The organism is Polaribacter sp. 11A2H (assembly GCF_011379025.1).
GTDB lineage: Bacteria > Bacteroidota > Bacteroidia > Flavobacteriales > Flavobacteriaceae > Polaribacter.
This window is the reverse complement of sequence record NZ_WTLD01000009.1, coordinates 1-57671: the sequence shown is the minus strand read 5'-3', so window position 1 is coordinate 57671 and position 57671 is coordinate 1. Positions and strand designations below refer to the sequence as shown.

Genomic DNA, 57671 nt, shown 5'->3' with positions numbered 1-57671 from the left:
GTGATTTTGCTTATAAAATAAAAGCGACGGATTATGATGATACAGAAGAGGTACAATTAAAAGCCCTGTACCAAGCGATTCATCAATTGAATGATATTGACAAGGCGTTGATATTTTTATATCTTGAAGACAAACCTTACAAAGAAATTTCTGAAACATTAGGAATTTCATCTGTAAATGCAAGAGTAAAAATGAATAGAGCAAAAGAGAAATTAAAAAACATTTTAAAGCCATAACAGCATGGATTTATTAGATAAATATAAAAAAACGTGGGAAAATCAGCCAGAAGAAGGAAATAAATTTTCGTCTGTTGATATCTACAAAATGGCTAAATCTAAGTCATCATCTATTGTAAAATGGATCTTTATTATTGGTATTTTAGAATTTGTAATTTTAAATTCTATGTACTTTTTCTTAGATATGGAAGAAGCATATTTAGAATATGAAAAAATTGGATTAATGAATTTTGTTTATTATTCTCAAGTTTTAGCATATATAATTTTGTTCTATTTTTTAGTAATGTTCTACAAGAATTACAAAAGTATTTCTACCATTGATTCAACTAAAAAGTTGATGAAAAAAATTCTTAAAACTAGAAAAACAGTAAAAAACTACGTAATCTTTATCTTAGGTTATATGGCATTAATGATGATTATTGTTATGGTAGCAGAAATAAATTTTAAGTTTGAAGATTTAGAAACCAAGCAAATATTTTTAATAATTCTCTTAACGCTAGTCATTACTTTAGTAATATTAGGTGTATTGTGGCTCTTTTATCAATTGTTATATGGAATTTTACTAAAAAAATTAAACAGAAATTACAAAGAATTAGCTAAATTAGACGAACCTAATTAATTTTTACTATGAAAAAATATTTTCTATTCTTGTTTTTAAGCTGTTCGTTTACAATGATTTCTCAAGAAAATCGAGATTTTTGGGACAATGTACAGTTTGGTGGTGGTGTAAGCATGAGTTTTGGATCGCAAACCACCATTGGTATTTCTCCGAGTGCCATTTATAATTTTGACAATGGCTTTGCTTTAGGAACCGGTTTAACCTATATTTATAGTAAATACCAAGAACAAAAAACCAATGTTTATGGAGCGAGTATTATTTCTTTATACCAAATACCGAATATAGGCATTCAGCTTTCTGGAGAATTTGAACAATCTTTTGCAAATATTTCAGAAAATTCAATTAGCTCAACAAAAAGTTTTCCCGCCTTATATTTAGGTGCAGCTTATAATACTGGTCGTTTTGCTGTAGGTATAAGATATGATGTTTTATACGACAGCAGAAGCGTTTATGCCTCTGCTTTTTCACCAATAGTCCGATTTTACTTTTAGAAATTTTTTAATTCTTTTAAAAGAATTTCATGCATTTTGTCTGTATAATCTAAATGTGTAACAATCCTTATTCTTCCTTGTCCCATTGGTGTTAAAAGAATATTTTTTGCTTCCATTTTTTGAATAAAGTTCTCTGCTCCTATTTTTTCATCCACATAAAAAATTACAATATTGGTTTCTATCGGTTCTACTTTTGTAACATAAGAAATCGATTCTAAAACAACACCTATTTCTTTTGCCTTTTTATGATCTTCTGCCAATCTTTCTACATGATTGTCTAAAGCATAAATTCCTGCTGCGGCTAAAAAACCAACTTGTCTCATTGCACCACCCAATAATTTTCTAATGCGTAAAGCTTTTGCAATATGTGCTTTAGAACCTAATAAAATAGAACCAATCGGTGCTCCTAATCCTTTTGATAGACATATAGAAATTGTGTCAAATAACTCTCCATATTGTTTTGGTGTTTCATTTTTGGCAACCATTGCATTAAATAAACGAGCTCCGTCTAAATGAAAAGCTAACTTATTATCTTTAGATATTTTCTGTAATTTTTCTAATTCAGAAAAATCCCAACATGCTCCTCCACCTTTGTTTGTTGTATTTTCTATACAAACCAAACTTGCAAATGGTGTATGAATACCAAAACCTTCTGCAATAGCATCTTGCAATTGTGCAGCTGTAAACATACCTCTATTGCCGTCAATTAACTTACAGGTTACTCCAGAATTAAAGGCTGCTCCACCACCTTCGTAATTATAAACATGTGCATATTTATCACAGATTAATTTATCTCCTGGTTGGGTATGTAATTTTATTGCTGTTTGGTTTGCCATGGTTCCTGAAGGAAAAAATAAGGCATCTTCCATTCCAAACATTTCAGCAGCTTTTTCTTGTAAAGCATTGGTGGTTGGATCCATTTTAAAAACATCATCACCAACTTTTGCCTTCATCATTGCAGCTAACATTTCTTTTGACGGCTTGGTAACAGTATCGGAAATTAAGTCTATTATCATTCTTTATTCTAATTTTTGATAAATCTATAAAATAACTATCAACTTTTAAAACAAGAATTCTTAAAATTTCATTTATTTTTGTTGAACCTATGATTACACAAGAACAACTTAAAGATATTGCCGAAAGAATTGAAAAGTTAAAATCTTATTTAGAGATTGATAAAAAACTGATTGAAATAGCCAATGAAGAAGAGAAAACGGTAGATCCAGATTTTTGGAACAATCCTAAAGAAGCAGAAGTTTTTATGAAAGAACTTCGTTTAAAGAAAAAGTGGGTAGAAGATTATTATAAAACCATCACTTTAAATGAAGATGTAAATGTGTTATATGAATTTTACAAAGAAGGCGAAGTTGAAGAAGCAGAAGTTGTAGATCAATTTGAAAAAGCAAGTACATTTTTAGAAGATTTAGAGTTTAAAAATATGTTATCCGACGAAGGAGATGTATTGTCTGCTACCGTACAAATTAATGCAGGTGCAGGCGGAACAGAAAGTTGCGACTGGGTAGAAATGTTGTCTAGAATGTATACTATGTGGGCAGAAAAGCAAGGTTTTAAATTAAAGACACTTAATTATCAAGCTGGCGATGTGGTTGGTATTAAAACCATAACGATAGAAATAGAAGGAGATTATGCTTTTGGGTGGCTAAAAGGAGAAAACGGCGTGCACCGTTTGGTACGTATTTCACCTTTCGATTCTAACGGAAAACGTCACACAACCTTTGGGTCTGTCTATGTTTTCCCTGTTGCCGATGATTCTATAGAAATAGAAATTAATCCGGCAGATATAGAAATTGTAACCGCACGTTCTAGTGGTGCTGGCGGACAAAATGTAAACAAAGTAGAAACAAAAGTTCAGTTAACGCATAAGCCAACCGGAATTCAGATTTCTTGTTCCAACTCACGTTCTCAGCACGATAATAGAGCAACAGCATTAAAAATGCTAAAATCTCAGTTGTACGAAATTGAATTGCAAAAACAACAAGCAACAAGAGACGAGATTGAATCTGGAAAGCTAAAAACAGAATGGGGTAGCCAAATACGTAATTACGTAATGCACCCTTATAAATTGGTAAAAGATGTAAGAACGGGTCACGAAACAGGTAATGTAGACAATGTAATGAACGGAGATATAAATCCGTTTTTAAAATCTTATTTAATGTTAAACGGACAGAAAGATAGTTAGCAGTTAGCAGTTAGCAGTTAGCAGTTAGCAGTTAGCAAAAATAAAAAAGTTAGAAACAAGTATACTACAGACAAGTAAATTAAATACTAAACATTTTAACTTTGAAACTTTGAAACTTAAAAAAATGATAAAAATATACCACAATCCACGTTGTTCTAAATCTAGACAAGGCGTAGAAATTTTAGAAAACTCTAAAAAAGAATTTGAGATCGTAAAATATTTAGAAAACGTTCCAACAGAAAAAGAACTTACAGAAATCATTAAGTTGTTAGGCATCACTCCTATTCAATTAGTTAGAAAAACAGAAAAAATATGGAAAGAAAACTACAAAGGAAAAGAACTTTCAGATGCAGAAATAATTAATGCAATGGTAGAAAACCCTAAGTTAATAGAGCGTCCTATTGTAATAAACAATAACAAAGCCGTTATTGGTAGACCAACAGAAGCTATTCTAGACATTATTTAATATAATAGATCTCTACCTGCAAGGTTAAAAAAACCTTCATAAATAATGAGAAGCTCAAAAAAGCATTTAACGTTTCTTTAACTACTTCTATTTAAACTAAGCAAGAACTTTGCTGTCTTAATGGAATACCATTCAAAGATAGCTATGAAAAAAATTACACTCTTATTACTTTGCTTACTAACATCAACCTATTTATTGGCTCAAAAGCCAAATATTAAAACCATTTCCATAACAGGAAAAATTGTAGACGCCAATACCAATCAACCTTTAGAATATGCTACTGTAGTTTTAAAAAACACTAAAACGCAAGCCGTTTCTGGAGGAATTACAGATCAAACAGGTAGTTTTAATATTAAAAACCCAATAGGAACTTACCTAATAAGTGTTGAATTTATTTCTTTTAAGACCATTAAATTTCCGGTTCAAGAAATTTCGTCAAACAAAAATTTAGGCACTATTAAACTATATGAAGATGCTAGCAGTTTAGATGAAGTGGTTGTTATTGCAGAAAAATCTACGGTAGACATTCGTTTAGATAAAAAAATCTACAATGTAGGTAAAGACATGACGGTTAAAGGTGGTACAGCTTCAGATGTTTTAGACAATGTGCCTTCAGTAGACGTAGATCCCGAGGGTATTGTTAGTTTAAGAGGTAGTGAAAACGTACGTATCTTAATAGACGGAAAACCATCTGCTTTAGTTGGTTTAAGCGGTGCAGATGCATTAAAGCAATTGCCTTCAGATGCAATAGAAAGGGTAGAAGTTATTACGTCTCCTTCTGCAAGATATGATTCTGAAGGAACTGCAGGTATTTTAAATATTATTTTAAGAAAAGGAAAATCTTCTGGTTTTAATGGTTCTGTAAACGTAACCGCCGGTGATCCTAAAAATTACCAAGCAGGTGTAAATTTAAATTTACGTACAGAAAAAATAAATGTTTTTTCTAACATTGGTTACAATAATAGCAGAAACCCTGGGGTTTACAATTCTAATGTTACTTATTTAACAAACAAATCTATAGATAGTGTAAGAATAGAAAATAGAGATAATGAGAGACTTAGAAATGGTTTTAATGCTAATTTTGGTTTAGAGTATTTTTTAAATGAAGAGAGTTCTATTACAGGTACCATTTTTGTAAGAGATTCTAAAAACGATAATATTTCTACAAATAACATTAATTCTTTTGATTCTAGTGATAATGATTTATACAATTCTTTGCGTATACAAGATGAATCAGAAAAAGATCAAACACTACAATTCTCTTTAAATTACACAAATAATTTAGACGATAAAGGTCAGAAATTGACTGTAGATTTACAACACAGTGCTAGTTCCGAAAATGAATTTGCAATAATTACAGATACAAACCCAGAAACAAATACAACAGGAGAGCTTTCCGTAGACAATCTTGTACAAGCAGATTATGTGTTGCCTATTGGAGAAAACTCACAATTTGAAGCAGGTTACCGTGGAAGTTTTCAAGACTTAACATCAGATTATTTAGTCGTTGCTCCAAACTTAGACCCAGCATATAACCCTTCTAATAACTTAGAATTTACCCAAAATGTAAATGCATTTTACACACAATTTGGTAGCAAAATTAACAAGTTTTCTTATTTATTTGGTCTAAGAACAGAAATTACAAACATTGATATTCATTTAAATAATACCAATGAAAATTATAACAAAAATTACACAGATTTTTTTCCAACCGTAAATTTTGGCTATGAATTAAACGACGATCAAAGTTTTACCTTAGGCTATAGTAAAAGGTTAAGAAGACCAAATTCTTGGTACCTAAACCCATTTGAAAGTAGAGAAAGTGAAGTTATATTCTCTAAAGGAAATGTAAACTTAGACCCAACCTACACCAACTCTTTCGATTTAGGTTACTTAAATACTTGGGGTAAATTAACTTTAAACTCCTCTATTTATTACCAACATTCTACAAACAATATTACACGAGTTAACAGTCAGGATGTTAGATTTGTAAACGGTAAAGAAACCAATGTAATTATTAGACAACCTATTAATTTAGCGTCAGAAGACAGATCTGGTTTTGAATTTACAGCAAATTACAATGCTAGTAGAAAAGTACGTTTTTCTGGTAGCTTTAACTACTATCAATTCGAAACAGAAGGAGAATACACTTACAACGTTACAGACCCAAGTAATGGCAACCTAACACCAATTACTCAAAATTTTGATACAAAAAACGACTCTTGGTTCACACGTTTCGATGCTAAAATTACACTTCCTTGGGATATTCAATCGCAAACAAGAATTTTCTATTATGGTCCAAAAAACGATGCACAAAGCGAACGAAAAGGTATTTTATCTACAAATTTAGCCTTTAGTAAAGATATTTTAAAAGACAAAGGAACTTTGGTACTTAATGTTAGTGATCTTTTTAACTCTAGAAAATATCAAGTTTTAGGCTATGCGCCAAGTAGAGAAAACCCAACTAATATTACAGACCAAACGTTTCAGAGAAGAATGCGTCAGGTATCTTTAACTTTTACGTACAGGTTTAACCAGAGTAAAAACCAAAAAGACAGAAAATCTGGTGGAAATGGAAATGATAATGGTGGCGGAGAAGAATTTTAATTTTTTTTAGACACGGGCGTTCGAGCGGGCTTTCCTCACTCGCTTTTTTTCTAAAAAAAGAAAAAAGAGCTCAAACAATTGCTTCAATCCCTAACGCGGGCATATTTGCTAATTAGTTGTTTTATAGAACAAGTTTTTGCAAATTTGCCCGCGTTAGGGATTGTAGTGAAAAACCGAGGACTTGTAACAGAAAGCCCGACCCTTGTGGTAACGCCAAAAAAATAAAAATAATGGATTAAATTCGTTTCTTATTCTTTACTCTTTAAATAAAAACAGAACCATAACTAGGGCTATGATTACATTTTACATTTCATACTAAGAAAAAACAATTCAAATTTATTATCAATCCTTTTAAAATTTATTTGGTATAACGCAAAAAAACTCGTTCAAATAAATGAACGAGTTTTATTTATGATATGTTTTTAAAAGACTACTTACCTTCAGCAGCTTTTTTAGCTTCTTTTTTTAATTTCATGTTTTCCCAGATAGTTCCACCAATCCAGTAAGGAACTACAAATGTTAATAAGAATATTAACAACCAAAAACCAGCTGTAAAAATAAACATGAATAAAACCAATCCTGAAAATTCTGAAAAATCTAACATTTGTATCTTTTGTGAAATTATTACTGCAAAAATAATACTTATTTTCAAAAAACACGCATCAAAAAAATATTTTTTTTAGTTATCTAAAAATGACAATTATCAACTTTATGTAAACATAGTTTTTTGTAAATTTGTTATATCTAAAATTTACATTATAATTATGAAATATAGAATCGAAAAAGACACTATGGGGAACGTAGAAGTTCCTGCAAACAAGTATTGGGGTGCACAAACAGAACGCTCTAGAAACAACTTTAAAATTGGTGCAGCAGCTTCTATGCCATTAGAAATTGTTTATGGTTTTGCATATCTTAAAAAAGCAGCTGCATACACAAATGCAGAATTAGGTGTTTTAACAGAAGAAAAAAGAGATTTAATTGCACAAGTATGTGATGAAATTTTAGAAGGAAAGTTAGATGATCAGTTTCCTTTAGTTATTTGGCAAACAGGTTCTGGTACACAATCTAACATGAATGTGAATGAAGTAATTGCTAACAGAGCGCAAGAAATTGCAGGAAAAGTAATTGGTGAAGGCGAAAAAGTAATTCAGCCAAATGATGATGTAAACAAATCGCAATCATCTAACGATACATTTCCTACAGGTATGCATATTGCTGCTTACAAAAAAATTATAGAAACGACAATTCCTGGAATTACACAATTAAGAGATACTTTAAAAGCAAAAACAGACGCTTTTAAAGATGTTGTAAAAATTGGTAGAACACATTTAATGGATGCTACTCCACTTACTTTAGGTCAAGAATTTTCTGGTTACGTTGCACAATTAAACTTCGGTTTAAAGGCGTTAAATAATACATTAGAACATTTATCTCAATTAGCTTTAGGTGGTACAGCTGTTGGTACAGGATTAAATACACCTGCAGGTTATGATGTTTTGGTTGCAAAATATATTGCACAATTTACAGGAATGCCTTTTATTACTGCAGAAAACAAATATGAAGCTTTAGCAGCCCATGATGCTTTAGTAGAAACACATGGAGCTTTAAAGCAAATTGCAGTTTCTTTAAATAAAATTGCAAACGATATTAGAATGATGGCTTCTGGACCAAGATCTGGTATTGGAGAAATTATTATTCCTGCTAACGAGCCAGGTTCTTCTATTATGCCTGGTAAAGTAAACCCTACGCAATGTGAAGCTATGACAATGGTTGCTGCGCAAGTTATAGGTAATGATGTTGCCGTTACTTTTGGTGGTGCACAAGGACATTATGAATTAAATGTTTTTAAACCCGTAATGGCTGCAAATGTTTTACAGTCTGCACAATTAATTGGTGATGTTTGTAAATCTTTTGATGAGCATTGTGCTGCAGGAATAGAACCTAACCATGCAAGAATTACAGAATTAGTAAATAACTCTTTAATGTTAGTTACTGCTTTAAATACTAAAATTGGATATTATAAATCTGCTGAAATTGCAAATACCGCACATGCAAACGGAACTACTTTAAAAGAAGAAGCAGTTCGTTTAGGCTATGTAACTCCAGAACAATATGACGAATGGGTAAAACCTGAAGAAATGACTGGTGGTTTAAAATAAAAATATTAATTTTACATTCTATAAAAGCTGCATACCTAATGCAGCTTTTTTTGGCTAAAAGAAATAAAAATCATAATAAAAGAAAATGAAGATGAATACACACGAAGAATTTATGAGCGAAGCTGTAAAAGCAGCTTTAAAAGGAATGAACAATAACGAAGGAGGTCCTTTTGGATGTATTGTTGTAAAAGATGGAGAAATAATTGGTAGCGGAAACAACAAAGTAACTTCTACTAATGATCCAACGGCACATGCAGAAGTTACTGCAATTAGAGATGCCTGTAAAAACATTGGTTCTTTTCAGTTAGATGGTTGTATTATATATACTTCTTGTGAGCCTTGCCCTATGTGTTTAGGTGCTATTTATTGGGCTAGACCAGACAAAGTTTTTTACGGAAGTAACCAACAAGATGCGGCTAATATTGGTTTTGATGATGAGTTTATCTACAAAGAAATTCCTTTACCATACGAAAAAAGAAGTATTCCTTTTGAACAAATAGGAAGAGAAATTGCACTAGAGCCTTTTAATAAGTGGGCAGAAAAACAAGATAAAACAGCATATTAATTTTGTATAAACCTCACTTCTAGTGAGGTTTATTTTTTTAAATACTTTTCTTTAATAACATTTAAATGATGCATTTGATGTCCGGAGAATAAGTACCCTAATGCCCTTACAGACATTTTATTTTCTGACGCTACTCCTATTCGTAATAAAGCTTCCGTAGAAAAACTGTTAAAAAGAACAATTGTTCCTTTTCTTATAAGGTACATTTCATCTAATAAATCATTAAAATCTCTAGCATTAGCATCCACATTAACTACAAAACATCTTGATCAAAACCAGGTAAAGCTGTTTGATCATTTCTTGCAAAATATAAAGCTCTATAACTAAACACACGTTCTGTATCAATAACATGTTGTACAACCTCTATTATGGTCCATTTACTTTCTGCGTACCAAAAATTTTGTATTTCTTTAGGGAGGTTTCTTAATAACGTTTCAAATTCATTTTGAGGTGACTTTAAATATTTTAGAATAGATTTATTTTCTTTAAAAACAATTTGAATATATTGTTCAAAATAAGGCGCATATTCATTTTTTGGAATGATAACAATTATAGTTTAATTTGTTTCTTATTAGCCACAGACTGCAACATTATTTAACTGCATTTAGAAACCTCGTTATTGTTGTTATTACCATTTATATTAAAATAAAAAAGCATCGAATTAACGATGCTTTTTCTATTTTATTTCTTTTTAAATAAACTGGATATTCTAGAGAAGAAACCTTTATTGTCTTCATTCTCATGATAACCATTGCCATATTTTCCGTAGCCATAGCCGTACCCGTAGCCATAACCATAGCCGTAACCATAACCGTATTTGTTTTTAATAGAAAAGTCATTTAAAACATAACTAATATTGGTTACTTCTTTATTTTTATATTTATCATCTATCATTCTCATCATTCCTTTTTCAGAATAATCCTGACGGATAACATAAATAATAGCATCTCCATATTTAAATAACTCTAATGCATCTGAAACCAAACCTACAGGCGGTGTATCAATAATAACATAATCGTATCTTTTCTGAAGCTCTTTAATCATCTTATCTGCCGTTTCATTTAATAATAATTCAGAAGGATTTGGAGGTATTGGTCCAGATAAAATAAGATCTAAGTTTGGTATTTTAGTATTAATTATAATTTCATCTAACGTTTTTTGATTAATTAAGTGGTTTACAACACCAATATCATTTGTTAAATCAAAATCATCATAAATTTTAGGTTTTCTTAAATCTAAACCAATTAATACAGTTTTCTTTCCACTTAAAGCAAATACCGTAGCCATATTTATAGAAATCATTGTTTTCCCTTCTCCACTCACAGAAGAAGTTAAAACCAATGTTTTAGATTTATCCGCATCCGTATTCTTAAATAAAAATTGAATATTAGACCTAAGCGCCCTAAAAGACTCTGATACTGAGGATTTAGGTTTATCAAAAACGGCTAAATTATTATTTCCATGATTTTTACCTACAACACCTAAAACTGGAATTGCATAATTATTTTGAATATCTTCTGCTGTGTGAATTTTATTATCTAATACCTCTTTAGTTATGATGTAAAATAATGGAAAAACAACTCCTAACATTAAACCGACTAAGTAATTAAAACTAGGTATTGGGTATACCGGACCATTACCTAAATCTTTAGCAGTGTCTATTATTTTAACATCAGAAACATTTGCAGCAATTGCTGAACCTGCTTCGTAACTTTTTTGCTTCAAATAATTATAATTTGCTTCTGAAATTTGATAGTTTTTTTCAAATTTTAATAAACCTTGTTCTGTTTTAGGTAGCTTTTTAAGTTTACCCTTATATGTAGATAATTCCGCTGATAATTTGTTGATTTTATTTTGATTTACTACTTTTAAAGTAGATATATTTTCTAACAAATTAGTTTTAGAAATGTTAATATCATTACTCAACTTTATAACCTGTGGATGATTATCTGTTACAGAACCTCGTAATTTTTCCCTTAAACTAGATAATTGTATCAGAGTTGTTATTTCTCCAGAAATCTTTCCATCTTGAACAGCTATTAAAGCAGGTACTGGTATATTCTCTCCATACGTATCATGAGAAAGTAGATAACTTCTTAAGTTATTTAGATAGTCATTAAATTCTAAAATATTTTTTTTGTCTTGCTCTATTGTAATCGTTTCATTAAAGACAAGACTACCTTCTTCTGATAAATTATAGATATTGTTTTTCTCTTTAAAAACACCTAATTCTTTTTCTATTCGTTGTAAACTATCTTCTAATTGTGTAAATAAAAGCTCTATATAATCTTTAGTCTTTTTAGCATAAAGAATTTTTTGTTCTTGTTTATCTTCATCTAAAATAACAACAGTTGCATTTAAATAATCTACAATTCTGTTTTTATTTGGCCCCCCTTTAGATAGACTAAGCATAGAAGCTCCATTTGCAATACCAGCAACACTTATAGACCTGTTACTTCCTACAGTACTATCAAAACTTACAAATTGAATATAAAATTTCTCTCCGACAGTAAATTTTTTAGTCTTTTGTAATGAAAAATTTAAAAATTCAGTATTTATCTGTTCTCCTATTTTATACTCTTTAGAAAAAAGCGGAGAAGAAAAGTTATGTATACTTGTTGTATTTGAATCATAGGTAATTAAAGCATTAGAATTACTCTCTTTAAGATCAAAAGATAAATTGTAAGTATCCTCACCAGTAATTTCTACTTGTATAAGTTGTCCATATAATTGAGGTTTACTAGTATCTAGGTCTACAACAAACGGCGTATAACCATAAACATCTTCTAAACGATATCTACCTTCTTTTAAATAATTTATAAAGAAATTTAATTTTCTAACTACTTTTTCGTTATGTGTTCTAGAAGTTAAAACAACTTTAATCGTTTCTACAGCATCACTAGCTCCTCCCCAGTTAAAAGCTATGTTTGTTCCTGTAGAAAACAACGGGTTATTTTCTTCTTTTACAGAAATTACAGTATTAAGATTATAAACTTTAGTTTTATAATCATTCATAAATTTAGCAACGATCAAGGCAATTACAATAGTTACAAAAAAAAGTTTCCAATAAGATAAAACTTTAAAAACATACCCCTTAACATCAATATTAGCTTGAATAGTACTGTTATTTAGTTTATTTAAATTATCCATAAATCCCTATAAATTTCTTGCTAAAATAAAAGTAGTACTTATTAATGTAACTAAAGAAACAATTGTTGTGAGGGCTCCCAGACCAGTAGTCCCAGTTCCCCAAGTTTTTTGTTTCAATGGAATAACATTTATAATATCATTTGGTTTTATATAAAAAACGTCAGAATCAAAAGCATTTATTTGTGTTAAATCAATTGTAAACTTTTCTGTTCCTGTAATTGAGTTTCTTATAATTTCAACTTTTTTTCTATTACCAACAGCAGTAATATCTCCAGAACTAGAAATGGCATCTATAATAGAAAGCTTATTTTGAAATATAACATTAGGCCCTGGACTTCCTATTTCTCCAATAACAGTATATTTAATACCTGCTAATTTTACTGAAACAAAAAGTTCTTCTTGAGTTTTAATGAACTTTTTTAATTCATTTTCTATTTTTTTTCGAACCTCAAGTTCTGTATACCCTAAAACATTAATTTCACCTAAAGTTGGCATTCTAATGTTTCCGTAGCTATCTATGCTGTATCCCGAAAAATAAGACGCTCCTTCACTAACACCACCTGCACCTCCAATAGATTGTTTCTTAAAAACAGATACTAAAGTCTCATCATTAGACATTATATCTATATTTAATATATCATCTACTTGTAATTTGTAGGGTATATTATTAATTCTTTTAATCTCTTTTTTTGCAATTGGCTCTCCTTGTAGATAAATTATATCCTTAGCTGGTATACACGAAAAAAGAAAAGGAATAAATAAGAGCAGTAAAAAATGGTTTCTCATTGTAATTTTAATCATAAATATGCACAAATATACTTTTTAAAAGTGGTTTACTATAATTTTATTTTACTTTCGTTTTTTTATATAAAAATGATCTATTTGTTAAAAGAATATTTAAGATTTCTCGTAAAATCATCCAATCAACATGGGGTTCATTCTCCTTTTGTGTATGATTTAGTAACCACGTGTTTTTACAAAAAAACAGACCCCAAATTATTTAAATTATTTTCTAAAACAAAACAACAATTATTAGACAACAAAAGTTTGATAAAAGTCACAGATTTTGGTGCAGGATCTAAAATTTTTAAAAATAATGAGCGTCAAGTATCTAAAATAGCTAAAATTGCAGGATTATCAAACAAAAAAGCAAAGTTACTAATTCGTATAATTCAATATTTTGAACCTAAAAACGTTTTAGAAATTGGTACTTCTATAGGGCTTGGAACCTCTGCTGTAAAAATTGGTAATAAAGAAACTGCTATTTTAAGTTTAGAAGGCTGCCCAGAAACTAGTAAAGTAGCTAACAAGTTATTTTCTAAAAATAATTATAAAGATATTCAAATAATTACGGGTGATTTTAAAAATACTTTGCCCGAAGCTATAAAAAACCAGCAATTCGATTGTATTTATTTTGATGGAAATCACACCAAAAAAGATACCTTACACTATTTTAATACATGTTTAGACACTGTAACAAATAATTCTGTCTGGATTTTTGATGACATTTATTGGAGTGATGAGATGAAAGAAGCTTGGACAGAAATTAAAAATCATAATAAAGTAAAAGTTACCGTTGATGTTTTTTATTGGGGAATTGTTTTCTTCAGAAAAGAACAAGAAAAAGAACATTTTAAAATAAGAGTCTGATTTTTTTAAAGTGTTAAATCGTGTTAATTTTAAACAGCACTCTTTTTAAACTTTGTAACTTTGATTTAATAATAATTTGCAACGAAAATTATGAAAATATATACAAAAACAGGCGATGCCGGTACAACTGCTCTTTTTGGAGGTACAAGAGTTAAAAAGTACAATCTACGTATAGAAAGTTATGGTAATGTAGACGAACTAAATTCTTATATTGGATTAATAAAAGATCAAGAAGTAAGTACCTCTATTAAAGAGTCTTTATTAAATATTCAAAATGAATTATTTACTCTAGGCGCTATGTTAGCAACACCTCCTGAAAAAGAAACTTTAAAAAACGGAAAAGAAAGACTTAATATTCCAAAAATTGACGAGGCTTCTATTCTGTTTTTAGAAGAAGAAATTGACAAAATGGATTTAGAGCTTCCTCAAATGACTCATTTTATTCTTCCTGGCGGACATCAATCTGTGTCATTCTGTCATATTGCAAGATGTATCTGTAGAAGGGCAGAACGTTTAGTTGTAGAACTAAATGATCAAGAAAATATTAATATTGACATACTAAAATACTTAAACCGACTTTCTGACTACCTTTTTACGTTGGCACGAAAGTTGTCTAAAGACTTATCAGTAGAAGAAATCAAATGGATTCCTACAAAAAATTAACACGTTCTTTTTTTATCGATTTAAAGAAGTTTTCTTGTTTTTTTTATCACTTAAAGCATTAATTTTAAGTTATTAACAAAATCATAAAATAACTTCTCTATATATTTCTTAAAAAAGACTTGTATAATTCAGTAAAAAAATTATTTTTGCACAAAATTAAACATTAAGAAATGTATTGGACATTAGAATTAGCATCTTATTTAGCAGATGCGCCTTGGCCAGCAACCAAAGACGAATTAATAGATTACGCTATTAGAACCGGATCTCCTTTAGAAGTAGTAGAAAACCTACAAGATATAGAAGATGAAGGTGATGCGTATGATTCAATTGTTGAAATATGGCCAGATTATCCTACCGAAGATGATTATCTTTGGAATGAGGATGAATACTAAACATAATAATTAAATATAAAAAGTCTCTAATGAGGCTTTTTTTTTGTTTTCTTTTAATCTAGAAAACTGTTTTTCAGGCTTTTAAAAAACCTGATACGGAACTATAATGCAGTTATTAGTTTAACTGAAAATAACATAATAAATGAATATTTTAAATTCAGTAATCAAACTTTTTGTTGGTGATAAACAAGAAAAAGATTTAAAAATTTTACAACCAGTTGTTGAAAATGTAAAAAAATTCGAAATAGAATTTTCTAAACTTTCTAATGATGGTTTAAGGGCCAAAACTATAGAGTTTAAGCAAAGAATAAAAACTGCTACAAAAGAGTTTGATACTAAAATTACTGAATTAGAAGAAGAAGCTAAGACGGCAAATATAGATCGTCAAGAAGATATTTATACAGAAATAGATACTTTAAAAGATGAAGCATATAAAGTTTCTGAAGAAACTTTACTTAAAATTATGCCAGAAGCTTTTGCTATAGTAAAAGAAACGGCTAAACGTTTTGTAGAAAATGAAAAAGTAGAAGTTACAGCATCTCCTTTTGATAGAGAATTATCTGCAGAAAGAGACAACGTTACTCTAGAAGGTGATAAAGCTTTCTGGGCAAATTCTTGGGATGCATCTGGTAAAGCTGTTACTTGGGACATGGTTCATTATGATGTTCAATTAATTGGTGGCTCTGTTTTACACCAAGGTAAAGTTGCAGAAATGATGACTGGTGAGGGAAAAACATTAGTTTCTACCCTACCCGTTTATTTAAATGCATTAACGGGTAACGGAGTTCACTTAGTAACCGTAAATGATTATTTAGCAAAACGTGATAAAGCGTGGATGGGACCAATTTTTGAGTTTCATGGTTTTACAACAGATTGTATCGATTATCATCAACCAAATTCTGATGCACGTAGAAAAGCTTATAACGCAGATATTACTTACGGAACAAATAACGAATTTGGTTTCGATTATTTACGTGATAATATGGCTAGCTCTAAAGATGATTTAGTACAAAGAGCACCTAACTATGCTATTATTGATGAGGTAGATTCTGTTTTAATTGATGATGCTAGAACACCGTTAATTATTTCTGGACCAGTACCACAAGGAGACAGACATGAATTTAACGAATTAAAACCTTTAGTTTCTGAATTAGTTACTAAGCAAAAAAATCACTTAGTAAGTGTTTTTGCAGAAGCGAAAAAACTAATTGCAGAAGGTAATGATAAAGATGGCGGATTCTTATTATTAAGAGTTTACCGTGGGTTACCAAAAAACAAAGCATTAATTAAGTTTTTATCTCAAGAAGGAAATAAACAAATCTTGCAGAAAACAGAAAACTACTACATGCAAGATAACAACAAATTAATGCCACAAGTAGATGAAGACTTATGGTTTGTTGTTGAAGAAAAAAATAATCAAATTGATTTAACCGACAAAGGGATCGCAGATTTATCAGAAAAAACTGCAAATGACAATTTCTTTGTATTACCAGATATTGGTGTTAAAATTGGTGAAATAGACAATTCTGAAATTAGTAAAGAAGAAAAAACTGCTCAAAAAGAAGAACTATATAAAGACTTTAGTATCAAAAGTGAGCGTATTCATACCATGAACCAACTTTTAAAAGCATACACTGTTTTTGAAAAAGATGTTGAGTACGTTGTTATGGAAAACAAAGTAATGATTGTTGATGAGCAAACAGGTCGTATCATGGACGGTCGTCGTTATTCAGACGGATTACACCAAGCAATTGAGGCAAAAGAAAATGTAAAAATTGAAGATGCTACTCAAACTTTTGCTACTGTAACTTTACAGAACTACTTTAGAATGTACAGAAAACTGTCTGGTATGACAGGTACAGCAATAACAGAAGCTGGTGAGTTATGGGAAATATACAAATTAGATGTTGTAGAAATTCCTACAAACAGACCTATTCAAAGAGATGATAAGGAAGATTTAATCTACAAAACTGCTCGTGAAAAATACAATGCAGTTATAGAAGATATTGTAAAACTAGTTGAACAAAATAGACCTGTTTTAGTAGGTACAACTTCTGTAGAAATCTCCGAATTATTAGGTAGAATGTTACAAATGCGTAAGATTCCTCATAATATTTTAAATGCAAAACTACACAAAAGAGAAGCAGATGTTGTTGCACAAGCTGGTAAACCTGGTATTGTTACAATTGCAACAAACATGGCAGGTCGTGGTACCGATATTAAATTATCTAATGAAGTTAAAAAATCTGGTGGTTTAGCTATTATTGGTACAGAAAGACATGATTCTAGACGTGTAGACAGACAATTACGTGGACGTGCAGGAAGACAAGGTGACGTTGGGTCTACACAATTTTATGTAGCTTTAGATGACAATTTAATGCGTCTTTTTGGTTCTGATAGAATTGCAAAAATGATGGATAGAATGGGCTTAAAAGAAGGTGAAGTAATTCAGCATTCTATGATTACCAAGTCTATTGAAAGAGCACAAAAGAAAGTAGAAGAAAATAACTTTGGTATTCGTAAACGTTTGTTAGAGTATGATGATATTATGAACGCTCAACGTGAGTTTGTTTACAAAAGAAGACGTCATGCATTAGATGGTAAACATTTGCAAGTAGATATTGCAAACATGATTTATGATACGTGTGAATCTATTACTCGTACTAATAAAGCTGCTAAGAATTTCCATAATTTTGAATTTGAATTGATTAAATTTTCATCAATGACTTCTCCATTTACGGAAGCAGAATTTGATAAACTTTCAGAAAAAGAAATTACAGACAAATTATATGATCTTGTTACTGAACATTATAAAAACAAAATTGAAAGAAATGCCGTTTTAGCTTTTCCTGTAATTAAAGATGTTTTTGAAAATGAAGGTGATCGTTATGAAAGGATTGTAGTTCCTTTTACAGATGGTACCAAATCTTTACAAGTTGTAACCAACTTAAAAGAAGCTTATGAAAGTGAAGGAAAAAGTTTAATTACAGATTTCGAAAAAAACATTACGCTAGCAATTATAGATGAAAATTGGAAAGATCATTTACGTAAAATGGATGATTTAAAACAATCTGTTCAAAATGCATCTTATGAACAAAAAGATCCTTTATTAGTCTATAAATTTGAGGCTTTTGAATTATTTAAAACGACTGTTGATGAAATAAACAGAGAGGTATTATCTTTCTTATTTAAAGGTGAGCTTCCAAGTCAAGATGCGAATCAAATTTCTGAAGCACGTCAACAAAAAAGAGAAAGTTTAAATACCAGTAAAGCTGATGTTCAAAACTCAACAGAACAAGCAATTCAGAATTCTCAACAAAAACAATCTGAACCTGTTGAAACAATAGTACGTGAGCAACCAAAAGTTGGAAGAAACGAACGTGTTACCATTAAAAACGTAATGAGTGGTGAAGAGAAAGAAGTAAAATTTAAACAAGCTATTCCTTTAATTGAAAAAGGAGAATGGGTTGTAGTAAATAAGTAATATAGTTCTTCTAAAAAAGAATTCTTACATAATTAATAAGTCCGAAATTTTCTAATTAGAGAATTTCGGACTTCCTTTTTAAGCTAATTTTACTTACACAATTGTATGTTAATAAGAAGCTATATATGGTGTATGAAAAACTGTTAATTATAGAAATACACATATCACAAAAAGTGTAAATAACAAAGCTAACATAACTAATACCAAATAAACATTAAAATGACCGATTAAATTCGTTTATTTCCCTTAATATTTTAATCTAAAATAGAACCATAACTAAGGCTATGATTAGATTTTCTATTGCATATTCAGAAAAAATAATTCAAATTTATTATCAATTATTTTAAAATTCATTTGGTATAATACAGAATTAGACGAAGTTAAAATACTAAACATATACTTCTACTAATCTAAATAAAAAAAAACTCAAGATTTTAAATAAATCTTGAGTTTTTTTTGTCTTTCTAGACACCTTAAATATGATTAAAGAAAATTATCTTTTAGTAAAGTATTGCTTATATCTTACACCTTTTAATGCTTCAAAAACTCCCGACAAATTGCTAAGATCTTGGGTTAGTGTAAAATTATCTGTAGAAATTTCTGTAGTTCCGTTAGCAAAATATAAAGCTTCTCCAATTACAATGTTATTCATAACTACCTTACCTAAATCTTCTTTTTCTGTATTGTATTCATACATAACCAACCTACTTTCAGATGCTATATAAGACCAGTTTCCTTTTAAAACATAACTATATGAGCTAGATTTAGCATCAAAACTTGGTACTCCCTCATTTAAAGACTTCAATAAACTAAAATAATCTTTTTTACCAGAAACTTTCCATTCATAAGTTCCATCAACTTTAAACTCTACAACACTACTTTCTATAATATCACAGGTCTCATAGTCTTTCAATTCATCTGTATGAATCTTTATTCTCTGTGGAGTACATTCATTATCTCCAACAACATCATAAAAACCAGAAGATCCTGCAGTAAGGTTTTCTGTTTTAGAGTATTCCCAAACACCTAACAAGCTATCATTTCCTCCCCAATTTTTTATAGTAACACAAATATCAACAGAATCACTAACTCCTCCATTAGCGTCATACAGTGTAATAACATAACAAAAAGTACCAACAGACATCGTTGCTTTAAAATCAATATCTAATTTTAGGTTTTTATTTTCGTTTAAATTTGCATCAGATAAATCTATTTTATAAAAACTATTTGCTAGAGTACCATCATTATCTTTAATTTGAAAATAAGCACCAGCTACTTTATTAGGTTCAACATTTAATTCGATATCAAAACCTTCATTTAAAAAAGCAAATTCTTGTGGATCTACAACAGTAAAAGGGATATTTTGACTAGCAGCAGGTATTGTACCTTCTATTTTTTCTGCAGAATTAATTGTTAAATTATTTGAAACTTCATTTGCTAAAATAGGAGTACTTACTTCAGGAACTGTTTCAATTTCGACAGATTCGTTAGCTTCACACGACGTCAATAAAAAAGTTATTGATGTTAAAAAAAGGAAATAATAGATTTTTTTGGTCATAATTTTTATCTTTAAATATTTATAAATTATAAACAACCACTAAACAGTATTCTAGTGTATTGTTCTTTTAATAATCATTACTTGAATACTTGTTTTTTTATATCAAATAATATCTTTCAATTATAAAACGTATGACTTAAAAAAAACCCTACTTTATTTTATAAATAAAGATTTATATACAGAAATATCTTTCTATTAAAATATAAATGAATTACATAAAAAAACAGTTTAGAATTCTCTAAACTGTTTTTTTATCACAAAATTCTAATAATTTAGAATTTTGTATCCATTTGTAAATATTGTAAAAATTCTTTCTTAGTTTCTTTATTTTTAAACTTACCTCCAAATTCTGCTGTAACAGTAGAACTTTCTATATCTTTAATACCTCTAGAATTAACACATAAGTGTTTTGCATCTATAACACAAGCAACATCTTCTACTCCCAATGCTTCTTGCATTGCTTGTACAATTTGCATTGTTAAACGCTCTTGTACTTGTGGTCTTTTAGAAAAATATTCTACAATTCTATTCATTTTAGAAAGTCCAATAACTTTTCCATCAGAAATATAAGCTACATGTGCTCTACCAATAATTGGTAATAAATGATGCTCGCAAGTAGAGTATACAACAATGTTTTTTTCTACCAACATTTCACCATACTTGTAATTATTGTCAAACGTAGAAGCTTTTGGCATGTTTGCTGGGTTTAAGCCCATAAACATTTCGTTTACAAAAGCCTTTGCAACTCTTTTAGGAGTTCCTTGTAAACTATCATCTGTTAAATCCATACCTAAAGTTTGTAAAATATCTTTTACACTTTCTTGGATTTTTGCTATTTTCTCTTCATTAGAAATATCAAATGCATCTGGTCTAATTGGATTTTCCGCAGAAGTTGCCACATGATTTTCTCCTAATTCGTCAATTCTTTCGTCATTCATTTTGCTGTCTAATTCAAACATTTCATTCTTTATTAAAGTGCAAATTTACGTGTTTGCAACGTATTATTTAAATTTATTAATAAATTAAAACTATCTAACTATAATTTATTATGCCTTAAGTAAATTTACTAATTCTGATAAAGAACAATTGTGCTGCTCTCCAGAAGTCATGTTTTTTAAGTTAAAAATATCTTTTTCAATATCAGAAACCACAAATTCAATTTCTCTAGCAGAGACATACTTCCATTGTCGTTTTTGAGCCTTATTACTTTCTGCTAAATCAGGATAAAATTCACTTTTTATATTATTTTCTCTTAAACTTTTTACGGCTTTCATTTTAGCAACATCTGTAGTTGCATCAAAATTTAAGAAAATAACCTTAGGTTTTGGCAGGTCTACAGCTTTAAACAAACCTAATTCTTCCAAAACTAAATAAATTCTGTCTAACCCAAAAGAAACTCCAACTCCAGAAACATCTTTTAATCCAAAGATTCCTGTTAAATCGTCATATCTTCCACCACCACCAATGGAGCCCATTTTTACACCTGCTGGTGCAGCAACTTCAAAAATTGCACCGGTATAATAATTTAATCCTCTAGCTAAAGTTACATCAACCTCTAAAGCAGCTGTTTCTAAACCTAATGCTGAAACAGAATTAATTACAAAACGTAACTCTTCTACTCCATTTGTTCCTTCTTCAGAAGTAGATAACATACCTTCTAAAGAAGCTAACTTATCTAAATTAGACCCTGTAAAATCGAACAAAGGTTGTACTTTTTCAATAGCCTCTTCTGTAATTCCTTTAGATAGCATTTCTTTAACTACACCATCTTTACCAATTTTATCTAACTTATCTAAAGCAACTGTAAAATCTATTAATTTATCTTGCGCTCCAATAACCTCTGCAATTCCAGAAAGTATTTTTCTATTATTTATTTTGATAGTTGTTCCTGCCAAACCTAATTTAGTAAAAACAGTATCATATAACTGCACAAACTCTACTTCTTGCCATAAAGACTTGCTACCAACAACATCTGCATCACACTGAAAAAACTCTCTAAAACGTCCTTTTTGTGGTCTATCTGCTCTCCAAACAGGTTGTACTTGATATCTTTTAAAAGGAAATGTAATTTCATTTTGATGCTGAACAACGTAGCGAGCAAAAGGTACTGTTAAATCATAACGTAATGCTTTTTCTGAAATTTGACTAGTAACTTTTAAGCTGTTTTTTTCTGATAAAAGCGTACCATCTGCTTTCTTTAAAAAGTCTCCAGAATTTAAAATCTTAAAAATCAATCGATCTCCTTCTTCACCATATTTACCCATTAAGGTTGATGAATTTTCAAAACTAGGTGTTTCTATAGGTTGAAATCCAAAAGTTTCGAAACTAGTTTTAATCGTATTCATAATATATGTACGATTGGCTACTTCTGTTGGCGAAAAATCTCTAGTTCCTTTTGGTATGCTTGGTTTCATATAAATCAGTTATCAATGTTCTTTTATCAGTTATCAATACATCAGCACGCTGATAATTGTAAAATGATAATTGCTTTTTGCGAGCGCAAATATCGTGAAAATCTTAGGAATGTTATAAAATAGAATCAATTTTATTTCTGAACCTTAAAGCATAAATAGCTGCATTTAATTCAAACCCTAACAATAAGATAATTGCGTTTAGCCACACAAACAACATTAATATTAAAAGGGTACCGATAGAACCGTATAATTGATTGTATTGTGCAAATTTAACAACATAAATTCCGAATAAATAAAACGAAAACAAAGACACAACTGTTGTTAAAATTGCTCCCGCAGAAAAGAACCTTGTTTCTTTACCTTGTTTTGTTCCATATCTAAAAAGTAAAGAAACAATGGTATAAATCATCACTAAAAAAATAAGGCTTCTACCGTAATAAAAAAGATCTAAATCGGTTGTATCCAACCAACCTGTTTCATCAATTTTAGACAGTGCAAATTGATATAAAATTAATGAAGTTATTATTATAATTAAAAACAAAGACATTAATAAAGAAACGCCCAAAGAAACAAAATAAGCTCTAAAAACATTTCTAACATCTGTAATGTGGTATGAATGTTCAAATCCTCCAAAAATAGCATTTACACCATTGGTCATTAATAAAATTGATAATAAAAAACCAAAAGAAAGCAAGCTACCGTACTGATTATTAATAATATCAATAAGTACTAAATTAACTGCTTCAAATGTTTGTGGTGGTAAAACTTCTTTAATAAAAGAGAACAATCCTTCTTGGAAACCTTCTATTGGTATGTACGGAATTAGTGTTAAAATAAATAACATAAATGGAAAAACTGCCATAAAAAAACTGAACGCAATTCCGCCTGCTCGTGTGGTTAAAGCACCTTTAACAATACCTAGAATATACATTTCTACAACGTCATACAAAGTCATCCCTTCTAAACCCGGAATTTTTATTTTCTTACCGAATAGTACCAAGAGATTTAAAATTGGTATTTTTTCTAATTTGTCTTCTATTTCTTTTGTCATTTTTTGTAGTTACATCGTTAAATTTAGTATCAAAGTAACAAAGTTTAATTATGTTTTGATTTTAGACTTCTTATAAAACTTGATAACATTCGTTCTATTTCTCTTCAAAGTTCATACAATTTATTAAATTCTTCTTTTTTTATATACTCTAAATTAAAAGCAGTTTCTAATTGTGTTTATAATTCAAAAACCGAAGATAATCTTTCACTCCTTCTCTACCATAGCCTTCAGAAATATTACTAGGTATTGAAACTGCAGATCTCCTTAATTGAGAAGTTAAACCAAATGTTTCTTCTTTTGGAAATAATTTAGATACTTTATAAATTTTAGTAACAAAATCCATAGACTTTTACCAAATTAACAAATCTCTAAATGTTTTCATGTTCTTTCTTTTAATTAGGGGCAAAGTTAAAAGTAGTTTCAAAGTTGCAAAGTTTAACTTGTTACTTTAAAACCCTGTAACTTTGCTACTTTTTACTCAACTACAATTTTATATTCGGATAAAAGTCCCAAAATATTTTCTTTACTAAACCTCGCTCCTTTTAAACTGTTTTCTTCTGGATTGATATTAAAATTAAAAGCTGTTCTAAAATCTGACTTTTCTAGATTGGTTCTATCAAAAATAGTACCTTTTAAATCACTATTATCAAAAACAGCATTTGTTAAAATAGTTTCCGTAAAATCTACTTCTTGTAAATTACAGTTTTTAAAAAGTGTTTTTTGTATTTTAAGTTGATAAAATGACGAAAAACTTAATTGACACTCTTTAAAAGTAAACTGTAATAAAAAAGGATCGCATTCATTAAATTTTACACCAATCATTTTACAATTGATAAAACTCACTTCTTTAAAAGCAGAATTATCTACAACTGCATTGCTAAAATTACAAGTTATAAATTCACATTCTACAAATTGAATATTTGATGCGTGTACATTTTCGAAATTACAATCGGTAAATGTACAATTGTCATATTCTCCTTTGTTGATTTTCGTTTTTGAGAAATCAATTTTAGTAAAATCTTCACTTTCAAAATAAGTTTCTGTCATCTAAACTTATTCTTGTTTTGTTAATTTATAATTCAACTCACTTTCAATTTTATGACCATCAATATCTAACATTTCAATATAATTGTCGCCAATTTCATATTTAAAAGGACTCGTTTCTAACGCTAAAATTACTTTTCCGTTTTCAACGGAATAATTTCCTGTTTTTGTAAAAACACTATCCTCTCCACTTCCCTTATAGACACTCTCTAAAACAAAAGTTCCATCGGAATTTAACGTCATTTTATTATCGATTCCCATACAACTTGCACATGGAAATTCGCCAATATAAACACCAGTAACATCTTGTGGTGTATTATTTTTACAAGCTGAAAATAGGATACAAACTACTACTATAACTTTTATAATATGTTTCATTTTATATTTTATTTTAAACCTCTTGCTTCTAACATTGGTGCTGCTTTAGGATCTCTCCCTGCAAATGTTTTATACATTTCTGCATAATCCATTGTATTTCCTTTAGATAAAACTTGTTCACGAAATTTCTGTCCGTTTTCTCTAGTTAACAATCCGTTTTCTTTAAACCAACCGTATGCATCATGACTTAACATTTCTGTCCATAAATAAGAATAATATCCCGCAGAATATCCACTACTAAAAATATGAGCAAAATAAGTAGATCTGTATCTTGGTGGAATTTCACTAACATTAAGATTCATACTTTTTAAAGCTTCAGCTTCAAACTTAGCAACATCTTCAATTTTATCATTTACAGAAATTGTATGCCATTTCATATCTAAACTAGAAGAACATAAGTTTTCTATCATAGAATACCCTTGGTTAAAAGTACCTGCATCTTTAATTTTTTGTAATAATTCAGCCGGAATCACCTCTCCTGTTTTGTAGTGAACTGCGTAGTTGTTTAAAATTTCTGGGTGTGTTGCCCAGTTCTCGTTAAACTGAGAAGGAAATTCTACAAAATCTCTTGCTGTACTAGTACCAGAAATTGAAGCATATTTTTGATTTCCGAAAAAACCGTGTAATGCATGGCCAAACTCATGAAACATGGTTTCTACCTCATCAAAACTAATTAATGCAGGTTCTCCTGCTGCTGGTTTTGGTGAGTTACACACATTATAGATTACTGGTTTTTGGTTACGTAATTTAGATTGTTTTACAAAACTACTCATCCAAGCACCACCACGTTTACTGTCTCTCGCAAAATAATCGCCAAAGAATAAACCTAACTTACTTCCGTCTTCTTCAAATAATTCATAGACTACAACATCTGGGTGATACGTTGGTATGTCTGTACGTTTTTTAAAGGTAATTCCGTATAATTTTGTTGCTGCATAAAAAACTCCTTTTTCTAAAACGTTGGTCATTTCAAAATAAGGTTTTACATCATCTTCATTTAAGTTATATTTAGATTTACGTACTTTTTCTGCATAATAATTCCAATCATAAGGCGCTAGTTTAAAGTCTTCTCCTTCTTTATTAATTTCTGCCTGAATTTCTTTTATTTCTGATGCTGCTTTGTCTAAAGAACCCGGAATTAAGTTTTTAAACATGTTAAAAACTTTATCTGGAGTTGCCGCCATTGTTCCTTGTAAACTCCAACTTGCATAATTTTCAAAACCTAAAATCTGAGCTTTTTCAGCTCTTAATAAAGTCATTTTTAAAACAAGATCACTTGTATCGTATTCACCTGTATCTGCTCTGTGAATCGATTTTTCAAATAATTGTTTTCTAGTTTCTCTGTTTTCTAAAGTTTGTAAAGCGGGTTGCTGAGTTGTATTTATCAACTGAATTTCATACTTTCCATCCTTTTCTAAAGAAGCTATCTTTTCATCAGAAAAACCTTTTAATTTTGTTTTATCCGTAATTATAATTCCGCCTTTTTTACTTGCATCTAATAATTTCTTACCAAAATCATTTGATAAACTTGCTATTTCAGAATTAATTTCTTTTAATTTCTCCTTTTTTTCTTCGGATAAATTTGCGCCTGCTTTAGAAAAATTCTTAAAATACTCACCAACTAAATGCTTAGATTCTGCATCTAAATTTGCATCAGCAAGACCATTATAAACCACCTTAACTTTAGCAAACAATTTTGTATTTAGTAAAATTTCATCAGAATGCTTAGAAAATTTTGGAGCTAATTCTTTTTGATTTTCTTTAAGGATATCATCTGTATTTGCGCCAGTAAGTCCAGAAAAAACCGAATTTACATTATCTAAAACAGTACTACTTTCTTCTAATGCTAAAATAGTATTTGTAAAAGTTGGTGTTTCGGTATTTTCTGTGATTTTTTTAATTGCTGCGTTTTGCAATCTCATACCTTCTAAAATAGCAGGTAAAAAATCTTCCGATTTTATTTTAGTAAAATCAGGAGTTCCATATTCTAGGGTACTTTTTACTAATAGAGGATTTTTAGAAATATCCATTGTGTTTTCTTTTTTTGCTTCTTTTGTATTACAAGAAATCATTAATATTAATGAAGCTGCTATTGTTATATATTTTTTCATTTTTTTTATTTTAGTTTCAAAGTTAAAAGTAGTTTCAAAGTTTAAAATAGTAACAAGGTTTAAATTAGTAACAGAATAGCAAAGTCTAACTTTGTAACTATGTTACTTTGCTATTTTGTAACTCTTTTTTAAAACGCTTTTAAACTTAAGTCTAAATTATAAACTGAATGTGTTAATGCACCAGAAGAAATAAAATCTACACCACATTCTGCATATTTTCTAATGGTATCTTCGTTAATTCCACCAGAAGATTCTGTTAAGCACGTATCACCAATTAGCGCAACTGCTTTTTTTGTATCTTCATAATTAAAGTTGTCTATTAAAATTCTGTAAACACCTTCATTAGATAAAATTTCTTTAATTTCTTCTAAATTTCTAGCTTCCACAATAATTTTAATATTGATGTTTTTCTCTGCTAAATATTTCTTCGTTTTGGTAATTGCAGCTGTAATTCCGCCAGCAAAATCTATATGATTGTCTTTAATCATCACCATATCATACAATGCAAAACGATGATTTTCTCCTCCACCAATTTTTACAGCCCATTTTTCAATAGCCCTAATTCCTGGTGTGGTTTTTCTTGTATCTAAAACTTTGGTTTTTGTTCCTTTTAATAAGTTTGCGAAAAAGGCTGTTTTTGTAGCAATTGCAGACATTCTTTGCATGGCATTTAAAACCAAACGTTCTGCCATTAAAATAGATTGAGATTTACCAGAAACATGAAAAACAATATCTCCATATTTTACATCTTCTCCATCATTTATAAAGGTTTCTATTTCTAAATCTGCATCAACATAACTAAAAACTTGTTTTGCAAATTCTACTCCTGCTATAATTCCGTCTTCTTTTACCAACAATTTAGCCTTTCCTTTTGCATCCGAAGGAATACAAGAAAGTGAGGTATGATCTCCATCTCCAATATCTTCTCTAATTGCATTTTTTATAATTAAATCTAACTCGTTTTGAAATTGTTTTTGTGATATCATTGCATAATATTTTTATCATTCCAAAAATATAGTATTTTTGAAGAAATCTTGTATGAAAATGAAAAGAAAACTGTTCTTTTTAACTTTGCTCTTTAGCTATTTTTTTAGTTTTTCTCAGTCTGTAAAATATATAGACGAGAATATGAGTCCCATAGATTCTATTACTTATTCTAAAAAATGCAATTTGGTTGTTTTAAAATGTTTAAATTTTAAAACCGACTCTTTAAACATTAACAAAGTGGTTTATAAATATAAATTTGGAACTACAGATACATTGGGCTATACTCAAGTTCGAAAATTTCTGAGTAGAAATAGCAATTTAAAAATTGATAAAAATGCTTTTTTAATGATTCGTTTTAGAGATACATTATATGATTCTAATACAAATTTAAAAAATTATAAAAGACATGTAAAAAATCATTCTAAAATAAAACATGCTGATTATGATTTTAAAAAAAATCAATCTAACACAAAAAAATCAATAGAGGCACTACAGAAGTGTAATAAAAAATTTAAAAAACTTGGTGGCGAAATATTTAATGTTTATAATTATGATTACGGATATAGAAAAGAATACCCGGAAGTTAATTGGATAAAAGATAGAGGTCTTTTTAAAAATGCTTTCTTTAAAATAATATATAGCAGTAGTTTTTTATTGATTAAACCTAATGGAGAATATTTTATTAGCGGCGGACATTTATCGGATAGTTTATTAAAAAAATTACTTAAAAATAATGATTGGTCAGATTTTAGATTAGACTGGTTAGCCTCTTATAACACTTTAAGTAAATCTGGTAAAGGTGTATTTAAACAAAGTGCTTATCATACAAAACATTGTTTCTAATGAAAATAAAACTACTAACAATTGGTAAAACTGACAATAAACACCTAATTCAGTTAATTGATGAATATCAAAACAGGTTAAAACATTATATAAAGTTTGAGTTAGAAATAATTCCTGATATTAAAAATGTAAAAAACCTTAGCGAAATTCAACAAAAAGAAAAAGAAGGAGAACTCATTTTATCTAAATTACAAAATACAGATAATTTGGTTTTATTAGATGATAAAGGCAAACACTTTACCTCTATTGAGTTTTCTAAATATTTACAAAAGAAAATGAATGCAGGAATTAAGCAATTAGTTTTAGTAATTGGCGGACCTTATGGTTTTTCGGATGCGGTTTATAAAAAGTCTGTCGGAAAAATATCATTATCAAAAATGACCTTTTCTCACCAAATGATTCGTCTTTTTATTGTTGAGCAATTGTACAGAGGTTTTACTATTTTAAAGAATGAGCCGTATCATCATGAGTAATTATAAAGTACATTTAAGTTTTTTTAGATATTAATTAAATACAAACTTTATTACATTTTATATCTGGTAATTTTTACACTTTATTACCATTACACTATTTTAACTTTACAACATTTTCAGACTTAAAAACGTTGTAACTTTGTTTCTTAATTTTTTAACCATGTAATTAAAATTATGAAATTAGTATTTGCTACAAATAACCTTAACAAACTGAGAGAAGTTCAGGAAATGTTACCAGATTCAATACAATTATTGAGTTTAAAAGATATTAATTGTTTTGATGAAATAGAAGAAACAGAAACCACTTTAGAGGGAAACGCTAAATTAAAGGCAGATTACATTACCAAAAAATTTGGTTATAATTGTTTTGCAGATGATACCGGTTTAGAAGTAGAGAGTTTAGATGGAAAACCAGGTGTATATTCTGCACGTTTTGCAGGAGAGCCTTCTAATTCTGAAAACAATATGCAAAAATTATTGGTAGATTTAAAAGCCGCTGACAACAGAAAAGCACAATTTAGAACCGCAGTTGCTTTAAACTTAAATGACGAGAATTTTCTTTTCGAAGGAATTTGTAAAGGAGACATTTTAGAAAAGAAACAAGGAGAAAAAGGTTTTGGATATGACCCTATTTTTAAACCAAAAGGTTTTGAAAAATCTTTTGCAGAAATGACTTCAGAAGAAAAAAACATCATTTCTCATAGAGGAATTGCAATTCAGAAATTAGTGAAATTTTTATCAAAATATAATTATTAAAACAAAACTCTAGAACATTATCTTCAAGTTAAAAAGATTTTAACTTGAAGATATAGGCAGTTTTATAGAGGTTTAAAAATACGTTTAGACTGCGCATAACCAGACCAACCATCAATGGAAAACAAATCATACACAAAACACTTCTTTTTATTATCTATTTCACTAGTGCTTTTGTTCTTTTTGAACATCAGTTTTGGGTCTGTTTCAATTCCGTTTAAAGATATTTTTAATAGCCTTTTTGGTGGTAATGTAACCAAGGAAAGTTGGGAGACCATTATTATAAATTTTAGAGTACCTAAAGCTATAACTGCTATTTTAGTAGGTTCTGGCTTGTCTATTTGTGGTTTACTAATGCAAACCTTATTTAGAAATCCCTTGGCGGGTCCTTTTGTATTGGGTATTTCTTCTGGAGCAAGTTTAGGTGTAGCTATTTTAATTTTAGGTTCTTCTGTTTTTGGAAGCTTTTTTCTGGCAAGTTCTATCTCTAATTGGTCTTTACCTATTGCAGCAAGTTTAGGTGCCTTTTTAGTTTTATCTGCTGTAATTATTGCAGCAAACAGAGTTAGAAATACCATGTCTATTTTAATAATAGGGTTAATGTTTGGCTCCTTAACATCTGCAGTTATTAGTGTTTTAGCGTATTTTAGTGAAGCAGCTCAAATACAACAATATTTATTTTGGAGTTTTGGTAGTTTAGGTAATTTAACTTGGAATGAAATTACCGTTTTTCTTATTATTTACTGTATCGGAATTTTAGGAACCATCACCGTTATAAAACCTTTAAATAGTTTTTTATTAGGTGAAAACTATGCCAAGAGTTTAGGAGTTAATGTAAAAAAAAGTAGAAATATTATTTTACTAATTACAAGTATTTTAACAGGTGTAATAACCGCTTTTTCAGGTCCAATTGCTTTTGTAGGATTGGCAGTTCCGCATATTGCAAGAATGTTATTTTCTAGTTCTAATCATAAAATTTTATTACCTGCAGTAGCTATTATTGGTGCCATTGTTTTATTAATTTGCGATGCTATTGCTCAAATGCCTACAAGTGAATTTACATTACCTATTAATGCAATTACATCGTTATTTGGTGCACCAATTGTTATTTGGCTGCTAATTAGAAAAAAAAGATTGTTTGTATAATTAAAAAAAGCCCATCCTAACCTTCCCAAAGGGAAGGAACTAGCGTGTTTAAGAATAAAAAAGTAAGTAGCATAATGAAAATTAGTTAAAAGCAAATAAGCTAAACTCTGCAACATTGAAATTTTGAAACAAGAAAATAAACATATCATCCTTAAAACTGAAGATCTATCCATAGGTTATCAGCAAAAAAAGCACTCAAAAATTATTGCTTCAAATATCAATTTAGAAATTGAAAAAGGAAAACTAATAACGGCTTTAGGTAAAAACGGAATTGGAAAATCGACGCTTTTAAGAACACTTTCTAAAGTTCAGCAACCTATTTCTGGTGCTGTATTTATCCATCAGAAAAACTTAAAAGACATTACAGAAACAACACTCTCTAAGCAGTTAAGTTTGGTATTAACAGAACGTTTGCCAGAAAGTCAATTAACGGTTTACGAATTAATTGCCCTTGGCAGACAACCGTATACAAATTGGATTGATAAACTCTCTAACAAAGACATCGAAAAAGTAGAAACTGCATTACATCAAACGGAAATAGAACATCTTAAAAACAACCGTTTTTATGAATTAAGTGATGGTCAATTACAAAGAGTTTTAATTGCAAGAGCCTTGGCTCAAGATACAGAAATAATTATTTTAGATGAGCCAACAGCCCATTTAGATATGCATCACACAATTAAAATATTTTCATTATTAAAAAAGTTAGTTACAGACACCAATAAAACAATTATTATTTCTTCACATGAAATTAATCTATCTATTCAATTAGCAGATGAAGTTATGCTTTTAACTGAAGATACCCTTCATTTTGGGACTCCTACAGAATTGATAGCAACAAATGCTTTTGACACCCTTTTTCCTAAAGAACTTGTTAATTTTAACAAAACGTTACAACAATTTGTGATTAACAAAAGTTAAGTTTGAAGTTCATTATTATTATCATAATCTATAATTATTATTCAATCTAATTCATGAAAAAAATCCTTTACACATTTGGCCTATTCTTTTTAATGGCATGTAGCTCTAGCCAAAATGCCTACAAAGAAGATAAAAACACAGATTATGCAGCAAAATTTGCAGAAACAATTACTGCAGAAAACCTAAAAACGCATTTATATATTTTTGCTTCGGATGAATTTGAAGGAAGAAATACAGGAGAACCTGGACAAAAAAAAGCAATTCAATATTTAAAAGATTTTTATGTAAGTCAAGGAATTGCTTCTCCATTAGGCGGAGACAACTATTACCAAGAAGTGCCTGCAGAATTTTTAAACAAAAACTCTAGAGGAACAACTTTAAAAGATTCAGAAAATGTTTTAGCGTTTATAAAAGGAACTGAAAAACCAGATGAAATTGTAGTTATTTCTGCACATTTAGATCATGAAGGAATAAAAAATGGCGAAATTTACAACGGTGCAGATGATGATGGTTCTGGTTCTATGGCTATTTTAGAGATAGCAGAAGCTTTTAAAGAAGCAGCAAAAGCAGGTAAAGGTCCTAAAAGATCTGTATTATTTTTACATGTTACCGGAGAAGAAAAAGGTCTGTTAGGTTCTAAGTACTATACAGAAAACCCTATTTTTCCTTTAGAAAACACCGTATGTGATTTAAATATTGATATGATTGGTAGAATTGATGACGCACATAAAACAGACCCTAACTACATCTATTTAATTGGCGCAGATAAATTGAGTACAGAGCTTCACCAAGTTTCTGAAAGCGTTAATACAAAGTATACCAATATTAATTTAGATTATACCTATAATGACGAGAACGACCCAAATCGTTTTTATTACAGATCTGATCATTATAACTTTGCAAAACACAACATACCTGTTATCTTTTATTTTAATGGTACGCATGAAGATTATCATAAACCTTCTGATACACCTGATAAAATTGAATATGAGTTATTAGCAAAAAGAACTCGTTTAGTTTTTCATACAGCATGGGAAATTGCCAATAGAGAAACAAGATTAATTGTTGATAAAGCTGGAAAATAATATGTTTATTTTCAATAAAAAAAATAAAAACCTCACAAAATGTGAGGTTTTTTTAGCTTAAAGAAGTTTTAAAATTCCTACTTTTAAGTATTCAAAAAAAATTTTTTTGGTTTGTTTAGAATCTTTTCTAATAGGTTAATTACCAGCACTAAAAGCTCTTATCACCTATTTACAAAAGCTTAAACCTTCTAAGAATCTTTACCACTTGTTACATTTAAAAATTTTCTACATAAATGAGTAATAAACTAAGTTTAAAAGAAGCTATTTCAATTGGGATTGGAGGAATGGTTGGTGGCGGAATTTTTGCAGTATTGGGTTTAGCAGTAGCTTTGGCAAAAGGAGGAACACCTATTTCTTTTTTAATTGCTGGTTTTATTGCTTTAATAACATCTTATAGCTATGTAAAATTATCATTAAAATATCCTGATAATGGCGGAACTGTAAAATTTGTAAATGAAGGTTTTGGAGTGGGGGTTTTTAGTGGCGGAATTAATAATTTACTTTGGGTAAGTTATATTATTATGCTAGCCTTATATGCTTCAGCTTTTGGTTCTTATGCCCCAAACTTATTTCAACTAACTGGTAATAATGTTCTAGACACACATATATATGCATCGTCAATTATAATTATTGCAACAGCTATTAACTATTATAGTGTTTCTGTTGTTGGCAAAATAGAAGCGTATGCCGTTATTATAAAGCTAGTTATCTTATTATCTTTTGTTGGTTTTGGTGTCTACGGGTTGTTTGGAAACCCTCATTTAGAACAATTATCTCCAGAACATTGGGAATCTCCTTTTAAACTTATTACTGCTGGAATGGTCATTTTTGTAGCCTACGAAGGTTTTGAATTAATTGCCAATGCTGCACCTGATATTGAAAACCCAAAAGTAAATATTCCACGAGCTTATTATTGGTCGGTTATCTTTGTAATTTTACTATATATAACTATTGCAGCAATTACTGTTGGCTCATTAGATTTTAGTGTTATTGCAACTGCACAAGATTATGTGTTGGCAGAAGCTGCAAAACCAATGTTAGGCAAAGTTGGTTTTACAGTTATTACTGTTGCAGCACTAATTTCTACTTTTTCTGCCATAAATGCATCTCTTTATGGTGGTAGTAAAGTAAATTATGAAATTGCAGAAGATGATGAACTACCTACAGAATTTACACGTAAATTATGGAACCAACCAATTGGATTATTTATTACGGCTGTTGCCACATTAATATTGGTAAACACCTTACAACTAGAAAGTATTTCTACAGCAGGTAGTGTTGGTTTTCTATTAATATTTGCTGTAGTAAACTATACCGGTTTTAAATTATCAAAAGAAACTGGTGGTAAAAAAAGTATTCCACTTTTGGGTGCTATTTTATGCTTTACAGCAATGACTGCATTATTAATTCAACATTATACCGTGAGTAAATCTGATGTTTTTATAGCAATTGGTATTATTTGTATTTGTTTTTTAATGGAATATATTTATAAAAAAAATGAACAAAACTATAATTAACAACTAGAATATAGTTTTAAATATTTTTAAGTTGATGCTTCTATTACTGACAACATCAACTTTGCATTAAAATTATTTTTCCCTTTAAAGTTATTCCGTTGCTTTTTTATAATCAATTAAAAGCTTTTGTACCTTTTCATTATCATACACAATTGGATACAATTCTTTTAAAACGATACTATACTCGTAATCTAACTTTAAAGCAGCAATTAAGTGATCAAACCCATATTTTTCTTTATTCAGAATAAAAAATAAACCCGCTAATCGGTATTCTATTTCCGCTACATCTTTGTAAAATTTCTGTGCTTTAATTAGAGTACTTATAGCATCGTTAAATTCGCCTAAAAAAGATAATACATCTGCTAACCCAATAAAAACTTCTAAGTCAGTATCATTTAAACTTAAACATTTTACATAACCAACTACCGCTTCTTCATAGAAATTAAGTCTTAAATTAATTTCAGCATACCTTCTCCAATACAAAAAATTGTCTTCTTCAATTTTTAACGCCTTAGAAATATAATAAGCAGCTTTCTGATAGTTTTCATCTAAGAAAGATAAATTAGCGAGTGACACCCAACCTTTATCTAACAAAGGATCTTCATGTACCGCTTTTTTATAAAATGAAATAGCTTCATCTAAATTTAATAATTTTTCATAGCACTCACCTACCCTAAGACATACAAAAGCAGTTGCGTCATCCAGTTCTAAAGTAATTAAATAATTATCGATAGCTTCTTTATAACGCCCTAATTGCTCTAAGGTTTTAGCTTTTTCTAAATAGCCACCTATAAAAGATTCATCAATTAAAACAGCATATTCAAAAGACATTAATGCTTTATCAAACATTTCTAAAATAAAATATTGTCTTCCTAGTTGATGCCAAGCAACCTCACAGTAGGGATTTATTTCTACATAATTGTTTAAATACGCAATTGCTTCTTCATGTTTATCTTCCATGTCAAAACAATACACTACGTTATACAACGCAGAATAATCTTCAAAATCTACTTCTACACACTTTATAAACGTAGAACATGCATTATTAAAGTCGTCTAAATACAAGTATTCCATTCCTAAAAGAGACCAAACATCTACTTTATCGTCTGTAAAAGTCAATGCTTTTTTCAATAATTCTATGGCTTCTTTATGGTTTCCTTGTTTAGAGCTAATGGTTGCTTTTTGTATAAAAACTTCATCATTATTAGGCTCTAATCGCTCAATTATTTTTAAGATTATGGAGGCTTTATCTAACTCATCTTCAAAAACATAAATTTCTACTTGTAGTAATTTTAAATCTACAGAAGCAGGGTGTTGTTGCAACCCCAATTTTACCGCTTTTTTGGCCAAAGCATGTTTACCTGCATCTAAATAATGCACAATTATTTCTTCAAACTCAACCAAATCAAAAAAATAAATAGCGTTGGTTTTAAGCATGGATTCAAACTTTAAGAGGGACATAACTATGAGTTTTGAATTAGGATAATAAAGGTACTATAACTCTTAACTCTCATTTAATTTAGGTTATTTTTTTTTCAACAATTTAGTTAACATTAAAGTGATTTGGTTTTTAGTTGCTATAAATTTTGCACATACATTTATTTACAGTAATTTTGATTTTCAATAACTATCAAGCTAAATTGATAGCTTTCTTATGAGCAAAAAAAACTTACTTAACTCAAAGGATATTGAAATAATTTTACATCGATTGGCTTGTCAGTTAATCGAAAATCACAACGATTTTTCTAATACCGTATTAATTGGTTTACAACCTAGAGGTAGTTTTTTGGCTAACAGATTAGCCGATATATTAAAAACAACTTACCACGTTAAAAACTTACAATTAGGCTTATTAGATATTACCTTTTACAGAGACGATTTTAGAAGAAGAGATGCGCCTTTAGCAGCTACAGCAACTAAAATGGACTTTATAATTGAAGGTAAAAATGTAGTAATTATTGACGATGTTTTGTTTTCTGGTAGAAGTATTAGAGCTGCATTAACTGCAATGCAAGCATACGGTAGGCCAGAGAATACTGAGCTATTAGTATTAATAGACAGACGTTTTAGTAGACATTTACCAATTCAGCCAAATTATAGAGGTAGACAAGTAGATGCTATTAACCACGAAAAGGTATTGGTTACCTGGAAAGAAACACATAAAAAAGACGCCGTTTATATCGAATCAAAATAATTATGTCAGAATTAAGTGTAGAACATTTATTAGGAATAAAGTATTTAAAAGAAACTGATATTGATCTTATTTTTAGAACTGCAGATCATTTTAAAGAAGTAATTAATAGACCTATTAAAAAAGTACCTTCTCTTAGAGATATTACCATTGCTAACTTGTTTTTTGAAAACAGTACGCGTACAAAATTAAGTTTCGAATTGGCAGAAAAAAGACTTTCTGCAGATGTAATTAATTTTTCTGCAGGACAATCTTCTGTAAAAAAAGGAGAAACTTTAATTGATACCGTAAACAATATATTGGCAATGAAAGTAGATATTGTTGTAATGCGACATGCAAGTGTTGGGGCTGGTGTATTTTTATCTAAACATGTAGATGCCAAAATTGTAAATGCAGGCGATGGAACGCATGAACACCCAACCCAAGCTTTATTAGATTCTTATTCTATTAGAGAAAAGTTAGGCAGTGTAAAAGGTAAAAAAATAGTTATTGTAGGGGATGTTTTACATTCTAGAGTTGCATTATCTAACATTTTTGCACTACAATTACAAGGCGCTAAAGTTAAGGTTTGTGGACCTACAACACTTATACCTAAATATATTACTAGCTTGGGCGTAGAAGTAGAAACCAATCTTAAAAAAGCTTTAGAATGGTGTGATGTTGCCAACGTTTTACGAGTACAACATGAAAGAATGGATATTAAATACTTTCCATCAACTAGAGAATACACACAACTTTTTGGTATAAATCAAGAGATTTTAGATAGTCTAGATAAAAAAATTGTAATTATGCATCCAGGTCCTATAAACCGTGGTGTAGAAATTACAAGTGATGTTGCAGACTCTAATCAATCTATTATATTAAACCAAGTAGAAAACGGAGTTGCAGTAAGAATGGCTGTTATTTATTTATTAGCTCAACAAGTTAAGCGATAAATAGACTATAATACAGTTGATTAAAAAAAAATAAGTGAAATGAAAATTGAAAAAAAAGAAAATTATATACTTTTCACATCCGAAGAAAAACTACTTGATAAATTACTTCCTTTATTTTTAAAATCTGTAGAAGATTTTAAAAACGCTAATATTATTCTTCAAATTTCAGATAACATTAACGCTTCAATAAAAGATTTTTCACTATTTTTGAGAATAGCGGCTCAAAAAAAAGAAAATGGCACATCATTTGTACTAGTAAACTATAGTATTAATATAGACGATTTTCCAGAAAATTTTAACATTACTCCTACTGTACAAGAAGCAATAGATGTTATAGAAATGGAAGCTATGGAAAGAGAATTAGGATTTTAAACAAGAAGCAAATGGTAAAAAAACTACTTTTAATTTTATTTTTAAGTTGCATTTCAATTGGTTTTTCGCAAGAAAACTCTATTGATTATCTATCTGCTGCTCCAAATCCGTTTACTAATTCTACCAAAATTAGTTTTTCATCAGACGCTAATAAAACTATTTATTTTACCGTTAAAAATGTGTTAGGAAAAACAGTCTTTAGAAAAAGTCTTTTAATTAAATCTGGTAAAAACAACATTCCTTTTTATAAAGATAATTTAGCGACAGGTATGTACATATATAGTATTCAAGACAATAAAAAAACCATATCTAAACGATTTGTCATTAGATGAGTATAGCCCTTACAATATTAGGATGCCATTCTGCAACTCCTAGAAAAAACGCTTTTCCTACTTCTCAATATTTAGAAATAAATAACAGTCATTTTTTAATTGATTGTGGAGAAGGCACGCAGCGACAAATGAGAAAATATAAAGTTGGTTTTGCTAAAATCAATCATATTTTTATTACTCATTTACATGGTGATCATTTTTATGGTTTGGTTGGTTTATTAGCTACTTTCGGTATTTTAAACAGAGAGAAAGAACTCCATATTTATGGACCAAAAGGTATTAAAGAAGTTACTTTATTACAATTGAGAGTTTCTCAATCTCATGCAAAATATAAAATGATTTTTCATGAATTAACTTCAAAAGAAAGTGAGCTTATTTTTGAAGATGATAAAGTTTCTGTAAGTACAATTCCTTTAAACCACAGAGTTTATACAAATGGTTATTTATTTACAGAAAAAGAAAAACCAAGAAAATTAAACATGTTAAATATTAGCGGATATCCAGAAATAGATAAAGCCGATTATTTAAATATTAAAGCCGGTAGAGATGTAGTTTTACCTTCTGGAGAAGTTGTTTCTAATTTAGAATTAACAATTGAGCCAGACAAACCTTTAAGTTTTGCCTTTTGTAGCGATACTTGTTACAAACCAGACATAGTACCTATTATAAAAGATGTAGATCTATTATACCACGAAGCTACTTTTTTAGCAGATAGAGAAGATTTGGCTAAAAAGACAAAACATGCAACTACAAAACAAGCTGCAGAAATTGCAAAACAAGCCAACGCAAAACAATTAATAATTGGGCATTATTCTGGTAGATATAAAGATATTAATGTGTTTAAAGAAGAAGCACAACAAATATTTAAAAATACATATTTAGCAGAACCAGGAAAAATATTTAAAGTTTAATTAATAAGTAAATTGAATTGGTTTTTCTAAATTTATTAGAAAATAAAATATTTTGAAAAGGGAAGTTTAACTTTACCAATTCAATTTACTTTTTAATATTGATTTATACTTAGCATTACTAATGTACAAGCAACTTCTACTTCTATAGAATTCTCTTCTAAAAGTTTAACCAACTCTTCATTTTCTGCTCCAGGATTAAAAATGACCCTTCTCGGTTTTAAACCAATGATATAGTTATAATATTCTTCTTGATTTTTTGGATTTAGGTATATTGTAATAGTATCAATATTCTCATACTCTTTCTTTTCGGTATCAATTACAACTCCTAAAACAGTTCCTTTTCTTATTCCTAAAGCTGCAACTGGTATTTCTTTATCTACGAGTCTCTTTATAGCAATATTAGAATATTTATTAGGATTTGTTGATGCGCCAAGAACTAATGTTACATTTTTCATTTCGTTAATTTACGTTAAACAAATTTAATATCATAACAAATATAAACAATGAGATTAAGAAAAGCTATTAATATTCGAAATCCATTTCATCAATTTAATTTCATTTTTCAAAAAAAAATAACCATAAATAAAGTCGATCTTTAAAATATTTTTCTTGTAAAAGTTGATAAAAACTTCTTATTATTCTTTACAAATTTAACTACCTTTATAGTACCGTAACCTATTATTTTATTTTAAAAAAGTTTATTAAAATCTAGATAATTATGAAAATAGCCGTTTTTAGTACAAAATCTTATGATAAGGAGTCATTAGAAAAATACAATACAAAAAGGGAACATTCTATTACTTATTTTGAAGAATCCTTAAATTATAAAACAACCAATTTAGCTTTAGGTTTTAATGCTGTCTGTGTTTTTGTAAATGACAAACTAGAAGCAGAAACAATAGAAAAAATAGCTAAAAATGGTATAAAGTTAATAGCCTTACGTTGTGCCGGCTTTAATAATATAGATTTAGAAGCTGCTGCAAAAAATAACATTACCGTTGTAAGGGTTCTCGCCTACTCTCCTCATGCCGTTGCAGAACAAGCTGTGGCTTTAATAATGACATTAAACAGAAAAACACATAAAGCATATAATAGAGTTAGAGAAGGTAATTTTTCTTTAGAAAAATTAATAGGTTTTAATCTATATACAAAAACTGTTGGTGTAATTGGAACAGGTAGAATTGGTGAAGCTTTTTCTAAGATAATGTTAGGCTTTGGTTGTAAAGTTGTTGCATATGATGTTTATGAAAATAAAGAATTAATAAAACAAGGTGTAACATATTTACCCTTTGATGAACTTATAAAAGTATCAGATATTATTTCTTTACATTGCCCACTTACACCAGAAACACATCATTTAATGAATAATAAAACATTTTCAAAAATGAAAAAAGGTGTCATGCTAATTAATACCAGTAGAGGTGGTTTGGTTAACAGTAAAGATGCTATAAAAGCCTTAAAGTCTCAAAAAATAGGTTATTTAGGAATTGATGTATATGAACAAGAAGAAAAGCTGTTTTTTAAAGATTTATCTGAAAACATTATTCTCGATGAATTAATATTAAGATTGATAAGCTTCCCAAATGTATTAATTACCGCTCACCAAGGGTTTTTAACAAAAGAGGCATTAGAACAAATAGCCAAAATAACTTTTGAAAATATTTCTAATTTTGAAAAAAATATTAAAACAAAAAATGAAGTTATATTTGAAAAATAAATTAAATAAAAAAAACATTTTACTTTAAATAAATAATGATTGATGCATCTTTGTAATATGTATCTATCTATAACAAATCACATCAATAACTATATTACTCCATCAGCTATTGATTTGCAATTATTTAATGCTGTTTTAACGGAAACGTCTATACCAAAAGGTCAGTTTTTGTCATTACCTAGCGCCATTGTAAAACATGAATATTTTGTTGTTAAAGGTTGTTTAAAAGCTTATTATTCTGATGATAAAGGACATAGACACATCATTCAGTTTGCAATAGAAAATTGGTGGATAGGAGATTTTGATGCTTTTTACAATCAGATACCTTCCCTATTACATATAGAAGCCATAGAAGACTCTAAATTATTATCTATAAGCTATAATAATCTTCAAAAAATTTATACTGAAGCACCTATTTTTGAGCGTTATTTTAGAATTTTAACAACCAAGGCATTCATCGCGCAGCGAAAAAGAATTTTATCTACATTAGAGAAAAATACGCAAGAACGTTACTTAGAGTTTTGCCACTCTTACCCAAACATAGAAGATAGAGTACCTAATTATGACATTGCAAATTATTTAGGAGTTTCTCCAGAAAACTTAAGTCGAGTAAGGCGACAACTTAAAGGTTAAATCTTTCTTAATTGATCTAAGTCAATAATATTAGATTTCTAATCTTGTAATTTTGTATAGATTTAACAATATAAAAATCAATATTAGATGAAAAAGCAACAATTATTAACTCCATATAATAAGAATATCAATTTAAAAAATAGAGTCGTAATGGCTCCCATGACACGTAGTAGAGCAGATAACGAAGGTAATGTAGCTACGAACGAATTACAAGGTTTGTATTATGAGCAACGTGCTTCTGCCGGTTTAATTATCACAGAAGGATCGCAAGTATCTAAAGATGCTGTTGGTTATATTTATACGCCAGGAATATATTCTGATGTGCAGGTAGCAGGTTGGAAAAAAGTAACCAAACGTGTACATGATAAAGGAGGAAAAATCTTTATTCAATTATGGCATGTAGGTAGAATGTCGCACCCAGATTTTCATAATGGAGGCTTACCTCTTTCTGCATCAGCTATAAACCCAAACGCACAATCTTTTACTGTAGAAGGTTTTAAAGACACCGTTACTCCAAAAGAAATGACTATTGAAGATATTAAAACTACGGTTAACGATTTTAAAAATGCCGCTGCTAATGCAGTAAAATCTGGTTTTGATGGCGTAGAGATTCATTCTTCTAACGGTTATTTATTCCATCAATTTTTCACAAACTGTTCTAACACAAGAACAGATAATTATGGTGGAAGCATTGAAAACAAAACGCGTTTCTTTTTTGAAGTTTTAGATGCAATGAAAGAAGTTATTCCTCAAGAAAAAATAGGTGTACGTTTCAATCCTTCTTTAAACGGTATGTTTGGTATTAATTTAGATGAAGAAACCATACCAACATTCGAATACATTATTAAAAAATTAAACGATTACAATTTAGCATACGTTCATCTTTCTGAGCCTTTTACAGATGTTTCTGATGTTCCTTTTGCTGTAACAGAAATTGCAAAACATTTTCGTCCATTATATAATGGAACCTTAATGATTAATACTTCGTTTGATCAAGAAAAAGGAAATAAAGTATTAGAAGATGGAGATGCCGATTTAGTAGCTTACGGTAAACCATTTATCTCTAATCCAGATTTGGTAGAACGTTTTGAAAATAATTTAGAATTAGCTGAAGGGGATCAAGATACGTTTTATACCCAAGGACCTAAAGGTTATACCGATTATCCTAAGGCGTCTAAATAATTATTTTTTTTTATAAAAATAGTGTTTTGGAAACAAATGTCATTCTGAGCTTGTCGAAGACCATTTAGGTTGCACTTCGACAAGCTCTGTGTGACATTTTGAGTTTGAATTGGTTTTCCATATTTAAATTAAAACCATTTTAGTTTAAAATCACATTTTTAACAAATCATTCTAAAAGAACAATTTAGAAAACGAATGTCAGTCTGAGCCTGTCGAAGACTATTTTGCTGCACTTCGACTAGCTCTGTGTGACATTTTGAGTTTTAATTGGGTTTTCATATTTAAATTAAAAACATTTTAGTTTAAAATCACATTTTTAACAAATCATTCTAAAAGAACAATTTAGAAAACGAATGTCAGTCTGAGCCTGTCGAAGACTATTTAACTTACACTTCGACAAGCTCTGTGTGACATTTGGAGTTTAATTGGGTTTCCATATTTAAATTTATACCATTTTAGTTTAAAATCACATTTTTCGTCAATAATTCTAAAAGAACAATTTAGAAAACAAATGTCAGTCTGAGCTTGTCGAAGACAATTTAGATTGCACTTCGACAAGCTCTGTGTGACATTTAAAATTTTAATTGGTTTTCCATATTTAAATTGAAACCATTTTAGTTTAAAATCACATTTTTCGCCAATCATTCTAAAAGAGCAATTTAGAAAATGGATGTCAGTCTGAGCTTGTCGAAGACCATTTAGCTCCACTTCGACAAGCTCTGTGTGACATTTTGAATTTTAACTTGACTATATTCTAGAATCCTCGTTTTCTGAATAGTTTTTAGAAAACTTTACTAAATCACTCCAATTTTCATCAATCAAAGCTTTCTTTTTTCTATGAGACCAGCCTTTAATTTTCTTTTCATATTGAATAGCATCTCTCGAATCTGAACATTCTAAATACCATTTCAATTCAATTGGTAATCTAGAAAAAGTATAGGAACCTTTACTTTTCCCTGACTTATGTTCAAACAATCTTCTTTCTAAGTTGTTTGTCATTCCTGTGTAATAAGAATTATCAGAACATAGTAAAATGTAGACATAATAAATTCTCATAATTTAGTTTTTAGGTATTACACTTCGACAAGCTCAGTGTGATATTTAGAATTTTAATTGGGGTAACGTTTTAACTTGACAACATTTTAGTGTAAATCACATTTTTCACCAATCATTCTAAAATAACAATTTAGAAAACGAATGTCACTCTGAGCTTGTCGAAGACCATTAGGCTGCACTTCGACAAGCTCTGTGTGACATTTAGAGTTTGAATTGGGTTTACGTTTTAACTCGATAATACTTTATTTTAAAATCACACTATTCACCAATCGCTCCAAAAGAACAATTTAGAAAACGTGTGTCAGTCTGAGCCTGTCGAAGACCATTTTGCTGCACTTCGACAAGCTCTGTGTGACATTTAGAGTTTTAATTAGGTTTCCATTTTAACTTGACAATATTTCAGTTTAAAATCACACTATTCACTAATCACTCTAAAATAACAATTTAGCAAACGAATGTCAGTCTGAGCCTGTCGAAGACCATTTAACTTACACTTCGACAAGCTCAGTGTGACATTTTGAGTTTTAATTGGGTTACGTTTTAACTGGACAATATTTTAGTTTAAACTCACTTTTTCATCAAGCAATCTAAAAGAACAATTTAACAAACGAATGTCAACCCTCTTCTTTTTACCATCTAATAATTACACTTCCCCAAGTAAATCCACTTCCAAAGGCAGCTAAAACAACTAAATCATTGTCTTTTATTTTACCTTCTTCCCAAGCTTCGGTTAAAGCAATAATTACAGAAGCAGCAGTTGTGTTTCCGTATTTTTGAATATTATTAAAAACCCTGTCATCAGACAATTTAAACTTCTTTTGTATAAACTGTGCGATACGTAAATTTGCTTGATGCGGAATTAACATATCAATATCTTCTTTCTCTAATTTATTTGCAGCTAAACCTTCTACAATAGCTTCAGAAAAACGTGTTATGGCGTGTTTAAAAACAAACTGACCATTCATATACGGGAAATATGAAACATCATCTGGATCATTTCTTTCTATAATTCCTGGAACCCATTTTCCGGTAGACGGTCCTTCTAAAACCAATTCTTTTGCATGCTTTCCTTCCGAATGTAAATGAGTAGATAAAATTCCTTTTCCTGCTTCTTCACTTCTAGAAAGTACTGCAGCTCCTGCTCCATCTCCAAAAATAACCGAAATATTTCTCCCTCTTGTAGATTTGTCTAATCCTCCAGAATGATTTTCAGCGCCAATTACCAAAACATTTTTATACATTCCTGTTTTTATAAATTGGTCTGCAACAGACATTGCATAAATAAAACCAGAACATTGGTTACGTACATCTAAAGCCGGAATTGTCCCCATATCTAACATTTCTTGTACTTGAACTCCACCTCCAGGAAAATACATATCTGGACTTAAAGTTGCAAACACTATAAAATCGATATCATCTTTTGTTAAACCAGCTCTTTCAATTGCAATTCTAGATGCTTTTGCGCCCATAACTGCCGTTGTGTCTTCTGTTTTTGGGTCTATCCAACGTCTTTCTTTAATTCCTGTTCGTTCTTGAATCCATTCATCTGAAGTTTCCATGAACTCTTTTAAGTCATTATTGGTAACAACATTCTCTGGAACATAATAGCCAAGTCCCGTTATTTTTGAATTATACATAATTATATATTGTTTTTTTGATTTTTTAGCAAAGTCTTAATACGTAAAAGTACTAATTTATAAAAATAAATGAAACAGTTGCCATTAAAATAATATTTCTGTCATCTTGTCATAAAATTCTCTTTGGTATTTTTTTTGAATAACCTATATCAAATTATAAATAATAACTGTTTGTCAATTCAGGTGAATTTTTAAGATAGAAAAAGTGTCTTTAGAGAATAATTAAAACTTCTCGATACGTTTTTCAGAAAAAAAATCACACGAAGTAGCAACCTCAAAATTAAATAAATATAAAATGGCAAAAGGAAATATTAATGTATCAGTAGAAAATATTTTTCCACTAATTAAAAAGTTCTTGTATTCAGATCACGAAATCTTTTTACGTGAATTAATTTCTAACGGAACAGATGCAACTTCTAAATTAAAACACTTAATTGCTATTGGTGAAGCAAAAACTGAATTAGGTGATGCTAAAATTGAAGTAAGCATCGATAAAGAAGCTAAGACAATTACAATTAAAGATCAAGGTTTAGGAATGACTGCAGATGAAGTTGAAAAATACATCAACCAAATTGCATTTTCTGGAGCTGAAGAGTTTTTAGATAAATATAAAGACAACGAAGCAGGAATTATTGGTCATTTCGGACTAGGTTTTTACTCTGCTTTTATGGTTGCAGAAAAAGTAGAATTAATTACAAAGTCTTTTAAAGATGAGCCTGCTGCACATTGGACTTGTGATGGTTCTCCAGAATTTACATTAGTAGAAAGCGATAAAGCAGACAGAGGTACAGAAATTATTTTGCACGTTGCAGAAGATTCTTTAGACTTCTTAGAAGAAAGTAAAATTGGTGGTTTATTAAACAAATACAATCGTTTTAACCAAGTGCCAATTAAATTTGGAACAGAAGAAATTAACGATCCTGAGTTTACTCCTGCAACTACAACAGATGCTGAAGGGAAAGAAACTACAGAGCCTCATAAAAAAATTACCGTTGATAATATCATCAACAATACAGAACCTGCTTGGACAAAAGCGCCTGCAGATTTAAGTGATGAAGATTATGAAAACTTCTACAGAGAATTGTATCCAATGCAATTTGAGGAGTCTTTATTCCACATTCATTTAAATGTAGATTATCCTTTTAACTTAACAGGTATTTTATTTTTCCCTAAGTTATCTACCTCAATGGATATGCAAAAGGACAAAATTCAATTATACCAAAACCAAGTTTTTGTAACGGATAATGTAGAAGGAATTGTTCCTGATTTCTTACAAATGCTAAAAGGTGTTATCGATTCTCCAGACATTCCATTAAACGTTTCTCGTTCTGGTTTACAGGCAGACGGAGCGGTTAAGAAAATTTCTGGTTACATTACTAAAAAAGTAGCAGACAAATTATCTTCTATCTTCAAAAAAGACAGAGCAGATTTTGAAACAAAATGGAATGATATTAAAGTAATTATTGAGTACGGAATGTTGTCTGAAGATAAATTCTTTGACAAAGCGAAGAAATTTGCATTGTATCCAACAGTTGCAGATACGTATTTTACGTTTGATGAATTAATTGAAAAAACAAAAGATTCTCAGACTGATAAAGAAGGAAATCACGTTCTTTTATATACATCAAACAAAGAAGCACAACACAGTTATATTCAAGATGCAACTGCAAAAGGATATGAAGTATTGTTATTAGATTCTCCTATTATTTCGCATTTAATGCAGAAATTAGAAGGTGGTGATGCTAAAGTAAAATTCTCTAGAGTAGATGCAGATCACGTAGATAATTTAATTAAGAAAGACGAAAACGTAATTTCTAAATTATCTGAGGATGAAATTGCAACTTTAAAACCAATTATTGAAGGTGCCGTAAATTCTAAAACTTATACGGTTCAATTAGAAGCGATGGACTCTGCTTCTTCTCCGTTTATGATTACAGTTCCAGAATTTATGCGTAGAATGAAAGAAATGCAAGCTTCTGGTGGTGGTGGAATGATGGGAATGGGTAATTTCCCAGACATGTATAACTTAGTAGTTAATACAAACAGCCCATTAGTTTCTGATATCTTAAATAATAAAGATGAAGCGGCTCAGAAAGGTTTAATTTCTCAAGCTTTTGATTTAGCTAAATTATCTCAGAACCTTTTACATGGTGAAGATTTAACAAACTTTATTAAACGTTCTTACGCGTTAATTAAATAGTGGCGAATCGCCACAGATAAATTAGAAACCTCTCTGTATATTCAGAGAGGTTTTTTATTTGTCCCTTTTTTTTTTTAAAATTAAATGTTATAAGTAAGTAGATAAACACCTAATTTTAGATTAACCTACTGTTTCTTTTTTTTAGTTTTTAAACTCAACAATGTCAGTTCGAGCGCAGTCGAGAACTATTAGATTAAAAAATTAGGTTTCTACTGCGTTCAACCAGACATATTGCTTATTTTTAAACTAAATTCTATACAAATAATTAATTACATCTATTAATTCTTTCTGTCCTTTCGAATTTCATAATTATGCTACAATGAAACTTACACACACCAACACATTACCAGAAATTGGCACTAGTCATAATGACGATATCAAGAAGAAAGTATTTATCGAAAAAGGAGAAATCCCTCAATTAATGATGTTTGGTGCTGCAACTTTTACTCCTGGTCAATCTGTAGAAACGCATAAACATGATACCATGTACGAAGTTTTTTATATACAATCTGGTAAAGCAGAATTTATTGTGAATGATAAAAAAATGATTGTAGTTCCGGGTGATTGTATCACAATTGAACAAGGTGAATTTCATTCCATGAATAATCCTTTTTTAGAAAATGTAACATGGGTTTATTTTGGAATTGCTACAGACTAGCAGACTAAATTTAAAGATTTCTTTTTGCTTTTAAAAATACGTTTTCTTCACTATCATAAAGCTGCTTTAAAATTCCATTTTGTAAATTCAAAATCATTTTTCTGATTAAAACTGTAACTAAACTTAACTTTTTTTATTGCTGATAAAAATCACAAACCTCACTGCGTATTCAGAGAGGTTTTTTGTTTGATTTTGTCAAGAAAAAAGGGTAAATTCGTTTGACTTCTGATAAAATGAATTGAAACTTATTTTATTGTTGGAATTGTAAATAATGTAAAAATGACCTCAGATTCAATAATAAATATTGATTTTTTCAGAACTATATTATCAGTAATAATTGGTGGAGTTATTTCCTTAACTTCAGTTTTATTAATCGAATTACGAAAAAGTAAAAAAGATAAAACCGAAAGACAAAAAGCTTTATACGCCAAATTAATTGGGACGCTAAACTCTTTGAGAAGAATTGAAAAAACTTGTATTCAAGATGATATGGGATATGCTTATAATAGGCAGTGTTTTGAGATGACAAAAGATGACATTAGCAAAAGACAAGCAGAATATCACTTGCAAAGAAGAAACGATGCTATTTTAAATATGAATAGTAAAGCAGAAGAATTTGATTCTTTATGTATCCAGTATGAATTAGAATACGGAACGGACACAGTTTTCGACAAAGTGACTCAAGAATTGAAAAACTGGCCAAGACCTAAAAAGATAAGATACTTTGAGGTTGTTTCTTTGGATGAGTTAAATAAAAACTATGAGAATGACACTAAAAAATTGTCAAATTATGCTCAAGAATATTGGGATAAAAGAATAAAAACATTGATTATTCATATTAAAGACAAACTTAAATAAACACTATTTACAGCAATGTATAAAAATAATAGCTCAATTTTAGGCTTAGAAAAAGGTCTTTTCAAGTTTACTACGTCTGATTTTCCTGCGGAAAATCCTCGCACGTAAACCCGTAACTATTCTTATACTAAACGTTAAACAAACCACTTCCATTTCTTCAAAAGATAATAAAATGAAAAATTACACTTTACTAATCATCCTAAGTCTACTAATTTTAAGCTGTAATAAAGAGAAAGAAGTAAGCTCTGTAGATTTTAATAATTGGTCTAAAAAACACTTAGCAATCAACACAAAAGATTCTTTAGAATATGGTAAATCTTATTTATCTGTATATTCTCAAATTTACAGTGTTTCAGAACATAAAACCCATAGTTTAACTGCTATGGTTAGTTTGCGGAATACAAGCGACACAGACACCATCTATTTATTAAAAGCTGAATATTACGATACCAAAGGAAAACTAGTATATTCTTATTTTGATAAAACAATATTTTTAGCTCCTTTAGAAACTACAGAAATTATCATTGATGAAGTAGAAAAAAATGGAGAAACGGGTTCTAATTTTATTTTCGAATGGAAAATACCTAAAGATTGTCCAGAACCTTTATTTGAAGGAATCATGAATTCTACCAAAGGTCAACAAGGATTGTCTTTTACCACACAGTCTAGAAGAATTAAATAAAAATAAACAGTAAATTTATCTTTTTAAAATGATATTTTATGAAGTGGAAAGGAAATAGAAAGAGTTCTAATGTAGAAGATAGAAGAGGCGCTTCTTCTGGTGGTAGTTCTGGTGGTTTAGGCAGTTTAAGTCCTATGATAATTGGGCTTCTATTAAAATTAGTGACTTCTAAAAAAGGGTTAATTATTGTAGGTATTGTTTTGGCTGTTATGTATTTTACAGGAAACAACCCCTTAAACTTTATTACAGGAAACACTAGTAACCAAATAGAATCTTCAACTACTTACAAAGGAACAGCTAAAGAAAATGAGTTGGCAGAATTTAGTAACCAAGTTTTAAGAAGTACAGAAGATGTTTGGAACACAATTATACCAAATTATAGAGAACCTACTTTAGTTCTTTTTACAGGCTCTGTAAGTTCTGCTTGTGGAAGTGCTTCTAGCGCAACTGGTCCTTTCTATTGTCCTGGTGATGAAAAACTATACATCGATTTAAGTTTTTTTGAAGAAATGGAAAGAAACTTAAATGCTCCTGGAGATTTTGCACAAGCGTATGTAATTGCGCACGAAGTTGGCCATCACATTCAAACCATAACAGGTATCAGTAAAAAAGTACAAGCTTTACGAGGTAAAGTGAGTCAAACAGAATATAACAAATACTCTGTTATGTTAGAATTACAAGCAGATTTTTACGCTGGTGTTTGGGCGCATCATTCTCAAAAAGATAATTTAATTTTAGATGACAATGATTTAGAAGAAGCATTAAACGCAGCAAATGCTATTGGAGACGATCGTTTGCAAAAACAATCTACAGGACGCGTTGTTCCAGATTCTTTTACCCACGGAACTTCTGCGCAAAGAATGCGATGGTTTAAAAAAGGTTTTGATACTGGTGATGTTAACCAAGGTGATACTTTTAGTGCAAGTTCTTTATAATTTTTAATTTATTACTCCATTATGATTTCAATTAAAAAAGCAGCTTTAGAAGATGTTAAAGCATTAGCTAAAGTTGGTGAAAAAGCATTTTTAGTTCCACATAAAGAAGCCATTCCGAAGGAAATGATGGATGCTTATATTAGTACTAGTTTTAACGAACAAAACTTAATTGAAGAGATAACCAATAAGAAGTTTCAATATCATTTAATTTTTAAAAATGATGTTTTAGCTGGTTATTCTAAGATTATTATCAATTACAAAAACGAAAACATAAAGGAAACCAATGTTACAAAAATGGAACGTTTGTACTTATTGGAAGAGTTTTATGGTACTGGTTTAGGTAAACAATTATTTACACACAATTTAGAGTTAGCCAAACAACAAAATCAAAAAGGTATTTGGTTATATGTATGGATAAAAAACTACAAAGCAATCGATTTTTATAAAAAAGCAGGCTTTAAAAAAATAGCAGATTATGATTTTCCTCTTTCTAAAACAGAAACGAGACCTAATGATGTTTTTTACTTAGAGTTTTAAGTTTAAAATAACCTCATAAAAAAAGCTTCAGAATAACTCTGAAGCTTTTTTGTTTCCTTAAAATAAGAAGGTTATTTTTTAACCATTGTCATCTTAATTGTAGACTTTAATTCTTGTCCGCTTACTGACATATTCATATCAATTGTAGAGTTTTCAGGAATTCCAGAAGCTTTATCAATATTCATATTTCCAGAAATTGTTCCGGTTGCCATTCCAGAAACATCACCAGATAAGTCTAAAACAATCTTATCACTTGAGATAGATTTTACAGTATAAAGAAAATCCATTTTCATACCTTTTTCTTCTTTAGTCATTGTCCAAGTACTACCAACACTTACTGCTTCTGTAGGATATACAACATTACTAGATTGTTTTGCCATATCTTCTACTCCAGGGATGCTTGGCTCAACTTTAACTTCTAAAATTTCACCCAAGTTATTTCCTTTAGCTGATATAAGAGCACTTAACATTGGTCCCATTTGAGCTTTCATCATCTTACCAGTTTCATCTAACTCTTCATCACTTTTAGTAGAATCAAAACTCATTGCTTGTCCACCTTGCAACATGTCCATAGTCATTTTAGTGAATTTCATTTCACTATCATAAGTATCACCATTTACATCTAAAACTTTTATATCCATATTAATAAGCATTCCCATAGACATTACAGTTCCCATTTCTTGAGAAATGTTCATTTCAACATCATAAGTAGCTCCTTTTTCATAGTTTAATCTAAGTAATGTAGCATCCTGCGCTAAGCTTAAGTTTGCAGAAATCACTAGAAATAAAATTAACAATTTTTTCATTTTTTTTAATTTAGTTTTATAATTATTTATATACAACGAATATAATATTTTGAAACAAAAAAACGCTCACAAATTGTGAGCGTTTTTAGTATAATTGTATTTATTTTAAAACTAGAAGTCTTGGTTTATATCCCAAGCTTCTAAAATATCTTTTAAAGTTTTAATAAACATTCCGCCTAAGGCACCATTTACAACTCTATGATCATAAGAATGTGATACAAACATTTTTTGTCTAATTCCAATAAAGTCACCTTCTGGAGTTTCTATAACCGCAGGTACTTTGCTAATAGCTCCTAAAGCCAAAATAGCAACCTGTGGTTGATTAATAATTGGCGTTCCCATAATAGAACCGAAACCACCAACATTAGTAACCGTATAAGTTCCACCTTGAATATCATCTGGCTTTAAAGCATTATTTCTTGCTCTTGTAGCTAAATCATTTACTGCTTTGGTAATTCCTACTAAACTTAGTTGATCTGCATTTTTAATAACAGGAACAATTAAGTTTCCGTCTGGTAATGCAGCAGCCATTCCTAAATTTATATTTTTCTTTTTAATAATGGTATCACCATTAACAGCAATATTAATTAAAGGATATTTTTTAATTGTAGTAGCAATTGCTTGCATAAAAATTGGTGTAAAAGTTAATTTCTCACCTTCTCTTTTAAGAAAAGCATCTTTAACTTTATTTCTCCATTTTACAATATTGGTAACATCAATTTCTATAAATGATTGTACATGCGCAGAAGTCTGTATAGAATCTACCATGTGCTTAGAAATCAATTTCCCCATTCTACTCATTTCTATAATTTCATCCTCTCCATTTACAGAAATCGGAGCTACTTTAGCAACTGTTTTCTCTATTTTTTTAGGAGCATCAGATTTAATAGTAGCATTAGTTTTAACAGCATCTTGAGATGGTGTTTCTTTAACAGCTTTACCTTTATTTTCTATATAAATAAGAATATCTTCTTTAGTAACTCTATCATCTTTACCAGAACCAGAAATAGATTCTAATTCACTCATAGAAATACCTTCCGTTTGTGCAATATTTCTAACTAAAGGTGAATAAAATTTACCAGAATCAGAAATCTTAGCAATTGGTGTAGAAACTGTATCAACAGCTTTTTCAATCGTTTTTTCCATTTCTTCCACTGGAGATTTTTCTGCATTACTAGTTGCAACAACGGGTTCTGTACCAGAACCTTCTCCTTCTATTTCTATAATTGCTATGGTTGCACCAACTGCAACAACATCATCTTGTTCAAATAAAACTTCTATTAATGTACCAGCAACTTCAGAAGGAATTTCTGAGTCTACTTTATCCGTAGCAATTTCTACCACGGCTTCATCTAATTCAATGGTATCTCCAACTTCTTTTAACCAAGAAGTTATCGTTGCTTCTGCAACACTCTCTCCCATTTTAGGTAATTTCAATTCAAATCTTGCCATTTCTATCTCATTTTTCAGTATGCAAAAGTACTAAAAATCGTTGATTTTTTAGTCTTTTTAATCTAATAAAAAAATAAACATTAAAACAAACTTTACATTATTCATAATAAAACTGTTTTAAAATTCAATATTAATGAATTTAATTTAGTTAAAAAATAATTTTAATGTATTTTATACAATATTAGTTAGTAATACAACTTTATATTTTCACTAGAACAAAATAGGTAATCAACTTAAACAAGCTACTTTAAAATTTAGATAAATAATCGATTCTAACATTTACCCATAAATTTTAAGATAGAAAAAAGAAATAAAATTAACTTTAGCTCTATAAATACCTATTTGAATTGATTCTTTTCTAATACAGAATTCAATAAACATCAAATTACACTCTCTAAAAAAAATAACTCTAAATTATTTATTATTAAAAGAATAAAAAATTAATTCTAAAGTCCCCCAAAAACAGCAGCTATAATTACCAAAGCATATAAAGATATGGTTATAATGGTAAATACACCTATAAATTTATAGTGAGATTTTAACATCTCAAAGGCTTTTGCTAAAGTTTCATCATTTTTTGTAGCCAATGCACTTTTCATTTTATTAGAAAATAGCAATAAATAATACACCGGAAAAAAATATATAATGGCCAGTACCAAATAAGCTATCGTCATTGTCAATCCTAAACCCTCTGGCATACCAGGTTGCATTTTGCTTGCCAAATTAAAAATAGTAGTTGCAAAAACAGCAAAAAGCACCATTATTGCTATAAAAACAAAACCAATAATAGCTAAGAATTTAGCCCATTTAGCAGTTTCTTTTAAAAAATTCTTAGAAGCACTTGTTAATGTAAGTTGTTCTAATTGTGTAATAGGATTATGTATCATAAAATAAATTATAAGATTTCTTTCTTTCAAAAATAGACAAAAAAAAGAAGCCACGAATTCACAATTAAAACTTTGTGCATCCGTGGCTAAAATTATATCTAAAAAGTTATTCCTTTATAGTAATCTCAAATATTTTAAAGCTATTTAAATTCTGAAATCGTATTTTTAATAATTGAAATACATTCCATTAATTGTGCTTCATTCATCACCAACGGTGGTGCAAAGCGGATAATATTTCCATGCGTAGGTTTCGCTAATAAACCGTTCTCTTTTAATTTCATACAGATATCCCAAGCAGTAGAACTATCTTCAGAATCATTAATTAAAATTGCATTTAACAAACCTTTACCTCTAACAGATTCTACTAAATGATTGTTTTTACAAAATTCAGTTAATTCAGCTCTAAAAATAATACCTAAAGCTTCTGCATTTTCAGCTAAGTTTTCTTCGGCAACAACTTCTAATGCAGCAATTGCAACAGCTGCAGCAACAGGATTCCCTCCAAATGTAGAACCATGATTACCAGGTCCAATAACATCCATAATATTATTATTCGCTAAAACAGCCGAAACAGGATATGCTCCACCGCTTAACGCTTTACCTAAAATTAAAATATCTGGTTTCACATTCTCATGATCTACAGCCAACATTTTACCTGTTCTTGCTATTCCTGTTTGTACTTCATCTGCAATAAAAAGCACGTTATACTCAGCACACATTTTTTTAGCTGCAGCCAAATATCCTTCAGAAGGCACGTAAACACCAGCTTCACCTTGTATAGGTTCCACTAAAAAAGCCGCAATATTGTTACTACTCTCTAAAACCTCTTGTAACTCTTGTAAATTATCATATTCAATTTTGATAAACCCTTTGGTATAAGGACCAAAATTCTTTTTAGCCACCGGATCATTAGAAAACGAAATAATAGTAGTAGTTCTACCATGAAAATTATTCTCACAAACAATAATATCTGCCTTATTTTCTTTAATACCTTTTACTTCATACGCCCATTTTCTGGCAATTTTTAAAGCAGTTTCAACCGCTTCTGCACCAGTATTCATTGGTAATAATTTGTCAAAACCAAAAAGTTCTGTTGCAAATTTCTCATATTTACCCAATACATCATTATAAAAAGCACGCGAAGTTAAAGTCAAGGTTTGAGCTTGATTTACCATTGCAGCTACAATTTTCGGGTGACAATGCCCCTGATTTACAGCAGAATATGCTGATAAAAAGTCATAATATCTTTTTCCTTCTGCATCCCAAACATAAACACCTTCTCCTCTACTCAACACCACTGGAAGTGGATGATAGTTATGTGCTCCATATTTGTTCTCTAATTCAATCGCTTCTTTCGAAGTTAATTTGTCTAAAACAGTCATTTTTTTCGTTTTAAATGTTTATAATAAAATAACCATTCCTGTTCTACCTTTATCTTTTCAGCAAATACTGAAAACTCAGCGTGGGAAAGAAATCATCCCCGAAGTTCAGCAAAAGTAATCAATTAATAACTTAACTTAAAAATTATTTGGGCGTTACCTAAAGGTCGTGCTTTACACTATATCTTTTTTTTATTTAGTATATAAAAACATAGGTAAGATAATTATTTTATTTCACTTTTAATAACAATAGTTATCAAAAAAGGATGCCGTTTCAATCACTAACGCAAAAAATAAGAAAGTATATAATAATGGTTATAAAATAGCAAACTTGATTAAGACAATCTATCTATAAAAAATTGTCTAACAGTTTTAAAAAATATACAAAACTAGTTTAGGTGACTCTCCTTACTTAAATTGTATCTTTATAAGAATCTAAGAATAAATTCAGCTTAAAGATAAAAGGACAATTCTTATTTAAAATGATACCATTAATGAAAAACAAATTTTACAACCAATTTTTCATTTAGACCTTTTCGGAAAAATAACATAAGAATGTAAAGTATCGTGATGCTAAGCAAATGAGACTAATAAAGGCTAGTATTATTTTAGATAGAGTACTTACACTTAGTTTGTCATTTCGACCTTTTCGGGAGGAATCCAACAATGTATATCATACTCTAATCAAGTATATGAGATTTCTTCTGATGTAAAAATGACCACCTAGATATTTTTATATAATGTGATAAAAAAAATAACTCTGATTTCACTTTAAAACAAAAAACTCAATTCCAAAGAATTAATGTAAAGTTAAAATAAATTCAGATTGACAAATAACTAGAATACACGCAAGGCTAGTGCTCGTTTGTAACGAGTACCATCATAGATAAACAGATTTTACACCAGTTTGTCATTTCTACCTTTTGGGGAGAAATCATCTAACAATGTAAAGTATTCTATAATCAAATATATGAGATATCTCTTGCCGTCGAAATGACAATTTAAATAGTTTTATATAATGTGATAAAAAAAAGACTATGGTTTCATTATAGCACATAAAAAAACTCAATTCCAGAGAATTAAGGTAAACCTATAATAAATTAAGATCGATAAAAAATAAAGATTCCCGCAAGGCTAGTGCTCGTTTGTAACGAGTACCATCATAGATAATTAATTTTTACATACAGTTTGTCATTTGAGCTTTTTGAGAGAAATCACATAACAGTGTAAAAGATTGTATTATCAATCATGTGAGATTTCTACTATCATAGAAATAACAACATAGATAGTTTTATATAATGTGCTAAAAAAATAACTCTGATTTCACTTTAAAACAAAAAACTCA

56 protein-coding genes (1 of these 56 running past the window's edge) are annotated in these 57671 nt (G+C 29.5%); 33 read left to right on the top strand and 23 right to left on the bottom strand.

Annotated features, from left to right (window positions below; genetic code table 11):
- The 3 genes in view from GQS58_RS12380 to GQS58_RS12370 are tightly spaced (at most 8 nt apart) and all read left to right on the top strand, a layout consistent with a single transcriptional unit that may run on beyond the window.
- Positions 1-236 carry the final stretch of an RNA polymerase sigma factor gene (locus tag GQS58_RS12380; protein ID WP_166386336.1) on the top strand. The gene continues 259 nt to the left of window position 1, outside the view, so 236 of the gene's 495 nt are visible here — the last part of the coding sequence; its start codon lies beyond the left edge, outside the window; it ends in the stop codon at positions 234-236.
- Between the two features lie 4 nt (positions 237-240).
- Positions 241-855, top strand: coding sequence for a hypothetical protein (locus GQS58_RS12375; protein ID WP_166386334.1), 615 nt, complete (start codon positions 241-243; stop codon positions 853-855).
- An 8-nt stretch (positions 856-863) separates the two neighbouring features.
- Positions 864-1346, top strand: coding sequence for a hypothetical protein (locus GQS58_RS12370; RefSeq protein WP_166386331.1), 483 nt, complete (start codon positions 864-866; stop codon positions 1344-1346).
- On the opposite strand, the gene GQS58_RS12365 is transcribed toward GQS58_RS12370, so the two are convergent.
- A complete protein-coding gene (locus GQS58_RS12365; protein WP_166386329.1) occupies positions 1343-2362 on the bottom strand; it encodes a threonine aldolase family protein in 1020 nt (339 codons plus the stop codon). The genes GQS58_RS12370 and GQS58_RS12365 overlap by 4 nt on opposite strands.
- 89 nt (positions 2363-2451) lie before the next feature.
- Between GQS58_RS12365 and prfB the strand changes: the two genes are divergently transcribed.
- The 3 genes from prfB to GQS58_RS12350 all read left to right on the top strand — a co-directional run bounded on the left by prfB (position 2452) and on the right by GQS58_RS12350 (position 6619).
- A complete protein-coding gene (gene prfB / locus GQS58_RS12360) occupies positions 2452-3546 on the top strand; it encodes a peptide chain release factor 2 (protein WP_166386327.1) in 1095 nt (364 codons plus the stop codon).
- A gap of 124 nt (positions 3547-3670) precedes the next feature.
- Complete coding sequence (gene arsC, locus GQS58_RS12355; RefSeq protein ID WP_166386325.1) at positions 3671-4012, top strand: arsenate reductase (glutaredoxin); 342 nt, start codon at positions 3671-3673, stop codon at positions 4010-4012.
- Between the two features lie 144 nt (positions 4013-4156).
- Positions 4157-6619: a TonB-dependent receptor domain-containing protein gene (locus GQS58_RS12350; protein ID WP_166386323.1), complete on the top strand. Its 2463-nt coding sequence runs from the start codon at positions 4157-4159 to the stop codon at positions 6617-6619.
- A gap of 430 nt (positions 6620-7049) precedes the next feature.
- On the opposite strand, the gene GQS58_RS12345 is transcribed toward GQS58_RS12350, so the two are convergent.
- Positions 7050-7223, bottom strand: a complete 174-nt coding sequence (locus GQS58_RS12345; RefSeq protein ID WP_165733463.1) for a hypothetical protein — start codon at positions 7221-7223, stop codon at positions 7050-7052.
- Between the two features lie 160 nt (positions 7224-7383).
- Between GQS58_RS12345 and fumC the strand changes: the two genes are divergently transcribed.
- Complete coding sequence (fumC, locus tag GQS58_RS12340; RefSeq protein WP_166386321.1) at positions 7384-8781, top strand: class II fumarate hydratase; 1398 nt, start codon at positions 7384-7386, stop codon at positions 8779-8781.
- 91 nt (positions 8782-8872) lie between these two features.
- Positions 8873-9346: a nucleoside deaminase gene (locus GQS58_RS12335; protein WP_166386319.1), complete on the top strand. Its 474-nt coding sequence runs from the start codon at positions 8873-8875 to the stop codon at positions 9344-9346.
- Between the two features lie 29 nt (positions 9347-9375).
- On the opposite strand, the gene GQS58_RS17200 is transcribed toward GQS58_RS12335, so the two are convergent.
- The 4 genes from GQS58_RS17200 to GQS58_RS12320 form a co-directional block, all read right to left on the bottom strand.
- Positions 9376-9594, bottom strand: a complete 219-nt coding sequence (locus GQS58_RS17200) for a DinB family protein (protein WP_240914609.1) — start codon at positions 9592-9594, stop codon at positions 9376-9378.
- Between the two features lie 5 nt (positions 9595-9599).
- Complete coding sequence (locus tag GQS58_RS17195) at positions 9600-9752, bottom strand: hypothetical protein (protein ID WP_317168383.1); 153 nt, start codon at positions 9750-9752, stop codon at positions 9600-9602.
- Positions 9753-10027: 275 nt separating this feature from the next.
- Positions 10028-12496 carry an exopolysaccharide transport family protein gene (locus GQS58_RS12325; protein WP_166386317.1) on the bottom strand — a complete coding sequence of 823 codons (2469 nt, stop codon included), beginning with the start codon at positions 12494-12496 and terminating at the stop codon, positions 10028-10030.
- Positions 12497-12502: 6 nt separating this feature from the next.
- Positions 12503-13282, bottom strand: a complete 780-nt coding sequence (locus GQS58_RS12320; protein ID WP_166386315.1) for a polysaccharide biosynthesis/export family protein — start codon at positions 13280-13282, stop codon at positions 12503-12505.
- Positions 13283-13369: 87 nt separating this feature from the next.
- Between GQS58_RS12320 and GQS58_RS12315 the strand changes: the two genes are divergently transcribed.
- The 4 genes from GQS58_RS12315 to secA all read left to right on the top strand — a co-directional run bounded on the left by GQS58_RS12315 (position 13370) and on the right by secA (position 18685).
- Positions 13370-14146 carry an O-methyltransferase gene (locus GQS58_RS12315; RefSeq protein WP_166386313.1) on the top strand — a complete coding sequence of 259 codons (777 nt, stop codon included), beginning with the start codon at positions 13370-13372 and terminating at the stop codon, positions 14144-14146.
- Between the two features lie 90 nt (positions 14147-14236).
- Positions 14237-14809 carry a cob(I)yrinic acid a,c-diamide adenosyltransferase gene (locus GQS58_RS12310; RefSeq protein WP_166386311.1) on the top strand — a complete coding sequence of 191 codons (573 nt, stop codon included), beginning with the start codon at positions 14237-14239 and terminating at the stop codon, positions 14807-14809.
- 170 nt (positions 14810-14979) lie between these two features.
- The gene (locus tag GQS58_RS12305) at positions 14980-15201 is read left to right on the top strand and encodes a DUF2795 domain-containing protein (protein WP_065318236.1); all 222 of its coding nucleotides are present in this window, start codon (positions 14980-14982) and stop codon (positions 15199-15201) included.
- A gap of 142 nt (positions 15202-15343) precedes the next feature.
- Complete coding sequence (gene secA / locus GQS58_RS12300) at positions 15344-18685, top strand: preprotein translocase subunit SecA (RefSeq protein WP_166386309.1); 3342 nt, start codon at positions 15344-15346, stop codon at positions 18683-18685.
- Between the two features lie 493 nt (positions 18686-19178).
- Here secA and GQS58_RS12295 read toward each other — a convergent pair whose 3' ends face one another.
- The 9 genes from GQS58_RS12295 to nadC all read right to left on the bottom strand — a co-directional run bounded on the left by GQS58_RS12295 (position 19179) and on the right by nadC (position 28227).
- Positions 19179-20243, bottom strand: a complete 1065-nt coding sequence (locus GQS58_RS12295; protein WP_166386307.1) for a hypothetical protein — start codon at positions 20241-20243, stop codon at positions 19179-19181.
- Positions 20244-20515: 272 nt separating this feature from the next.
- Positions 20516-21202, bottom strand: a complete 687-nt coding sequence (folE, locus tag GQS58_RS12290) for a GTP cyclohydrolase I FolE (RefSeq protein WP_166386305.1) — start codon at positions 21200-21202, stop codon at positions 20516-20518.
- Between the two features lie 87 nt (positions 21203-21289).
- On the bottom strand, positions 21290-22657 hold the full coding sequence (hisS, locus tag GQS58_RS12285; RefSeq protein WP_166386303.1) for a histidine--tRNA ligase: 1368 nt from the start codon (positions 22655-22657) through the stop codon (positions 21290-21292).
- A gap of 112 nt (positions 22658-22769) precedes the next feature.
- The gene (locus GQS58_RS12280) at positions 22770-23708 is read right to left on the bottom strand and encodes a YihY/virulence factor BrkB family protein (protein ID WP_166386301.1); all 939 of its coding nucleotides are present in this window, start codon (positions 23706-23708) and stop codon (positions 22770-22772) included.
- Between the two features lie 166 nt (positions 23709-23874).
- Complete coding sequence (locus GQS58_RS12275) at positions 23875-24051, bottom strand: four helix bundle protein (protein ID WP_317168381.1); 177 nt, start codon at positions 24049-24051, stop codon at positions 23875-23877.
- A gap of 131 nt (positions 24052-24182) precedes the next feature.
- Positions 24183-24755, bottom strand: a complete 573-nt coding sequence (locus GQS58_RS12270) for a pentapeptide repeat-containing protein (protein ID WP_166386299.1) — start codon at positions 24753-24755, stop codon at positions 24183-24185.
- 6 nt (positions 24756-24761) lie between these two features.
- Entirely contained in the window at positions 24762-25130 is a 369-nt protein-coding gene (locus GQS58_RS12265; protein ID WP_166386297.1) for a copper resistance protein NlpE, read from the bottom strand.
- An 8-nt stretch (positions 25131-25138) separates the two neighbouring features.
- On the bottom strand, positions 25139-27241 hold the full coding sequence (locus GQS58_RS12260) for a M3 family metallopeptidase (protein ID WP_166386295.1): 2103 nt from the start codon (positions 27239-27241) through the stop codon (positions 25139-25141).
- 128 nt (positions 27242-27369) lie between these two features.
- Entirely contained in the window at positions 27370-28227 is an 858-nt protein-coding gene (gene nadC, locus GQS58_RS12255; RefSeq protein ID WP_166386293.1) for a carboxylating nicotinate-nucleotide diphosphorylase, read from the bottom strand.
- 58 nt (positions 28228-28285) lie between these two features.
- Between nadC and GQS58_RS12250 the strand changes: the two genes are divergently transcribed.
- The 7 genes from GQS58_RS12250 (at position 28286) to GQS58_RS12220 (ending at position 34966) form a co-directional block, all read left to right on the top strand.
- The gene (locus GQS58_RS12250) at positions 28286-29071 is read left to right on the top strand and encodes a hypothetical protein (protein WP_166386291.1); all 786 of its coding nucleotides are present in this window, start codon (positions 28286-28288) and stop codon (positions 29069-29071) included.
- Positions 29071-29544, top strand: coding sequence for a 23S rRNA (pseudouridine(1915)-N(3))-methyltransferase RlmH (rlmH, locus tag GQS58_RS12245; RefSeq protein WP_166386289.1), 474 nt, complete (start codon positions 29071-29073; stop codon positions 29542-29544). Before GQS58_RS12250 ends, rlmH begins: the two co-directional genes overlap by 1 nt.
- Positions 29545-29718: 174 nt before the next feature.
- The gene (locus tag GQS58_RS12240; RefSeq protein WP_166386287.1) at positions 29719-30300 is read left to right on the top strand and encodes a non-canonical purine NTP diphosphatase; all 582 of its coding nucleotides are present in this window, start codon (positions 29719-29721) and stop codon (positions 30298-30300) included.
- A 114-nt stretch (positions 30301-30414) separates the two neighbouring features.
- Positions 30415-31443 carry a FecCD family ABC transporter permease gene (locus GQS58_RS12235; RefSeq protein ID WP_166386285.1) on the top strand — a complete coding sequence of 343 codons (1029 nt, stop codon included), beginning with the start codon at positions 30415-30417 and terminating at the stop codon, positions 31441-31443.
- Between the two features lie 123 nt (positions 31444-31566).
- Positions 31567-32364 carry an ABC transporter ATP-binding protein gene (locus GQS58_RS12230; RefSeq protein ID WP_166386283.1) on the top strand — a complete coding sequence of 266 codons (798 nt, stop codon included), beginning with the start codon at positions 31567-31569 and terminating at the stop codon, positions 32362-32364.
- Positions 32365-32417: 53 nt separating this feature from the next.
- On the top strand, positions 32418-33449 hold the full coding sequence (locus GQS58_RS12225; protein WP_166386281.1) for a M28 family metallopeptidase: 1032 nt from the start codon (positions 32418-32420) through the stop codon (positions 33447-33449).
- Between the two features lie 233 nt (positions 33450-33682).
- Positions 33683-34966, top strand: a complete 1284-nt coding sequence (locus GQS58_RS12220) for an APC family permease (RefSeq protein WP_166386279.1) — start codon at positions 33683-33685, stop codon at positions 34964-34966.
- Between the two features lie 90 nt (positions 34967-35056).
- Here GQS58_RS12220 and GQS58_RS12215 read toward each other — a convergent pair whose 3' ends face one another.
- Positions 35057-36427, bottom strand: coding sequence for a tetratricopeptide repeat protein (locus GQS58_RS12215; protein ID WP_166386277.1), 1371 nt, complete (start codon positions 36425-36427; stop codon positions 35057-35059).
- Positions 36428-36620: 193 nt separating this feature from the next.
- Between GQS58_RS12215 and pyrR the strand changes: the two genes are divergently transcribed.
- The 5 genes from pyrR to GQS58_RS12190 are packed head-to-tail and all read left to right on the top strand — an operon-like array spanning position 36621 to position 39707.
- Entirely contained in the window at positions 36621-37160 is a 540-nt protein-coding gene (gene pyrR / locus GQS58_RS12210) for a bifunctional pyr operon transcriptional regulator/uracil phosphoribosyltransferase PyrR (protein WP_166386275.1), read from the top strand.
- A 2-nt stretch (positions 37161-37162) separates the two neighbouring features.
- Entirely contained in the window at positions 37163-38092 is a 930-nt protein-coding gene (locus tag GQS58_RS12205) for an aspartate carbamoyltransferase catalytic subunit (RefSeq protein WP_166386273.1), read from the top strand.
- Between the two features lie 39 nt (positions 38093-38131).
- On the top strand, positions 38132-38464 hold the full coding sequence (locus GQS58_RS12200) for a hypothetical protein (protein ID WP_166386271.1): 333 nt from the start codon (positions 38132-38134) through the stop codon (positions 38462-38464).
- A gap of 11 nt (positions 38465-38475) precedes the next feature.
- Positions 38476-38796 (top strand): T9SS type A sorting domain-containing protein, encoded by a 321-nt coding sequence (locus tag GQS58_RS12195; RefSeq protein ID WP_166386269.1) that lies wholly within the window; start codon positions 38476-38478, stop codon positions 38794-38796.
- Positions 38793-39707, top strand: a complete 915-nt coding sequence (locus tag GQS58_RS12190; protein ID WP_166386267.1) for a ribonuclease Z — start codon at positions 38793-38795, stop codon at positions 39705-39707. The genes GQS58_RS12195 and GQS58_RS12190 overlap by 4 nt, the downstream gene beginning before the upstream one ends.
- 92 nt (positions 39708-39799) lie before the next feature.
- Here GQS58_RS12190 and GQS58_RS12185 read toward each other — a convergent pair whose 3' ends face one another.
- Complete coding sequence (locus GQS58_RS12185) at positions 39800-40162, bottom strand: CoA-binding protein (protein WP_166386265.1); 363 nt, start codon at positions 40160-40162, stop codon at positions 39800-39802.
- A 263-nt stretch (positions 40163-40425) separates the two neighbouring features.
- On the opposite strand from GQS58_RS12185, the gene GQS58_RS12180 reads away from it, so the two are divergent.
- The 3 genes from GQS58_RS12180 (at position 40426) to GQS58_RS12170 (ending at position 43239) form a co-directional block, all read left to right on the top strand.
- The gene (locus GQS58_RS12180; RefSeq protein WP_166386263.1) at positions 40426-41424 is read left to right on the top strand and encodes a 2-hydroxyacid dehydrogenase; all 999 of its coding nucleotides are present in this window, start codon (positions 40426-40428) and stop codon (positions 41422-41424) included.
- A gap of 42 nt (positions 41425-41466) precedes the next feature.
- On the top strand, positions 41467-42057 hold the full coding sequence (locus GQS58_RS12175; protein ID WP_317168382.1) for a Crp/Fnr family transcriptional regulator: 591 nt from the start codon (positions 41467-41469) through the stop codon (positions 42055-42057).
- Positions 42058-42144: 87 nt separating this feature from the next.
- Positions 42145-43239, top strand: a complete 1095-nt coding sequence (locus GQS58_RS12170; RefSeq protein WP_166386261.1) for an alkene reductase — start codon at positions 42145-42147, stop codon at positions 43237-43239.
- A gap of 747 nt (positions 43240-43986) precedes the next feature.
- Here the strand turns inward: GQS58_RS12170 and GQS58_RS12165 are convergent.
- Positions 43987-44295, bottom strand: a complete 309-nt coding sequence (locus GQS58_RS12165) for a GIY-YIG nuclease family protein (protein ID WP_166386259.1) — start codon at positions 44293-44295, stop codon at positions 43987-43989.
- A gap of 629 nt (positions 44296-44924) precedes the next feature.
- Positions 44925-45932: a 3-oxoacyl-ACP synthase III family protein gene (locus GQS58_RS12160; RefSeq protein WP_166386257.1), complete on the bottom strand. Its 1008-nt coding sequence runs from the start codon at positions 45930-45932 to the stop codon at positions 44925-44927.
- A 295-nt stretch (positions 45933-46227) separates the two neighbouring features.
- On the opposite strand from GQS58_RS12160, the gene htpG reads away from it, so the two are divergent.
- From htpG to GQS58_RS12130, 6 genes are all read left to right on the top strand, one after another.
- On the top strand, positions 46228-48132 hold the full coding sequence (htpG, locus tag GQS58_RS12155; RefSeq protein WP_166386255.1) for a molecular chaperone HtpG: 1905 nt from the start codon (positions 46228-46230) through the stop codon (positions 48130-48132).
- 319 nt (positions 48133-48451) lie between these two features.
- Positions 48452-48790 carry a cupin domain-containing protein gene (locus tag GQS58_RS12150; protein WP_166386253.1) on the top strand — a complete coding sequence of 113 codons (339 nt, stop codon included), beginning with the start codon at positions 48452-48454 and terminating at the stop codon, positions 48788-48790.
- Positions 48791-49069: 279 nt separating this feature from the next.
- On the top strand, positions 49070-49648 hold the full coding sequence (locus tag GQS58_RS12145; RefSeq protein ID WP_166386251.1) for a hypothetical protein: 579 nt from the start codon (positions 49070-49072) through the stop codon (positions 49646-49648).
- Between the two features lie 172 nt (positions 49649-49820).
- Positions 49821-50330, top strand: a complete 510-nt coding sequence (locus GQS58_RS12140) for a DUF3124 domain-containing protein (protein ID WP_166386248.1) — start codon at positions 49821-49823, stop codon at positions 50328-50330.
- Positions 50331-50368: 38 nt separating this feature from the next.
- Complete coding sequence (locus GQS58_RS12135) at positions 50369-51265, top strand: neutral zinc metallopeptidase (protein ID WP_166386245.1); 897 nt, start codon at positions 50369-50371, stop codon at positions 51263-51265.
- Positions 51266-51286: 21 nt separating this feature from the next.
- The gene (locus GQS58_RS12130; protein ID WP_166386243.1) at positions 51287-51802 is read left to right on the top strand and encodes a GNAT family N-acetyltransferase; all 516 of its coding nucleotides are present in this window, start codon (positions 51287-51289) and stop codon (positions 51800-51802) included.
- 71 nt (positions 51803-51873) lie between these two features.
- Here GQS58_RS12130 and GQS58_RS12125 read toward each other — a convergent pair whose 3' ends face one another.
- The 4 genes from GQS58_RS12125 to rocD all read right to left on the bottom strand — a co-directional run bounded on the left by GQS58_RS12125 (position 51874) and on the right by rocD (position 56329).
- Positions 51874-52608 carry a DUF6263 family protein gene (locus tag GQS58_RS12125; RefSeq protein ID WP_166386241.1) on the bottom strand — a complete coding sequence of 245 codons (735 nt, stop codon included), beginning with the start codon at positions 52606-52608 and terminating at the stop codon, positions 51874-51876.
- 111 nt (positions 52609-52719) lie between these two features.
- Entirely contained in the window at positions 52720-54060 is a 1341-nt protein-coding gene (locus tag GQS58_RS12120) for a dihydrolipoamide acetyltransferase family protein (RefSeq protein ID WP_166386238.1), read from the bottom strand.
- Positions 54061-54506: 446 nt separating this feature from the next.
- Complete coding sequence (locus tag GQS58_RS12115) at positions 54507-54947, bottom strand: DUF5362 family protein (protein WP_205860427.1); 441 nt, start codon at positions 54945-54947, stop codon at positions 54507-54509.
- Between the two features lie 140 nt (positions 54948-55087).
- Positions 55088-56329, bottom strand: coding sequence for an ornithine--oxo-acid transaminase (rocD, locus tag GQS58_RS12110; RefSeq protein ID WP_166386236.1), 1242 nt, complete (start codon positions 56327-56329; stop codon positions 55088-55090).
- Between the last annotated feature and the right edge of the window lie 1342 nt (positions 56330-57671).

Coding starts and splice junctions, on each gene's coding strand:
- GQS58_RS12375 (WP_166386334.1), top strand. CDS start 241: ATGGATTTATTAGATAAATATAAAAAAACGTGGGAAAATCAGCCAGAA.
- GQS58_RS12370 (WP_166386331.1), top strand. CDS start 864: ATGAAAAAATATTTTCTATTCTTGTTTTTAAGCTGTTCGTTTACAATG.
- GQS58_RS12365 (WP_166386329.1), bottom strand. CDS start 2,362: ATGATAATAGACTTAATTTCCGATACTGTTACCAAGCCGTCAAAAGAA.
- prfB (WP_166386327.1), top strand. CDS start 2,452: ATGATTACACAAGAACAACTTAAAGATATTGCCGAAAGAATTGAAAAG.
- arsC (WP_166386325.1), top strand. CDS start 3,671: ATGATAAAAATATACCACAATCCACGTTGTTCTAAATCTAGACAAGGC.
- GQS58_RS12350 (WP_166386323.1), top strand. CDS start 4,157: ATGAAAAAAATTACACTCTTATTACTTTGCTTACTAACATCAACCTAT.
- GQS58_RS12345 (WP_165733463.1), bottom strand. CDS start 7,223: ATGTTAGATTTTTCAGAATTTTCAGGATTGGTTTTATTCATGTTTATT.
- fumC (WP_166386321.1), top strand. CDS start 7,384: ATGAAATATAGAATCGAAAAAGACACTATGGGGAACGTAGAAGTTCCT.
- GQS58_RS12335 (WP_166386319.1), top strand. CDS start 8,873: ATGAATACACACGAAGAATTTATGAGCGAAGCTGTAAAAGCAGCTTTA.
- GQS58_RS12325 (WP_166386317.1), bottom strand. CDS start 12,496: ATGGATAATTTAAATAAACTAAATAACAGTACTATTCAAGCTAATATT.
- GQS58_RS12320 (WP_166386315.1), bottom strand. CDS start 13,282: ATGAGAAACCATTTTTTACTGCTCTTATTTATTCCTTTTCTTTTTTCG.
- GQS58_RS12315 (WP_166386313.1), top strand. CDS start 13,370: ATGATCTATTTGTTAAAAGAATATTTAAGATTTCTCGTAAAATCATCC.
- GQS58_RS12310 (WP_166386311.1), top strand. CDS start 14,237: ATGAAAATATATACAAAAACAGGCGATGCCGGTACAACTGCTCTTTTT.
- GQS58_RS12305 (WP_065318236.1), top strand. CDS start 14,980: ATGTATTGGACATTAGAATTAGCATCTTATTTAGCAGATGCGCCTTGG.
- secA (WP_166386309.1), top strand. CDS start 15,344: ATGAATATTTTAAATTCAGTAATCAAACTTTTTGTTGGTGATAAACAA.
- GQS58_RS12295 (WP_166386307.1), bottom strand. CDS start 20,243: ATGACCAAAAAAATCTATTATTTCCTTTTTTTAACATCAATAACTTTT.
- folE (WP_166386305.1), bottom strand. CDS start 21,202: ATGTTTGAATTAGACAGCAAAATGAATGACGAAAGAATTGACGAATTA.
- hisS (WP_166386303.1), bottom strand. CDS start 22,657: ATGAAACCAAGCATACCAAAAGGAACTAGAGATTTTTCGCCAACAGAA.
- GQS58_RS12280 (WP_166386301.1), bottom strand. CDS start 23,708: ATGACAAAAGAAATAGAAGACAAATTAGAAAAAATACCAATTTTAAAT.
- GQS58_RS12275 (WP_317168381.1), bottom strand. CDS start 24,051: ATGGATTTTGTTACTAAAATTTATAAAGTATCTAAATTATTTCCAAAA.
- GQS58_RS12270 (WP_166386299.1), bottom strand. CDS start 24,755: ATGACAGAAACTTATTTTGAAAGTGAAGATTTTACTAAAATTGATTTC.
- GQS58_RS12265 (WP_166386297.1), bottom strand. CDS start 25,130: ATGAAACATATTATAAAAGTTATAGTAGTAGTTTGTATCCTATTTTCA.
- GQS58_RS12260 (WP_166386295.1), bottom strand. CDS start 27,241: ATGAAAAAATATATAACAATAGCAGCTTCATTAATATTAATGATTTCT.
- nadC (WP_166386293.1), bottom strand. CDS start 28,227: ATGATATCACAAAAACAATTTCAAAACGAGTTAGATTTAATTATAAAA.
- GQS58_RS12250 (WP_166386291.1), top strand. CDS start 28,286: ATGAAAAGAAAACTGTTCTTTTTAACTTTGCTCTTTAGCTATTTTTTT.
- rlmH (WP_166386289.1), top strand. CDS start 29,071: ATGAAAATAAAACTACTAACAATTGGTAAAACTGACAATAAACACCTA.
- GQS58_RS12240 (WP_166386287.1), top strand. CDS start 29,719: ATGAAATTAGTATTTGCTACAAATAACCTTAACAAACTGAGAGAAGTT.
- GQS58_RS12235 (WP_166386285.1), top strand. CDS start 30,415: ATGGAAAACAAATCATACACAAAACACTTCTTTTTATTATCTATTTCA.
- GQS58_RS12225 (WP_166386281.1), top strand. CDS start 32,418: ATGAAAAAAATCCTTTACACATTTGGCCTATTCTTTTTAATGGCATGT.
- GQS58_RS12220 (WP_166386279.1), top strand. CDS start 33,683: ATGAGTAATAAACTAAGTTTAAAAGAAGCTATTTCAATTGGGATTGGA.
- GQS58_RS12215 (WP_166386277.1), bottom strand. CDS start 36,427: ATGTCCCTCTTAAAGTTTGAATCCATGCTTAAAACCAACGCTATTTAT.
- pyrR (WP_166386275.1), top strand. CDS start 36,621: ATGAGCAAAAAAAACTTACTTAACTCAAAGGATATTGAAATAATTTTA.
- GQS58_RS12205 (WP_166386273.1), top strand. CDS start 37,163: ATGTCAGAATTAAGTGTAGAACATTTATTAGGAATAAAGTATTTAAAA.
- GQS58_RS12200 (WP_166386271.1), top strand. CDS start 38,132: ATGAAAATTGAAAAAAAAGAAAATTATATACTTTTCACATCCGAAGAA.
- GQS58_RS12195 (WP_166386269.1), top strand. CDS start 38,476: ATGGTAAAAAAACTACTTTTAATTTTATTTTTAAGTTGCATTTCAATT.
- GQS58_RS12190 (WP_166386267.1), top strand. CDS start 38,793: ATGAGTATAGCCCTTACAATATTAGGATGCCATTCTGCAACTCCTAGA.
- GQS58_RS12185 (WP_166386265.1), bottom strand. CDS start 40,162: ATGAAAAATGTAACATTAGTTCTTGGCGCATCAACAAATCCTAATAAA.
- GQS58_RS12180 (WP_166386263.1), top strand. CDS start 40,426: ATGAAAATAGCCGTTTTTAGTACAAAATCTTATGATAAGGAGTCATTA.
- GQS58_RS12175 (WP_317168382.1), top strand. CDS start 41,467: ATGCATCTTTGTAATATGTATCTATCTATAACAAATCACATCAATAAC.
- GQS58_RS12170 (WP_166386261.1), top strand. CDS start 42,145: ATGAAAAAGCAACAATTATTAACTCCATATAATAAGAATATCAATTTA.
- GQS58_RS12165 (WP_166386259.1), bottom strand. CDS start 44,295: ATGAGAATTTATTATGTCTACATTTTACTATGTTCTGATAATTCTTAT.
- GQS58_RS12160 (WP_166386257.1), bottom strand. CDS start 45,932: ATGTATAATTCAAAAATAACGGGACTTGGCTATTATGTTCCAGAGAAT.
- htpG (WP_166386255.1), top strand. CDS start 46,228: ATGGCAAAAGGAAATATTAATGTATCAGTAGAAAATATTTTTCCACTA.
- GQS58_RS12150 (WP_166386253.1), top strand. CDS start 48,452: ATGAAACTTACACACACCAACACATTACCAGAAATTGGCACTAGTCAT.
- GQS58_RS12145 (WP_166386251.1), top strand. CDS start 49,070: ATGACCTCAGATTCAATAATAAATATTGATTTTTTCAGAACTATATTA.
- GQS58_RS12140 (WP_166386248.1), top strand. CDS start 49,821: ATGAAAAATTACACTTTACTAATCATCCTAAGTCTACTAATTTTAAGC.
- GQS58_RS12135 (WP_166386245.1), top strand. CDS start 50,369: ATGAAGTGGAAAGGAAATAGAAAGAGTTCTAATGTAGAAGATAGAAGA.
- GQS58_RS12130 (WP_166386243.1), top strand. CDS start 51,287: ATGATTTCAATTAAAAAAGCAGCTTTAGAAGATGTTAAAGCATTAGCT.
- GQS58_RS12125 (WP_166386241.1), bottom strand. CDS start 52,608: ATGAAAAAATTGTTAATTTTATTTCTAGTGATTTCTGCAAACTTAAGC.
- GQS58_RS12120 (WP_166386238.1), bottom strand. CDS start 54,060: ATGGCAAGATTTGAATTGAAATTACCTAAAATGGGAGAGAGTGTTGCA.
- GQS58_RS12115 (WP_205860427.1), bottom strand. CDS start 54,947: ATGATACATAATCCTATTACACAATTAGAACAACTTACATTAACAAGT.
- rocD (WP_166386236.1), bottom strand. CDS start 56,329: ATGACTGTTTTAGACAAATTAACTTCGAAAGAAGCGATTGAATTAGAG.